Origin of the sequence: Eubacterium album, from assembly GCF_025336545.1 — a bacterium.
Classification (GTDB): domain Bacteria; phylum Bacillota; class Clostridia; order Lachnospirales; family Lachnospiraceae; genus Eubacterium_U; species Eubacterium_U album.
Genome location: NZ_JAODBU010000012.1, coordinates 57,672 through 115,342, shown reverse-complemented (window position 1 = coordinate 115,342; position 57,671 = coordinate 57,672). Strand labels below are relative to the sequence as shown.

Sequence of the window (57,671 nt, the reverse complement as noted above, 5' to 3'; positions counted from 1 at the left end):
ATAATAAATGCCAGTGAACTTATTTCACTGGCATTTTTATTATGTTAGTAGAATTTATTATGATTTTCTCCATATTTTTTCAGGAGTAGTTATCAAATCTTATTTGGTTTGCTTTATATCAAAGCTATTTCACATTTGAGATTGTTTTGTATAAACACTATTTAATTATTATATTAAACTAATGCTGCTCCAAGAGCTTTACATGCTGCAAGGGCTTCTTCATCAGGCATTTCATTAGCAATTACACTATCTGTTGCAAGTTTAATTCCTGATGCTGCACAGTCAGCTTCCCAATTTTCCATCCATTCGCCTGTTCCCCAACCGTATGAGCCAAATAATGCTACTTTCTTTCCCAGTAATTCAGGTTTGCACTCATCAAACATTGGTGCAAATTCGCTTTCTTCCAAAACTTCGTCTCCCATGGCAGGGCATCCAAATGCAATTCCATCATACTCTTTTACTTTAGCTGCGCCAAAATCTGCTGCTGCAATTAATTCGGCTTCTGCACCTGCTTCTTTTATTCCTTCAACTACAGCTGTTGCCATTGTTGATGTATTACCTGTTCCTGTCCAAAATACTACTGCGATTTTACTCATTTGTTAAAATCCTCCTTATTTATATTTGCTTATGATTATTCATAAGTTTTTTATTATATGATATTATTTTCAGAATATAACTGACTAATTATTATGTGCTACGTATTATAACTAATCTGCCTACTTATATTCATTTAAGCTGCAACTGTTAATTGCATAACACTACGCCCACTAATCCAAAGATTCATATAAATATCTCTGCATTTTTTATATTTACGAAATGTCTTTGTTGCCTCTTCTTCATTGCAATATACTTTCCAATAACCTGTACATTTGCAATTGCACCCATGATTTTCAATAAAGCCTTTTACATCACCTATTGGATATCCTAAAAATATTCCTATTTCATGTGGAAACTGATTTAACTTTTCAAATTTCTTCTTTAACTGGAGTATTATGTTTTCGCAATTAACGCCTCCGACAATTTCATTGTCATCAATCAAATATCCATGATTTAATAAGAAACTTCTTATTTCATCCCTGTTTAATATTTTTTCCAAATCTGCTCTTCTGTAAACATATATAAGGGCTTTATTCACTCCCACGTTTTCTGACAAAATGTCAAATGTAATACCTTTTCTCTTCATTTTTGAATTCCAATAAGTCACTCTTACATGAAGCTCTTTTAGTGATTTATATGTATATGTAAATAGGCTTGCTGCCTTAATAGACGCTAACGTTGGAGAACAATGCTCTATTAACTCCTGTTCAAACATATTGCCTACCTCCCAAACATTTTAATTCCCGCCTTTAGTTAGTTATAACTAACCTGTAGGTCAAAAAAATTACGGGCTTTATCAGTCATAAGTCGTGTTTCATTGGAGGTAGAAACTTACTTATGACCTAAACACTTTCGTGTTGCATTATGCCCGATTTTATAGGTGCAGTTAGTTGTTAAAACTTTGCGTTAGTCTTAACTAACTACAATATACTTTACATTCTTTTGTTTGTCAATATAAATTTATAGAAATAATCTTTTTAGTAACAATTAATCTAATTAAACATACAATGCAATGTCTAAAAAAGAACTGCAAATAAAAGTATTCACAATTATTTGCAGTCCCTCTTTAATTTAAATTTTTCTAATTATTTATCTTTCAAAATCAGCTAATTAAATTCTTTCAACTTTAATTAAGTTTGTATTACCTGATGTGCCATTTGTATATCCACCTGTAATTACGATTCTGTCATCTTTTTCTAAGCCAAGTACTTCTTTAGCTGTTTTCTTAGCTGTGTAGAATAAAACTTCTGTAGAATCAAATTCTTCTACCATAATAGGTGTTACACCCCATGATAAAGCTAATTTTCTCCATGTCTTCTCATTTGTTGTAAGACCTACAATATCAACCGGTGAACGGAATCTTGAAATCATTCTTGCTGTCATACCTGATAATGTACATACAGCAATTCCTTTTGCCTTAATATCAATAGCCATACCACATGTTGCATGTGAAATAGCATCTATTTCATTTCTAATCTGGAAATCAAAATTTCTAAATCTTTTATCATAATGGATACTCTGTTCTGTTCTTTCAGCAATCTTAGCCATTACTTCTACAGCTTTTACCGGATATTTTCCTGCTGCAGTTTCTCCTGATAACATGATTGCACTTGTTCCATCGTAAACAGCATTGGCAACGTCTGATATTTCAGCTCTTGTTGGTCTGATATTTGTAATCATTGACTCTAACATTTCTGTTGCTGTAATAACTCGTTTACCAAGCATACGACACTTAGTAATCAAATGCTTCTGAATTGCCGGAAGCTCTTCGTATGCAATTTCAACACCCATGTCACCACGGCCAATCATAATGCCTTCACAGGCTTCGCAAATTTCTTCAATATTATCTACACCTGCCTGATTTTCAATCTTTGCAATGAGGTCGATATCTTCACCGTCATTTTCTTTCAAAAACTGCTTTACATCTAATAAATCCTGCTTCTGTGATACAAATGAGCATGCAATATAAGCAACTTCATTTTTAATACCAAATAATATATCCTGCTTATCCTGTTCACTCAAATATTTCTGTTTTAATACTTTATTAGGGAAGCTCATACTCTTTCTGTCTGATAAAACACCACCTACTGTAACTTCTGTGATAATGTTGTTTCCCTTAATTTCTTTTACGACAAATTCCATTAAACCATTATTTAATAAAATTCTGTCCCCTACATTTAAATCCTTGTTCAAATTCTTATAAGATACAGAGACTATTGTCTGGTCGCCTTCTACTTCATCAGTTGTAAAAGTAAATGGGTCTCCAGCCTTTAATTCAATCTTTCCGTCTTTAAATGTTCTAATTCTATATTCTGGTCCCTTTGTATCTAACATAACCGCTATAGGAAGATTTAATTTTGTTCTAACTTTTTTAATTATATCAATTTTTTTCTGCTGTTCTTCGTGTGTGCCATGTGAAAAATTGAGACGCGCAACGTTCATTCCTGCTTTACACATGTCTGTAATGATTTTCTCGTCTGTAGATGCCGGTCCTATTGTACATACAATCTTTGTTTTACGCATTATTCTTCTCCTTATACGCTTAATTTACTTAATTTGAATTTCCAAAACCAAGGATAGATATTTGAGAAATTATATTTGAAATATTATACCAAATACATATTACCTAACCCCATTTATAATACAAATATCCTTTATTTATTTCAACTGTTTTTTCCTATTTAAAAGAAAAATACACTTTTTAGCATCAAATACTTTATTTTTAAAACTAAAAAGGAAAAAATCCTTTAAGTATAGGTTGTGCCATTTTAGAAAAAATATCCATTTTCTAAGCAAATCACCTTAACTTAAAGGACTTTATGTTTTTGCAAATATTTTATTGTCGAGATATATTCAACTGATATGCAATCTATTGTTTATTTTGCTCTCAATTTTTTATATTATCCGTATTTGCATTTTTATTTCACTTACTGATATACAAAAATTATCTTATCAGATGTAAGGAAATTTATATCATATTCTATCTTTATTTCTTTTGCATCTTTAGGTACTTCAAAAAATATCTTTCCTTTTGTTTTTCTTCCCTTTGAAAGAGTTGCATCTAAACTTTCCTGATCAAAATCATAATATGATTCGCAATCATATCCATCTGCATAACACGAAAAATCACCTGTAGAAATGTATTCATTATCATCTGATATATTTTCAAATTCAAATGTAGCATATATTATTTTGTTTCCCTTTGCCGGTTCTGAATATTCACTATAATCAGTAAATTCACCACAATCCAAAAAAGAGACTTTCAAACTTTTAGTTTCAACTACATCACCTTTTGCAAACTCAGTCTGTACTGACTCTTCCTGTTTATCATTTTTAGAATCAGCATCGCCTTTATTTTCATCATTAGAATCTTTTTTGTCATCTGTCTGCGACACTTTTTTAGGATTTGAATCAGTTCCTGATTTATCTGAATCTTCTGAGTTTCCCCCTGCTGCTACAATTATAAGTACTACAATCACTATCGCTGCTATCCACCATTTTTTCTTCTTTTTCTCGCCTGCCATAATTTTCCTGGTATGATGTATTTAAATTTAAACACACCTATACTCTCCTCCTTCTAAAATGTTATATTTAACCGGATTAATTTCTGAAATTGAAATCGTTTCTCAAATCCTAAAAATACAGTCAAGGGAATTATGACCGTTTTAAGTTTTGAAATCGGAAATCATTTCGTAAATCCGTGTCTGATTTACAACTATTTTATAGGATTTGTGGAAATATTTGGTATGCTGTCAGCATACAATTATTAAATTGTAAATTTGCATTAATTTATTAAATTTCGTGGATAGTTTTATATGTATATTTAATTGCAATTTGCAAACTAAGCAAACAAAACTAAGCTTAAAGTGACCTTACATTTATAACTTACAATTTATATAATTATCAATGCAACAACTATTAATAATACGAGAATTGTAACCGGATAAATTGCAAATCCAATCAATCTTATCAACATATTTTTTTCTTTTACAATCGGAAGTCCGTCTCTTATTCCTCTCCAATTAAAGTAAATTGCTACTGTAACTAATTCTGTTATTAGCATAATTATCTTGAACACTATATCTTCTTTTGTCTTAACAACCGGATTAGAACTACTTGACTCCATCGCCATTGCAAGACTAATCATACTTGCATATCCTGCCAATGCAATTAACATATTAGCAATCTTTCCGCTTCTAAATCCAGGTGGCAAAAATGACTGTTTTATTTTTTCATCAGTTTCATTACACTGAAAACTAATTCTTTCGCCCAATTTATTATTTAATGCCTGCTCTAACTTTTCTATATTTTTATATCTTTTTTCAGGGTCTATAGATGTACATTTATCTATTATTCTTTTAAGACTCTTTGTTTCTTTATCAGGATACTCATCAACCATGAGTATATTTTTCATTAGCATTCCTATCGAATAAATATCTGACCTGCAATCCGTCTGTGCAAAACCACACTGTTCAGGTGATGCATATCCTTGTGTTCCCATTATTACTGTATCAACACTTTGATTTTCGTCATATTCCCTTGAAATGTTAAAATCTACAAGATATACGACATCATCATTTGAAACCATAATATTTGTTGGTTTTATGTCTCTATGAATAATCGGCGGATTCATATTATGTAATTGTTTTAAAATATTACACAACTGTTCCATGATTTTTTTTACTGTTTCCACATCAGTTTTGTTATATTTTTTGTCCAAAGTCTGTCCATGTATATATTCTTCTATAATAATAAGTTCTTTCTCATCTTCTATAATTTCATATACTTTTGGAATTCCTTTGATTTGCCTGTTTTTCAAAATTTTATATATTTCTATATTATAATTTTTCAAAGTCTTTTTAATGTATATTCCATCATTTACAGTATTTTTTACTAATTTCACATTTTCATGTTTTCCCATATCGGACAGTTCTTCGTAAATTGACAAAATATATTTTTCTCTGTTAGTCATATTGATTTCCCTTTACATTTTTAATAAACTGATGTAGTTAATATTATACACTATTTTTGATTATCACAAAAGAAAGGACGTTTTAATTTGAACAAATCAGACATAAAAAATTTATCAGAGAAACCTACTGATGATCTTTTAAAGATATTAAAATCTGCTAACAATCAAAAGGATTTAAAATCATATATTTCATCAAATTTAGATGAAGAACTGAGCCTTGACGAATATTTGGGAAATAAACTTACTGAGAAAGGGATTTCTAAAAGCCAGGCAATTAAGAATTCAAATCTCGATAGAACTTATGGTTATGAAATTTTTAAAGGTCAAAAGGTTATCGGACGTGAAAAACTAATCGCACTTTGCATTGGAATAGGTCTGAATCTTACTGAAACGCAGCGTGCTCTCACTATTGGCAAACAAAAAATCTTATATGCAAAGGATGCAAGAGATTCTATAATTATTTTTTCCATCAATAATAATTACTCAATCATGGAAACAAATGAATTATTGTTTGAAGAGAATTTTGAACCTATAAAATAATAGTTACAGAAACGGTTCTAAACTTTACTCAAGACCTGATAAATAGCGCAGAAAGCAATATAATACACAAAACTCTCAACCTGTTACGGCTGAGAGTCTTTGTGTTGTTATTATATATACATAATTCCTACTGGAATAATGGAGTTGAATAGTATCTATCACCGCTATCAGGTAATAGAACTACAACATTCTTTCCTTTGTATTCAGGACGCTTTGCTACCTGAATTGCTGCATAAAGGGCTGCTCCTGATGAAATACCTACTAACACACCTTCTTTAGCTGCAACTTTCTTTCCATATTCAAATGCAACTTCATTTGGTACTGCAATAATTTCATCATATACTTTTGTATTCAATGTGCTTGGTACAAATCCTGCTCCAATCCCCTGAATTTTATGTGGTCCTGATTCACCCTTTGATAAAACAGGTGATGTTTCAGGTTCTACAGCGATTACCTTAACGTTAGGGTTCTGTTTCTTTAAATATTCGCCTACACCTGTAATTGTTCCACCTGTACCTACACCTGCAACAAATACATCTACGTTTCCATCTGTATCTTCCCAGATTTCAGGTCCTGTTGTTTTTCTATGTGCTTCAGGGTTAGCCTGATTTTCAAACTGTGCCGGAATAAAGCTGTTTTCGATTTCTTCTGCTAATTCATTTGCCTTAGCTATAGCACCTTTCATTCCCTTAGCGCCATCTGTAAGAACAATCTCAGCTCCATATGCTTTAATAATGTTACGTCTTTCAATACTCATTGTCTCAGGCATTACGATAATGCTCTTATATCCTTTAGTTGTTGCAATTGCAGCTAAGCCGATACCTGTATTACCTGATGTTGGTTCAATAATTGTTGAACCTGGTTTTAATTTTCCTGTACGTTCAGCGTCTTCAATCATTTCTTTTGCAATTCTATCCTTTACGCTTCCTGCCGGATTGAAGTATTCAAGTTTTGCTAAAATCTTTGCTTCAACACCTTCAGTTTCTTCAATCTGTGTAAATTCAACTAATGGTGTATTTCCAACTAATTCTAAAGTTCCCTTATATATCTTTCCCATAATAATCCTTCTTTCTTTTCTTGCGGGTTCCGTTGTCTTTTTACGCTTAATGCGGGTTTTGCGGGTTCCGTTTTATTTTTATTACAAATTTTATTATACTACAATATTTTTCAATTCATATATTATATTATATATATTGGTATCAAAATTCTCCAACTTTGATGCCTCCGGATTGTTCCGTGCTACGCACTCCCACAATCCTACCCAATATTTGCATATCGCGGGTATCATTATTTCACTGCTTTAAATGCTTCTTCTAAATCTTCAATAATATCATCAATATTTTCTGTACCGATTGATAATCTGATTGTGTTTGGTTTGATTCCTGAACCTAAAAGTTCTTCTTCTGTCATTTGTGAATGAGTTGTTGATGCAGGATGAATAACTAATGATTTAACATCTGCTACATTTGCCAACAATGAGAATAATTCAAGATTATCAATGAAATCTTTTGCCTTCTGTGCATCACCTTTAATTTCAAATGTAAAGATTGAGCCACCACCATTAGGGAAGTATTTCTTGTAAAGTGCCTGCTGTTCAGGGTCCTTTGATACTGATGGATGATTTACATTTTCAACCTGTGGATGATTATTCAAATATTCTACAACCTTTAATGCATTCTGAACATGTCTTTCAACTCTAAGTGATAATGTTTCTAATCCCTGTAAGAAAATAAATGCATGAAATGGTGAAATTGTTGCACCTGTATCACGAAGTAAAATAGCTCTGATTTTTGTTACAAATGCTGCAGGTCCTACTGCCTTTGTAAAGCTTACACCATGATAACTTGGATTTGGTTCAACTAATGAAGCAAACTTTCCTGATGCTTCCCAATCAAATTTACCGCTATCAACGATTACACCACCGATTGTTGTTCCATGTCCGCCGATGAATTTTGTTGCTGAATGAACAACGATGTCTGCACCATATTCAATTGGTCTTACAAGATATGGTGTTGCAAATGTATTATCGATTACTAATGGAATCTTATGTGCATGTGCAATATTTGCAATCTTTTCAATATCTACTACGTCTGAATTTGGATTTCCAAGTGTTTCAATAAATACAGCTTTTGTATTTTCCTTAATTGCTGATTCAATTTCTTCATAATTAAATGGATCAACAAATGTTGTTGTAATTCCGTATGATGGAAGTGTGTGTGCTAAAAGGTTGTATGTACCACCATAAATATTCTTTGCTGCAACGATGTGGTCACCGTTCTGTGCAAGGTTTTCAATTGTATATGAAATTGCTGCTGAACCTGATGCAACTGCTAATGCTGCTACACCACCTTCAAGTGCTGCAATCCTCTGTTCAAAAACATCTTCTGTAGGATTTGTAAGTCTTCCGTAAATATTTCCTGCATCTGTTAATCCAAATCTTGCCGCTGCATGGTCGCAATTTTTAAATACATATGATGATGTCTGATAAATTGGAACTGCTCTTGCATCTGTAACCGGATCCGGATTTTCCTGTCCTACGTGTAACTGTAATGTTTCAAATTTTAAATTTCTTTCTGCTCTTGTTTTCTTTGCCATAATGTTTACTCCTTATCTTTCCTCAAGTATTAATTATGTATACTACTTCCCAAATAATTTTCTTAACTTAACAACAACACATTCGATCATCTTTTGGAATATAGTATGTTCCTTGTACAAAACTTACCATGTTTTATCCTCGCTTTCAATTTCATAGTTTTCATAGTAGAATGCTATGATTTATCAACTGGCACTATCATATCCTACTTTTCATAGTATGTCAATAGGAATTAAGGATTTTTTTTAAATTCTTTTTATATAAAATTAATTACGGATGACTCTCAAATTTTGAAAATCATCCGTAATTATACTTTTTCATTTTAAATTTTATTCATTTTGCTATAAATTTTTACGGATAACTCTGCGATACGCACTATGTTTCCGTAATATTCCACTATCGCTTACTCATCAATTGCATCTGTATTTGGAATGTCTACACATTCAGGATTCTTTACTGTTCCTTTTGCCCATGCGCTTCCAACATCACAACGGCCATGATGATGAACTTCTCTCACTTCACCATCTTTTACACCATCAGATACATTTAAATTAATTCTGCTTGTTCCTGCTGCAACTTTTCCATCTAACATATTAATAATATTTTCAATATCTTTTTCGCTTGCCATATTTTTTCCTCCAAATAAAATCTTTCACTTTACTTAATTACTCCACCGCAATACACATAATCATCCATGTAAAATACTGCTGCCTGTCCCGGCGTTACAGCTCTTTGCGGCTCGTCAAATGTGCATTTAATTGTATTTTGATCTATTGCTTCAACAACACATGGTGCTCCTTTATGAGAGTATCGAATTTTTCCAATAAGTCTTACCGGTTCGTTTATTGATTCAACTGCCATATAATTTACATTCTCCACAATCACTTCTTTTGTAAATAATGCATCATTTTCACATAAAACAATTTCATTTGTATCAGCTTTAATTTCTTTTACAAACATTGGTTTTCCAAATGTTACACCAAGTCCTTTTCTCTGTCCTATGGTATAATGCGTTATTCCTTTATGTTTACCTACAACTTCGCCATCTTCTAATATAAAATTCCCGGGCATACATTTAGTATCTGACTCTTCTTCTATAAACGAAGCATAATCATGGTCCGGCACAAAGCAAATATCCTGGCTGTCAGGTTTGCTTGCCACTTCCAAACCAACCTTCTCTGCTATTTTTCTAATTTCATCTTTTGTGTATTCTCCTACAGGCATTAACGTATGAGCTAACTGTTCTTGAGTTAAATTGTATAAAGCATATGTCTGGTCTTTTTCGACTGTTACTGAATTTCTGATTGTATATCTGCCATTTTCCAATTTTATAATTCTTGCATAATGACCTGTTGCGATATAATCTGCCCCTATTTCCATGGAGCGCTTTAAAAGCGACTCCCACTTTACATAACGGTTGCAGGCAATACATGGATTTGGTGTTCTTCCATGCAAATATTCATCTACAAAATAATCTATAACATACTTTTTAAAATCAGTTTTAAAATTCATTACATAATATGGAATATCAAGTCTGAAAGCTACCCTTCTTGCATCATCAACTGCTGACCAGCCACAACATCCACCTTCATGTTCCATTGTTATATTATCTTCATCCTGCCATATCTGCATTGTTGCTCCCATAACATCATATCCCTGCTCTTTAAGCAAATATGCTGCCACCGATGAATCAACACCGCCAGACATACCAACGACTACTTTTTCTGCCATAAAACTCTTATCGTTCCTTTCATTTTAAAATTACAAAAATTTTATTTTTCTTTTTTAGATATACTTTTTATATCCACATCATTTTATCATTATAAATGAAAAAAAGCGAGAGGTTAGTGAAGCAAACTATAAAGTTAACATCTTTTAACAATTATAATTTACAAAAACCTCTCACTTTTATAAATCCCAGGGTCCTATTTCAATTTTTGTAGTTTAATATTCTTCTTCCTCTTCTTTTTCACTAATGTCATTAACCGGCTTTTCAAGACCTTCAATCTTAATATTATGCTTTTCTGCATAATCCCATAATGCTGCGTGAATTGCCTCTTCTGCTAACAATGAACAATGTACTTTTACAGGTGGAAGTCCGTCTAATGCTTCCATAACTGCTTTGTTTGTTACCTCCAAAGCCTGCTGTATTGTTTTTCCTTTTACAAGCTCAGTTGCCATACTACTAGTTGCAACTGCTGCTCCACATCCAAATGTCTTAAACTTAACATCATTAATTATTCCATTATCATCAATATCTAAATACATTCTCATGATATCGCCACATTTAGCATTTCCAACTGTACCAACACCACTTGCGTTTTCTATTTCGCCGACGTTTCTTGGATTCATAAAATGATCCATAACTTTTTCACTGTACATAGTTTATCCTCCTTCTTTGAAATTTAAAATATTATTTATGTTTTGCTACGTAATCTGCATACAATGGTGACATTGCTCTTAATCTTTCTATAATCTGTTTCAAATTATCAATTACAAAATCTATTTCTTCTTTTGTGTTTTCCTCACTAATTGTAAGTCTGATTGAACCATGTGCAATTTCGTGTGGAAGACCAATAGCAAGTAATACATGTGAAGGATCTAATGAACCTGATGTGCAGGCTGAACCACTTGATGCACATACGCCCTTTTGGTCTAATAATATTAACATTGATTCACCTTCTATGAATCTGAAACAGAAATTCATATTATTAGGAAGACGTTTTTTTCTGTCTCCGTTTAATCTTGTAAATGGAATTTCATTTAAAATTCTATCAATTGCATAATCTCTTAATTTTGTTTCGTACTCACTTCTTTCTTTAAGTGTGTCTCTTGCAATTTCAGTTGCTTTCTTTATTCCGACAATTCCAGGTACATTTAGTGTTCCGGCTCTTCTCTTTCTTTCCTGAGCTCCGCCATGAATAAATGAACCGATCTTTACACCTGTTCTGATGTATAAAAATCCTATTCCTTTAGGGCCATTAAATTTGTGACCACTAACACTTAGCATATCAATATTTGCTTCATCAACATCGATTGCAATATGTCCATAAGCCTGTACAGCATCTGTATGGAATAAAATGCCATGTCCCTTCGCAATCGCACCAATTTCTTTTATTGGTTCGATTGTACCAATTTCATTATTTGCAGTCATAATCGATATTAAAATAGTATCCGGTCTGATTGATGCCTTTAACTGCTCTAAATCAACAATACCATTTTCATCTACATCAAGATATGTTACTTCAAACCCTCTTCTTTCAAGATATTCGCATGTATGAAGAATTGCATGATGCTCAATTTTTGATGTAATAATATGTTTTCCTTTATTCGCATAAGCTTCTGCTGTTGCTTTTAATGCCCAGTTGTCAGATTCACTTCCACCTGCAGTAAAATAAATTTCCTGCGGTTTTGCATTTATAAAATCAGAAATTGTTACCCTTGCCTGATCTACAACCTTCTTAGCGTCATTTACAAATGAATACACAGAAGATGGATTTCCATACTGTTCCAAAAAATATGGTTTCATTTCTTCAAATACTTCAGGCAACACTCTTGTAGTTGCTGCATTATCCATGTATATGGTCTTGTTCATAACAGATACCTTACCTTTCCACAAACTTAAATCTATTGTTTTATTGTATATATTCCTAGTAAATTGATATGATTTACACTATGCATTATAACACGTTAATTCCTATTGTCAAGGTATGATTTGTAATACCTGGCATAGGTATATAAATTCTAGTTTCAAAGCGTGTTTGCAACAATTGTTAGAATTGAATATCTCACGAAATATATTTTATTCTCAATATTGCTTTTTCTTATAACGCACAATGCCAGAGTCAAAAGCCCGAAACTGCAATGTTCTTATTCATCACTAGTTTACGGCTTAGCGACTCTGGCATTAAATATATTTCTTATTATTTGTAAGTTTTAAATAAAATATGCACTGTTTTTAATAGTCTTATGCATAATGATATCTTCTCTTCTATTTCTTAATTCATCACATTATGCAATGTAATAATACACATATTCACCTACTTCACCTTCACGTTTTACATAAATCATATCGCCTTCTTTTATAGTATTAAAATCTGAACGATTATTTACAATAATAACGTCTTCTATTAATCCTTCATCTGTTTCACACATAACAAACCATTTTTTCTGTCTGATTATTGTAAGATTCTCCACAAATAATTTGCTCTTAACTCTTAGTTTTAAAATTGGAGTCTTATCAGGTCTATATTCCATATCCTGCCAAAAATCAAGCAATGCCCATGATGAAATATTAAACACGAAGAAAATAGCTATTCCCCATATGATAGCCACCCTGTAGTAATCTCTAACGGAATACATCCATGGTGATACACGGGATGCTATTATTTCAAATATAACTCCAATAATTACTAATACAAATGAGATTATCATCCTCTTTGTCCAAATTTTTTTGTTCTTCTTCTCATAATGTGTCAAAATGTCATCCTGTTCCTTTTCGTCTGCCAAATGAAAGTTCTGCTGTCTGATATAAATTAGTTTCATAGAAACCCCTCCTTTGCAAACCCGTACCAATATTTTTTTACTTCATTGTCCCCCATTATTTTAATTTCTGATATACTACTATATCTGTTTTTTATTTGCAATATAAATTTTATTCATTATATTTACTATTTTATTTTGCATAAAAAATTTTTTCATCAAAAAATACCAGCAATAAATTAATATTACCGGCATTTTTGATTTCTGCTATTTTGAAATCTCTTGCATTATCTTCTCTACATCATATTTAGGCTCAGTATTTTCAGCTATGTCTCTTATGTTAGCAATAGAATCAACACTCTCCTCCAACTGTTTAGCTATCTGTTCACAACTTTCACCTTTGATTAATTTCTTGCAAACCAATGTTACTAAAAATTCCTGTAAACCTTCTTGTTTGCCTTCTTCTCTGCCTTCTTTCATTCCTTCTTCACGTGCCAACTCTTTCTCATCCTCAAGCCATTCACTTAAACGCATATACTCGCTCCTCCATTCTGTACTTGATTTTATTCGTTCCACTTCTGATTTTAATATAGCAGAAAAAGGATCAGCAGTAAACTGGCTCCTGACCGCTTTAAGAAAAAGTTTACAATCCTCACTAACGTCTCCGATTTGTCCTTTCGTGTTCATAAAAATTGTTGTTCTTCCTTCATTTAAAGCCAATCCGCGAACCTCTTCACACTTACTTGTGAAAGTATACTTATATTGTTTCTCTCCAAACAAATCAAAATCGCATATAAATATCACATATGTATTATTCAAATTCTTATATCTACATCCTCTTTCAAGTAAATCTAAATCAATCATATCATGATAATACCTACTTCTTTTCTTCAGATTGTCTTTACTTAAATTCTGCATTTCCACGCTGTATACGGCATCGTCGCCTTTAATATATGCATCTAGCCTTATTCCCTTAGCATCATTTCTTATTGCTATAGTTTTCTCATAGTCTACATATTTAATTTTTAAAACCTCTATGCCAATTATTTCAGTTAATATCTTTCTGCATAATTCTTCATTTAACATTACCTTCTGAAAAATAAAATTATCTGAAAGCCCTAATTGTTCCCACTTCTGCAACTATACTCCCTTCAAACTCCGGCCGAATTTTTAATTTTAGTTAGAATATTCTATATTCAAAGTGCAACATTATTTGTAGGTTTATGCAATATAAATATTATGTGATATTGTTAGAGTAAGTGACCAATATGTTGTATTAAACTTCCAATAAAATTATTGCATCTATTCTCTAACTCTTCTCTACACTCCTCTTCATTATTAACACTTATTCTTCCACTCTACATCGCTTCACCTTGCATATCATCATTAAACAGTGCCATTATATTTGCTACTCTTGCGTCTACAAATTCATCATCTTCTTTTGTTGAACGCAATACAAGCTTATTATATAGGTACTCTATACCACCTCTTGCATATGAATTAAATAACTCCATATCTTCCTTGTATCTATATTCGCTTTTGTCATTTGTATCAAATGCAATTCTTGCTTTCTCTTCCGGCGTCATATTTCTGCTATCGTCAATTAGCAAAATAACCTGCATAATAGTTTTAAACCTGTCATACTCTCCTGCAATCTGTTTTAATTGAACTGTTCTTTTATCATCTGTTTCAAAATCATCAGCTCTTTTATTACCTGTTCTAAGTCCAATTATGGCACCCACAGCATATAAATCTACAAGTCTCTTAAATCTGCTATGATCCTCAATTTTTCCCTGTACCCACATTGCATCAACATATTTAGCATATCTTCCGTGTAATACAAAATCTTCATTTTTAAAATAGTCATACTTTTTTTCTTCCATTATTTTACCCCTCCATTTCCAACTATAGTTGAACTTACATCAGAATATTCTCTTTCTACCCTGTAGCAATAATCATCTAATGTATATTTATCAAGGCCTGATGCCTCCCAATCCTTATCAAGCATAAATATAATTACCTGTTCAGCAAATTCCGGCAATTTTCTTGAAATAAGTCCTATATTTTGAGTTCCTAATTTTGAAAATGGTGCATCGAGAACCAAAGGAAGACTTAACACTGATTCTTTTTCTTCCTGATTGCTCTTTTCTCTCTTTGCCAATTCCAAAATGCTAACTATATATACAAAATTAATTGCCGTAACTTCTCCTTCTGAAAGGTTCCTTTCCTCTCCTCCTGCTTTGTAATACATATGCATCTTATAATCGTCCTCTAATTTTGCATACTTTTCATTGCTGTTAAACATTTTTTCATAATTATCACTAATAAGGGCGTTTAATTCTTCCAAAGTTTTACTTTTTCTGGCTTTCACATTGTAATCTGCTTTTTCAAATAATGCTTCTGCATATGCGATGGCTCTATATACAACTGCATTTTCTCTATCCTGCTTTGCTATTCCATCTAACTGTTTTGTTAGGCTATCTTTTTCTTTTTGTAAATTTTCCAAATGATAATTATATGAATTTATTGTTGTCTCACACTCATTGCATCTATTCTTAAAATTCCTATACTTTCTTCTCACATCCTCAAGATTTAGTTTTCTGTCAATCTTTCGCTCCAGATTTTCTATATTTCTTTCTATTTCTTCGACATCATCCTGTGTATCTTCATAGTCCCTACATTTTTCTCTAATTTCTGAAACTAACTCTGAATTATCGTGCTTCCAATTAGCAAGTTTTAACTTTAATGATTTAGCCGGGCCTCCAATCTTATTTGGATATACATCCTGTCTCAACTTAATCATAGTTTCATAATGCGAGCTACCTTCTTCTAGTTTTTCACCACATAGGCATACCCCATTGTTAAGAAGCCAGTCTATAGTATCTGAAGTAACTCCCGGGATATCTTTTCCTTCAATGTCAACTTCATTTAATATTGCTTCAATTCTTGGAAGTAATTCACTTGTAAAAAATTTATCTGACTTACTAAGCAAATTTATAATATCTGCATAATATCTTCTGGCATGCCCTTTTTCATTTATTAGATTTTTTTCATTGCTTTTCAATTCCTTCTGCTGTTGTTCCATACTGCTGTTTTCATTAAGGATTTCATCTAATTCTTCAGCTTTCTGTCTTGCCATTTCAAGATCATTAGTTTTGTTTTCAATTGCTTCTTTAGTTTCCCATATTTTTTTGTCTATCTCTTTTATTGCATACTCTGTCTTTCTAAATTCATCCGTAGATCCTTTTACACTTCTTCTTAATTTAGTTAACACACTTGTCCTGTATTCGGAATTTCCATTTTTTAAATGTTCTGTCATCTTAAGAATTGACGAAATACCTAAAATAATATTTATTGTTTTTTCTATATCTTCTGATTTGTTTTTAGTCTGGCTCCATCTTTCACCATCGAAGAATAAATAATTCGATAATTTTTCAGGGAACATCTCTTCTATAGTTTTCTGTACACATCCTGACGGATGATTCTTATCACGATTACCGGCATTACTTATAAGCCCTCCACCATTCACACTCATATCCAAAAATGGAGTTATATTTACAGGTAAAACTGTTAAATCTCCCGGATCATCATATACTTTTCTAAACTTTTGAGTTCTTATAAATTCATAAGTTTTATCCCCGTCCTCAACAACAAGTTCGACTTTTACATCCGCAATCTCATTCTGTCTAAGTGACGCAATAACCTCATTATTTAAAAGTGTAATTTCTTTTACATCATCCACATAATTAGTTTTATTTACATTTCCATATAATACCCATCTAAACGCCTGAGCAATTGTCGTTTTTCCAAATGTATTATCACCTAATATAATTGTTACATTCTTTTCCGGATTACATGAAAAATTTAATTCATTATCTCCCTTATATCTCATAAAATTATGTAATTTAATCTTTCTAAATCTCATACCGTTCCCTCCATATCCTTACGTGCTTTTTTCATAATTTTTGTACAAATCCAATCAACCATTTGCTTATCACTATATTCATTACTTCGTACATTTCTGGTTTCCATTTTACGTATTTCATCAAACATTTCCTTAACTACCTGTTTCTCAACCTGATTTTTTTCATCCATCGTAATACTCCTCCATTTTTTCTATTTCTTCGTCGATATCAAAAAATACACTATATGAATTCATAATATCTGTCATAAGACTTTCACCTGTTATTCTATTGTCAGCTAGCTTTGCAAATTCATTAATTCTGTACAGTTCTCCAATTATAATTGACCTATCCCTTTCAAAATCGTCGTAAGCCACATCTGTCAATTTTCTTGGTAAAGTTACAAAATCATAGATTTCTGCAAATTCTTTATTTGAACTTTTTCGTAAAAGTCTTCCTCTCCTTTGAATAAATTCCTTTGGATTTCTTGAACTGCTCATAATAAACGCTGTCTTAATCCCCGGAATATTTACACCTTCATCTAAACATTTAATAGCCGTAATTACCTGATAAAGACCATTTTGAAAATATTTCTTTATCTCCTGACGTTCATATAAATCTTCTTCTGCCGTAAACCTGTGAGCCCTCATACCTAATGATTTGTTTATCATTTCTGTAACACCATCTATCTGTCTTACCAAATCAACAGTTTCGTTCTCTTCATCTTCATTTTCCATTGATGTTGCCCCACAATAAACTAAGATACTGTCTTCATTTTTATATTTTTCCATTAACTCCATTAGTTTTTTAGGTTTATTTCTAGCACCTGCTAACAATCTCGACCTTTTAAAAACTAATAATTTCCCCTCTTCCGATATTTTTACTTTACCTTCTTCTTCAACTACAAATTTCTTTATTTTTTCCGTAAGATATGAATATTTATCCAGCTCATCTTCATCCAAAAATACCGGTATAGGATAATACTTATATTTGCATAAGGCACCTTCTTTTATAGCCCTCTCCAAATCGTAAACAATGCACTCATCTCCAAAATAATCAAAAATCTTCTGAGTCCCTTTTTTATCCATATGTCGTTTTATTGTTGCTGATAAAGCAATTCTATATTTAATATTTTCAGGCAACATATTTGACAATCTGACCGAGCCAAAATTATGTGCTTCATCAATTATCAAAAGTACATTTTGTTCTTCATTTAATCTATGTATAATATTTTGTATTTTTTCACTTGCAAAAGTATCATTTGTAGTTATACATACAAATGGTTTCCCATTATTTCTAAATCGCTTATATGCCTTTACTAAATTTAAATCCCATTTTTTATCTGATGACTTTGAATGAGCTATTATAGGATTGCATGCCCAGTTAACTACATCTTCCTCCCATTGTCCGACCAAATGTATATATGGGCATACAATAAACACTGCCAGTTTTTCATCCACCTTTTCAGCCAAATGTGCCATACAGGCTAAAGCAGTAAATGATTTTCCCGATCCTGTTGACATTGAAAATATTCCTTTATATCCCTGTTGTTCCCATCCGTTTATTGCTTCAATCTGATAATCCCTCAGTTTGACATTATCAGGGATTTTAAATATTTTCTCAGGTTTTATAAAATCATGATAATCAAACTGTTTCTTGTCTGTATCATAATCAACTTTATCTTTTTTAAATTGTTTTAACCTTTCTATAACGACTTTTGGAAATGGAATTATGCACAATTTTTTTGTGCAGTCATTCCACATTCTATCAAAATCCTGTTCTATATTTTCTACGCCATCCTTTTGACTTTCGTCCTTCCAGCTGCAAAATGTATATACCGATTCAAAATTATCATTAAATGCATTCTCTGATTCATTAAGCGAACCTGTAAATCCTATTCTATTCCCAAATTCATCTTCAAATATTGCTAATTTCTCATGATATAAACTTATTCCGTTCTCATTTTCCATAAATGCAATTTTCAAATCCAACATTCCACTTGCAATCATAGTTGCAACAAGATTCAATCTTTCTTCTTCAAAATAATCTATAGGTGATTTAATACTAATCTGCAAAGCCTCTGTAAAAGCTTCATCTCTTGTTTTGTATCCTAAATTAATGGCCTCTATATCATCTTCTGAAAGTCTCGGTGAGCAAATAAGTTCCACCTTTCCATTATTTTGTGCCATTGCAAATAAACCTATTGAAATATTTGAAAGTGCAGATGTTGAGAAAAACCCTACTGACCTTTTATAAATCACACTTTTTTCCAGTACCGGTATTAAAAAGTCCTTTGGTATATCATTTTCATCGCTTCTGTATCTAACATGTATTTTTAAATCTCTAAAACTCATTATTCCTCACCAATTTCTTCCACTGCCATAATCAGCCTGTCCACATCATCTTTCGTGGTATATCTTCCAAGGCTTGCCCTAACCACACCTACATAATCCTTGTCTTCCAAATGATTGTGTATAAGTGGTGCACAATGATACCCTGTTCTAACGGCAATGCTGTAATCTTCGTCAAGAATCATTCCTACATCTGACGCTTTATAACCTTTTATATTAAATGCCACAATTCCTACATGTGCATCTTTAGGTGGCAAATACATAACTACATTTTTGTTTTTACTTAATTCTAAAGTAAGATAATCCGTCAGTCCCTTCTCGTGTTTAAAATAATCTATACCTTCTTCTTTTATAACATTTGCTGCTGCATTTAAACCTGCAACTGCAACTATATTTGGACTCGATGGTTCAAACATTCCCGGAATTGATGACGGCATATTCAAATTGAGTGAATCACTACCTGTTCCTCCTGCAATAAAAGGATTAATTTTTTCTCCTTTTCTCATATAAAATCCACCTATTCCAAATGGTCCGTACATATTTTTATGACCCGCAAACACAACAAAATCCGCCTGCATGTTAACCAAATCTATATCAATTAATCCTAGCGATTGTGAAGCATCTATAATCACTTTACAATTGTATTTTTTTGCAATTTTCACAATCTGTTTTACCGGTAAAATATATCCTGTAACATTACTTATATGTGTTACAAACAACTTTGTCGGATTATTAACAGAAAATAAATATTCCATTTTTTCCAAATCAATTGTCATATTTTCTCTAATAACAGGTAATTGCTTAATTTCAAATTTATTTTCATCCTGGGCTTTTTTGAGCGGTCTCATTACTGCATTATGCTCAAATGGAGAAACAAAACATATGTCATTTTCACTCCAGTCAAGACCACCTATAATCATGTTAAGTGCAATTGTTGCTGAAGGTGCAAATATAACATCAGCTACCTGTTCTCCATTAACAAGACTTAGCATTTTTGTCCTTGTTTCATCTATTAAACCTGTAGCTTTCTTAGCCAAATCATACGAGCCTCGTCCGGCATTTACAGCCAGATTTCTATTTACATAATCCATTGCCTGATATACTTTTTCAGGTTTAGGAAATGTTGTTGCCCCATTATCCAAATAAGTTAATTTCATTTGCTTAATAAATCCTCCAATGCCTTTGCAAGTACCGAAACTTTTTGATTAAGTTCCAACGTATCCCCAAATTCTTCTAATGCTTCTTCAATAGCATTTTGTAAAAAGTAACTTGTGCTGTCGTCATCATCAGTCTCATAAAATCTTTCTATCTTATTTCCACCATTTTCAATATAAATTCTGTTTTCGCCTGAGCCTGATTCATTATTTTCCTTTACTGCCTCAACGCTCGCCTTTACTCTCGCCAATTCATCCATAAATTGTTCAAAAGAATCATTCTTCCAGTCATTTATATAAATTCCGGAAATTATCTTGCACACTCTTGATACGATTTCTAATTCATCATTAGTTTTTAGCTGTCCAATATAAGTCATAAATCCAGTTATATTTTCTGCAAAAATATGTGACTTTGCTTTTTCACTTTGCTCTACATACCATGTTTTTAGACATTCGCTAAGACTGTCATTTGCTTTTTCGCCAAAAATTTTCTTTATATCTGTTGCAGTTTTTATTTTTGTAAAATACAGATTTTCACTCATGCATTTCTTTATTTTCAAAACTTCCTGTGTGCATTTTTCATATGCATTATCATCAATATTTCCACAAATTGCTTCCGGTATTTTCTCAAATAAGACTTCTCTTGGATTTAACTCTATCCCTTTAAAAATCTTTCTGAATTTCTTTATTTTTTCAAATGTTTCCTCTTCTATATATCCCTTTTCTTTTTTATTGAAAATTTGTTTTGTAAATGTAAGAGTATACTGGTCTATAGACCTGTACCATCTGTGCATACTTTCAACAATATTGCTTAATCTCTGCATCTTAGACTGTTTCTTTTTCTTTATTTCCTCAGTAATAAAGTTTTCTTCTAAAATATTGAGATACTTTTCCTTTTCCATATTTTCTTTTTCAATGAATAGGAAATATTCTTCCGGCTTTTCATTTATGTTATTTAGTATTTCGCTTGATATATCAACTTCTTTATCTCGAAGATAAATAATTGGTGTGTCCTGCAAACCTACAATTTCATTTGCAAGAAAAATAGGTATTACTCCCTTTCTTACACCAAATTTTTCTCCCATTATTTTTGAATACAACTCATCAAAAGATGTTTTTTTACCGGCACATTTACCTATAAAATCTCTTATCTCTTTTAAAATTTTCTCGCATCCTGCCTCATATTCATTATTGTCCATTATCCCTGTATGAACTAATGTTGCCCTGAAAATAGTTGATTCTGAACTTGTTCCTTTTTCAAATCCCGATAAATCTTCTTCTCCAAGAATAGCATCAATTATCTGATTTCTTGCTTTTTTAATCTGCGCTGAAACATTCTGTCTATTTATCAGCTCATTATTAATTTTAGGAGCATTTTCGTAATACGAAGAACATATATCACTTAAAAATCTGTTAAAATTTTTTTCTGATTCAAATTTTAATTTTTCACTATCACGTCCACTGTAAAAGCAAATATCATTTCCATTTTCAGGCATATAAAGACTTTCAAGTTCTCCATTAATTTCAAAAATTAAATCATCTCTATATAATTCGAGTTCCTGTTGTAAAACTTTATTTTCATCTATAAAATTCTTATCTTTAAGCAATGCCTTTACGGCTTTTAATTTTCTGATGCTTTGCTGCTGTCCAAATGCTTTTTTAGGATAAATTACTACTATTCTTTCATCCTTAAGCTTATCTGTATGCGCCTTTACTTCATTTGCATCATTTTCTTTTAACATTACAATGCATACAATTAATCCGTCAGCTTTATATGTATCAAACAAATAGTTTGAATTCTTTACACTAAGAAACTGTTCCTGTGTCATATACACATATTTAAAGAAACGTGTCATAGTGTATTCCCTGTTATATTTTTTAGGAAGTACATATTCTAATTCAGAAATATTTGCAAACTCTTCTGCCCAATTTAAGCTTAATGACTGCTTTTCAATCATCTGGTTCATATACTTATCCAAATTAATTCCAATATTATTTTTGAAAGTATATATTCCAAGTTTATTACGGTATTTTACAATTTCCTTGTTTTCTAATTTCTGCAAATATCCTGTAAAATCCTCTTTACTAAGTCCTGTAGCCAGACGAATTTCTTCTTTTTTTACCGGTACCTCTTCATTTTTATTAATCATATGAAGTATGGCTATAGCCTTAATTACTTTTTCCTCACCTAAAGATTCTGCCTTAGTCAAAGCATAATCTGCCTTTAGCCACTCATTGTGAATATTTGTAAGTGAAATACTTTCCTTAAATAAATTTTTAAAATAATCATAAATTACATCTACTGAAAGCAATTCATCTGCTCCGTTTTCAATTAAATTGACAAGGCTTCCCTTTTCGTCATTTGCCAAAAAAGTAAAAATGCTTCGCTCGTTTTGTGCTACTTTTTCACTTATATTAAGTAACGCATACGCTGTTAAAGGCAACATTGGGAATGCACCTTTTACAACTATCTGCTGATAATCGCTAAATTTAAACATACTTTGAAAACATGGTATTTTATAAGATTCTTTAATAATTTCACTATTATTTTCCTCTTTTAGCCATGCCTTATATTCTGTTCCTTTTTTCTTAATTACATGTTGCAAAAGTTCATAATTATTCTGAGCTGATACAATAAATCTTATTTCCTTTAATCTGCCTTCTACACCTTTAAATGCATTAATCATATCCTGAGGCAATGCATTTCCATACTCTTTTATACTTTTATGGGCAACAAATGTAATATGTATCTGTTGTTCTTTTGAATTATTTGCCAATTCACACATATCCTGAAGTATCTTCATATCATAGGCAAATGTTTCCCTTTCATGCCCTTCTATATATTTGCTGAATTCATCAAAAATAATATAAATGCCACCATATCCATGCTCTTTAAGTGCAATGCTTATTTCTCTATACAGTGTCATTGCATTGTCCTGAACCATCGGTCTGAATTCACTTCCTGCCGTCAATTCAGGATATACTTTCTTAAAAATTTCTAACCCATTACGATTCATTGACTTAAGGCTTTTTTCTAATTCCTTAACGTTAGTTTCATAACCTGTTAAAATATTCTCAAATTCCTTATAGACTTTTTTATATTTATTTTTCCAATTTCCAATCACTTCAACAGCTTTGCTGTAATCACTATCAGGAGCAATGTCCATCAAATCATTTTTCTTTAAAGCCTCCATTAAGCCAAGTACAAACCCATGATTTAAATCCCTGTCCGTTCCTGAAATAATAACTGGCAAAAATGGCTTATATTCTTTATGAATAAGTCTTGCGTTATTGGCTGTCACATCTGATATTTTTTCTATTTTATTTAAAAGTTTTTCTGTTGTTTTATCTTCTGATTCTTTAAGAATAGCCAATAAAACCAACAATAAATGTGATTTGCCTTTTCCATATGGTCCAATAAGGATATTTGCCTTTTCTTTATTATTAATAACGTTCTCAAGAAATCCATTTAATATATTTATTGATGAACGTGTAGGTATATAACTGTTGAGTTTTTTTCTATTGTCTATATCCAGTTGTAAGTTTATTGAATTCTGAAATTTCTTGTCTATTTCAATAAAATCCTTTAATTGGCTCATATTATGCTCCTTCACAGTTTATCTTTAATTTTTCTCGTAATATTTTTCTACTATTTCATTTAATGGAATATTTTTCTTCAAATAAACCATATCAAGTCCTGCCGTTCTATTTACTGTTATGTAATTTAAAGCCGCAAGATTATCTAAATACTCATTTAATGCAATTCTTTTCAAATTCAAAACCCTGCCCGGGGACAATGGTGCATTTAACAATTCATCTATTCCAACAGAATCTTTGGATTTTTCTTCAAAATATTTCATCAATGCATATAAAAATACTTCGTTTATCAATACTTCTCTATCAGGCTGTGTTTTAAAATATCTATCCCTATCCTTCTTTATTAATCCTAATTTTGCAAATGGAGATATTTTCTTTTCTTCCGGATCATAATCTTCTATTCTTTCTTTCACATACATATTTAAAAGAACCGAAATATCATCTCTTAATGAACGCTCTGATATTTTCTTTCCTTCAGCTAATATTTGCATTTTTCCAAGAATAATATACTCAATTTCCTCTTTAGTGAATTCATCCATATTCGTCTCATTAAAAAATAAATACCATGTTGTTGCCATATCCTTATTAAATACAAGATTTATATGGTAAATCCACAATGCAAAACTATCCTCTAAATATTCGTCATTATCTTTTATTATCTTTGCAATATCAGTTAACTTTGCTCCGTTTTTAGGCGATTCCTCGATAAATTTCCCCGCTTTAAGCCAGTATCTGATAGCTTTCGCCATATTGCTTCCAACTCCTAAAGCATCTGCTCCATAGTTCTCAGAAAAAACTTTTCCATTGTCACTTACCGCTTTTAACCCTTTATCAAGCCAACCTTCACGTATTGTAAATGTTTCATGTCCCTTAAGTTTTATTGCCATATTTTTATCCTTTTTTCGTTGCTAATACTTTTCGCATATAACATCCTGCCGTGTAATGATTAACGCATTCAGCACATCTTACACATTTATCATCCAAAATCTTATAATCAAGATTACCTTCCTTATCTTCTTTAATAACAATTGCATTATGCTTGCATATACTCTCACACGCCCTGCATCCCATACACATTTGATATTTAGTAATCTGACATTTAACTTTGTCTTCTGCTGCCTTAACACTTGCAGCTCCATCTATTTTGTAATCGATTATCGTTACTTTTAACGTTGTACTTCCAATTCTTCCCTGAAGTTTAAGCACTAGTCTTCCATCTTTTCTCGTAACATAAACTTCTCCAAGTCGTTTATTTCCAAATTCAAAATTTAGATATCCAAATGGTTTAAACAATTCATACAATTGTTCTGAAATCGGTCTTTGCAGTTCATAATTAAATGCATTTTCTTCCAATGCACATGGTTCAAAAGAAACTGCTGTCTTTTTTGCATAATCTACGCCATTTCCACCCTGACGTGCTTTCCATTTGCCATCATCTACATATACTTCAGGGTCCGGTTTTCCAATCTGTTTTGCAAAATCAATTAGCATCTGCCTAAACCTTTCCGACTGTTGTGGCATATGAATTTTTGACAAAAATTCTGACCACCCACTGTTATTTGGACAGCACCAGCATCCTACTCTTGCATATCCCAATCTGTACGCATAATTAAAATCTATTTTTGTTGTAAGCATATACAACCAGACATCAAAATCCATCCAGTCTATAATTGGGGATATTGTTATTTGCTTTGTAATTTTAGAGCCTTCTGTTTCTCTTTCGTATTTACTTCTACTGGCAGACTCGCTTCGTCTTATTCCATAAAATGTTATTATTTTGTTTTTATTTCTAAATAAAGTCTTTATCTTTCTTTGTATCGCACCGGTTTTAAATATTGTGCAGCACCATCTCATTACTCTGCTTGGCGGTCCCACTAATTTACATAGTTCTTCAAAATCCTTATCCTTGTTTCTCGAAGATAAAACCGGAGTTTGGGGATGTTCTTTTTTAAACCTATCAACATATCTCATTGTTTCCGGAAATTCTAATGTAGTATCTCCAAATATGTGTAATATCTTTGGCTCACTTAACGCCCTCATAACTATATCTGATGTAACTGTGGAATCTTTTCCCCCTGAGAAAGATACAAACATATCTTTTGCCGTGTAATCTTTTGTAGAATTTTTAATGTAATCCACTGCTTCTCTTACAATGAATTCGTATCTGCTTCTGTTCGCCTGAACAAATTTATCTGCATATTGTTCAAAATATTCATAACTTATATTTTTTGATGCTTCTTCATATTTACTTCTAATATCATCAACATCTTTATTTTTTAATTCTTTAACTGAAAATTTAATTCGTTTACCATTAATTAAATATTTATTCCCGGAACAGTTCCATACTGAATCCTTCTCATATGTCCCAGGGATTTTATCTAATAAAATCTCTAAAAGCAGTCTTTCTTCCGGGAATACCGGTCTTATATCTGTTGTTATTCTTGTCCCTTTTCCACTACAACATTCGCACTCACTTTGAAATAGCGGAACCTTGCAATTATCACACCAGTAAATGTCTGATTTTTCTAATTCAGTTCTTTCTCCACACACCGGACATGTGCTGCTTTTTGTCTTTATATTGTCATTTCTACATACGTATTTAAGCACTTTATCACCTATCTCATATCCCTTGGGTTAGTTAAATGCAGATTTGCTCTTATTTTCTTATCTGCAAATGTTATCTCATATCTTTCGGGTCCAAATGCAGATAGGAACATAGTTCTAAGAATTCACCTGCGCTAAAATCCGCATTATTATCTATGAATTCTGACATATGTATCCCTGTATCTTTTTCTATCTGGGCAACTGAAATTTTATTACGTTTTATATACTCAACTATATTTTCAGATACCCTGCTATTACTTTTCTTTTGATTATTCATTCGATACCACCATTCTCGTTTCCCAAGAAAATTTTACTAATATCTACATTATATTCTTTGTTTGGGAGAATTGCAATGAAGTTTTTTCTTTGTAAAAGAGAATTTGTTGACGTAAATTTTTTCTTACTATATTATTGAAAAGAGAGGTAAATAAGATGAAGAATGCAAAGATTTCTGAAGTATTAAAAAATTATAGAAAGTTAAACAAATTGAGTGTGCGTGATGTATCAGGTATACTCAAAGAAAAATCTTTAAACGTTGCCGAAAAGACCATATATGGCTGGGAAAGCGGTCAAACTCAACCTAATGCTGATACCTTGCTTATGTTATGCGAAATTTATAATATTGAAAATATTTTAGGCACTTTTGGATACACGGATGAAGAACCTATTAATCTTACAAGTCACGAAGTAAAATTAATAAAACAATACAGAAACCATCCTGAAATTCAGGATGCTGTTAATAAATTATTAGACGTGTAATTTTATTATAATAAAAAAGTCGGAGCATTTATACCTGCCTCCAATTGTTAAATTAACTAATGGAATCGGTACAAACGCTCCGGTTTTTTAACCGAATTATTATGAATCACATATATAAAGAGCAGACGCTTTTCATCTGCTCCACTTATTTTATGTTGTATTTATTTAATTTAGATTAAATACAATAGTCATTTGTTTGATTTTCTTCTAACTGCCACTGAACTAAATCTGCCAATGTAATATTATCAACTACAGCTTTTACTGCATCATTTATCTCCTGCCATACTCTAACAGTTGCGCATCCTGTCATTCTTTCACATGGTTCTGCATCATCTTCCACACATGCAACAGGAGCTAATGAGCCTTCTGTTAATCTTAAAATCATTCCTACTGTATATTCTTCCGGTTTTTTCTTTAATAAATATCCACCCTGAGGTCCTCTTGTACTTCTTACATAGCCGGCTTTATTTAAAACTGAAATAATCTGTTCCAAATATTTATCAGATATTTCCTGTCTCTTTGCAATATCTTTTATACTTACCGGTGTATTTCCCTCCGAATGCTCTGCAATATCAAGCATTAATCTCAATGCATATCTTCCCTTTGTAGAAATTTTCATTATATTTACATCTCCTATTAGTTTTCATCATTTAACAGATGCCTAAATTTATAATATAAATTTATTTTGCGTAATCGTTAATTAAACTTGCAACAATTATAACGTCAAATACTTCTCAGGCATCTTTTATCTTTAATAATATAAATGTATTATAGAGCATAATTCATACTTTTTCAATATGAATTAAGAAGAATTTAGTGTTTTATCTTTTAAGCATCCTTCTAACAGACTCCAAATCTACTCTTTTTATACCCGTAAAGAAACTACCGCTTCACAAATCTACATTTGTAAAGCGGTAGTACCGTAAAAAAAGAAAACTATTAGTAATAATTGACATAACAATTATTAATGATAACCTATATAATTAATTGGTATGATAAACAAACTATTTAGAGTGCTAGTTGCTATGTTTATCAATACTAATTATATAACATTGTGTTAATAAGATGTCTTACGGATTGTTTCGTGTAATACACTTTCACAATACCTGCATCCATAAAATTATTTGGATAAATTAATTTATCCTTTTACTGCACCTACTACCAAACTTTCCTGTACCTGCTTACTTAAGAAGAAGTAGATAATAATTGTTGGCAATGTTGCAATTACCATACCTGCTCCAATTAATCCCCATTCTGTCGAATACTGTCCGGCAAGTGACATAATACCTACAGGAAGTGTTCTGAACTCATCACTGTCAACAAATGTATTTGCTAACATCAATTCATTCCATGTTCCTAAGAATGTAAATATTGAAGCTGTTGCAATGGCTGATTTAACCATAGGGAATATGATTTGTATAAAACATTTAAAAATTCCGCATCCATCAATATAAGCCGCTTCTTCCATTTCTCTTGGAATCCCTCTATAGAAACCTACCAAAATCATTATACTCATAGGAAGTGCTCCGGCAATGTAAGGAATTAACAATCCTAAATATCCACCTTTAAGTCCCAGTCTATCTAAAATCTGAAACAATGGTAACAATGCTGCCTGCGCGGGTATCATAATCCCAATCATAAATAACCCATATACAAGGTTTCTTAATTTCCATATCATTCTTGAAATGGCATATGCTGCCATTGATGAAATTATTCCTGCTGCTACTACCGTAACCACTGAATAAAATACTGAATTAAGGAAATATCTGATTAAATTTGATGAGCTCAATGCTGTCACATAATTATCCCATCTCCATACATGAGGAAGTCCAATTACATTTTCACCAAATATTTCCGTGTTGCTTTTTAACGAAAATGTTATAAGCCAATATAGTGGAAACAACTGAGTTAAAGCAATTAATAATAAGACAGCAAATTTTATTGCTCCCATAATTTTTTTCTTTTTCATTGTGCCCTCCTATACTGCTGAAACATTCTGCTCTGCTTTTTTAAATATTCTGTTAACTATAAATGTAAATATGAGACACTCTATTACTATAAAGAACGCCTGTGCACTTCCATATCCATACAAACCTTTTCTAAATAAATTATTGTACATTAGCGTAGCGGGAACTTCACTTATGTGGTTTGGGCCTCCACCTGTCATAACATAAACAAGGTCAAAGGCTCTTAATGATCCGGTTATTGCAAATATTACGCATGTTTTTATTACCGGAACAAGTAAAGGTAATGTAATTTTCATATGAACCTGCAACGTTGACGCTCCATCTATCTGAGCTGCTTCATAATAGTCTGTTGAAATAGACTTTATACCTGCATAGAAAATAATCATATGATATCCTATGTACTGCCATATAGACGGAATTAAAACCGTCATAAAAGCATCCTTTGTTAGCCAGGAGTGCTCATATTTAGGATTGAAGTATCTGATTACGGTGTTAATTACACCGTAATCATTATTAAACATTTTAAGCCACAACTGTCCTATAACCATACTTGATATTACAACCGGGATAAAATATACAGTTCTGAAAAATCCATCGCCTTTCACTCCTCTTGATAATACCAAAGCTAAAATTAATGATATAGGTAACTGAATAAATACTGATGCCACTACAAGAATCAAAGAGTTCTTTACTGCAAGTGGGAAATATCTGTCTTCAGTAAACAATTGTATGTAGTTTTTTATACCAATAAAGGTTTTTGTTCCAATTCCATTGTATTCAAAAAAACTGTAAATTCCTGACGTAACTAATGGAATCAAGGTAAATCCTAAAAACAATAGTAGCGCCGGTAATATAAATATTAATATGTATTTCTTATTTCCAAGCATTTTTTCCATAACACTACCTGCCTCACTTATTATTTACCGTTAATAGCTGCCTTATGTTCATCTATAAATGCATCAATGTCTGCACCATCTGCAAATAATGTCTGAACCTGTTCATTATGTACTGCTGCCGGTTCTGATTCTAATGATGTATCCCAAGCAAGTACACCCTGTTTTCCTTCTGCTAATAAATCTTTAATCTGAATAAATAATGGGTTTAAGTTGCTTTCATCTGCAGGAGTTGTCCATCCACTGAATCCTGATCCTGTTTCATATGAAGCTACGCCCATTTTTTCATTAATGTAAATACAGAACTTAGCTGCTTCTTCTTTGTATTTAGTGTTATTGTTAACCCAGAATGATTCAACGAATCCACCACAGTAATCTGTTGCTTCACCTTTTCCATCTGCGATTGTTGGAATCTTTAATGCTACTACTTCTTCAGGTTTAATTGTTGCTGCATCGTCTGTGTATACATTGTTTGCAAACCAGCTTCCCATAAGTCTCATAGCTGCTTTTCCATTTTCAAATGCTGCATTTGCGTCATCATTTCCCTGTTCTAAAGGATTGTCCCCAAATGCTCCCATTTCATATAAATCACTTACTTTCTGTGCTGCTTTCTTGAATCCTTCATCTCCGAATTCTTTCTTTCCTGATAACATTTCGTTAACGCCTGTTGCACCTACTTCTCTTAAAGCTAATGCCTGATATACGAATGCTGCATTCCATCCGTCTTTAGCACCTGCTGCCATTGGTGTAACACCATCTAATTTCTTTAATTTCTTAACTGCATCTACTAATTCATCGTATGTAGTTGGTAATGTAGCTCCTGCCTTGTCAAACATTGTCTTGTTACAGAATAATGTCATATACCATGAAAACATTGGTACTGAATATAATTTTCCATCAAATTCAAATGCTGATGTTGAACCTTCTAAAATTTTTGACTTAACATCATCAGTTACATAGTCATCTAATGCCATAACTTTTCCTGCATCAACTAACTTCTTTGCTGTACCTGCACCCCACCAATAGAATACGTCGATTCCTTTTGCGTCTCCGGCAAATTCAGCGTTAATCTTTGTCTTGTAAGCTTCTGTATCCAAAGTTTCTGTCTTAATCTTAACACCTGAATTTTCTTTTTCGTAAGCTTTAACTGCCTCTTCATATTTGCCCTTAAGTTCATTAGTATCATTTGACCACTGATGCCATACATTTAATGTAATTGTACCGTCGTCATTTTTAGCATCGCTGCTACCACCTTTGCTACCACATCCTGCCATTGAGAATGCCATTGTTGAAGCTAAAGTAAGCGCCAACACTTTCTTAAATAAATTTTTTCTCATTATAAATCCTCCTCAATTTATTTGATATTCAAAGTATACTTAATCAGATTCTCTATCTCAATTTAATATTTTGACTAAAAAAGGTTAAAAATTTTACTATAAATTTTTAACCTTTTTTATTAACATCTGTATTCTTTTACTGTCTTTCCTGTCTGCTTTTTAAAGCAAATGCAGAAATAATGTGAATCTTTAAACCCAACTTTTTCCGCAACTTCATACACTTTTAAATCAGTCTGCTTAAGAATTTTTTTACTTGCCTCTATTCTCTTTTCAGATACATATTCTATAAAACTGACTCCGTACGTCTTCTTAAACTCCCTACTTAGATAACTTTCATTTATATATAAATCCGTCGCCGCTTTCTTTAATGAAAGTTCTGAATTGTATAAATTTCTATTAACATATTCTAAAGCATCTTCTATAACATTTTTATTACGTTTAGATTTTTTTTGATTATGATAATCATAAACAATTTTGATATATTCCTTGGCGCATTCTAAGGCATCTGTTACACTTCTAATCGCTCTTACATCCTTAAAAACGTCCTCTTCATTTATTAATTGATACAAATTTATTCCATACTTATTAAGAGTCGAACCTGCACGTAAAATAATTGTCATTGTCATAAGTTTTAAATATTCTTCATCAGCTATCTTTCCTTTTTTAATTACTTCAATATAATCTTTAATGTATTTCAGCATTTCTTCTTCCCTGCAATTATTTATAGCTTCCGCAAATTTATCCCAGTCAAGTTCTATTTTAGAATTATTTTGCTTCATAACCTCCTGGTATTCAGAATATGTAACCACTCTGTTTCTTCCAAGCAAAACTGAAACTCCAAGCGCCTTATCTGCCTGACCATATGCCGATGCAATGCCACAAAATCCTATATTTTTACCACTTATTCCGATGGTTGCAGTTATTCCAATCTTATTTAATTTTTTATGCAATGCTTCTGCATAATTAATGCATTCATCCAAATCCTTATTTACAAAATAAATTATTATATTATGCATAAAATGAACAAACGTAATCATATTGTCGTTATTTTGATTTTGAACTAACTCATAAACTTTTTTATAATTTTCCTCTTCCTGATTATCTTTAATTTTTACATCTATGCATACACAACCATCAATAAGTTCTTTGCAGTTATATGTATCCATTTTTTTCACTGCTTCTTCTTCATCTATTCTATTTTCAACAAGTCTTAAAAGAAAACTTTCTTTTAGTATGTCATAATTATTCTCCATGCTTTCTTTTAATTTAGCCACCTCTGTAGCCTCTTTGTTTCTCTGGTTAATCTCCTCTTTTAATTTAGCCATCACTTCACTTATTTCTTTTATGTTAATTGGCTTTAAAAGAAATTCGTCAACACCTAAATTGATAGCTTTTCTTGCATATTCAAATTCCCTGAATCCTGTTATAATTACAACCCTGCATTTAGGATGTGCTTTCAATAGCGCTTCAGTAAATTGTAGTCCATCCATTCCCGGCATATTAATATCAGTCACCACAATATCCACCTCATGATAATTTATATATTCCAATGCCTCTTTTCCGGACGCTGCTTCCCCTACAATCTTAAAACCATTTTCTTCCCATTTATATCCTTTGCGAATTAAAACCCTCTCTAATTTTTCATCATCCACCAACAATACATTTAACATAATTATTTCTCCGATTTTTTGCTTAATTTAATGTGTTTCACTATTTTCTTTCCACTGTACATTTACACTATTTTGTCTGATTGTACATTTACACTATTTTGTCTGATTGTACATTTACACTATTGCAAATCTTACTCTGATTTTATCTTACCTACAGTAACAATTATTTCTGTTCCAACACCTATTTCACTCTGAATTATCATTGGATTATCTATTTCATACATTAACTTTATTCTCTGTATTAAACTATAAAGTCCAAATCCCGATTTTCCAGTAACAGATTTACCTTCCATTATTTCCTGTATTCTTTCTTCACTCATTCCAACTCCATCGTCAGATACAATAAATATTATTTCATCATCCTGTTCAAATACTTTTATATTTACAGTTCCCTCTTCTCCATTTAATCCGTGATGTACCGCATTTTCCACTAAAGGTTGAAGTAAAAGTTTAAGAACTTTCTCTTTTTTTACCGATTCTTCTATTTCATAATTAACTTTTATCTGATTGTCGTATCTCATGTTTAATATTGTAATGTAACTTTCGATACTACTTATTTCATCCTCAACTGTTATATAATCAAGTCCACTGTTTAGACTGTTTCGATAAAAATTTCCTAACGCCTGCGTCATCTGGAAACATTTTTCATTTTCCTCCATTAATGCTAATGCTGAAACCGCATCTAAAGTGTTATATAAAAAGTGTGGATTTATCTGCGCCTGTATTATGTCTAACTTGCCTTTTGCAATAATTCTTTCTTCATCCTTTACCTTTTTCATTAAAGATTTAACAGACAAAATCATATGGTTAAATACTTTTTTAAGGCTTGTGATTTCATTATCATTTTCTACAACAGGCATTGTCACAAATTCACCGTTTTCAACTATTTTCATATGTTTTTCTACTTTTGCAAGTGGTTTAAATATGAGATATGTAAGTAACATTGAGCATATAAATACAAATACAACATTTAAACACATAATTACCACTATCACTGTCGAATAGTATGGAGCTAAAGATGTAATGTTATCCATTGAAAATACTCCGATAAGTTTCCAATCCTGTATTCCTATATCCTGACTTGCAACAACACTTTTTTCGTCTTTATTATTTACTTCCATGTACTCCTTAGACATATTTTTTGCAATTTTTGTATACTTTTTAAAATCACGCTTTTTGTCTTGAGGCTCAATAATATAATTTCCTTTCGAATCAACTATGTAGAACTGATTCTTGTAATCATTACTAACCTGATTAAAATAGTCCTGCAATACTAAATCATCAAAAGTTATTAGAAGTGTAGCCAAAGGTTTATAATCTCTCTTATCTACAATCTGTCTTACATAGCACAGATAATCATTAGGTGCATAATATTCTATTGTTCCATCGCTTCCGTTATAGAAAAATCCGTTTCCATTTGCTTGCTGCATTTCCTTATACCAATTTGTATCCTGGATTTGCTTATTTATTTTTTTTGGTGGTCTCTTATAAGAATTATAACAATTATTATATTTATCAAATATATATACTCCGGAAATGTATTCTCCGGATAATATCATATTAAACAAACTCTTTGTTATGTTTTTTTGATAATTCAAATTAATATTCTCTGAATTTATTTGTCTTAAAGAATCCTGTACGATATCGTCAAAATATATCTGTGTTGAAAATTGAGTTACATTATCAAAAATAAGCGCTAAATTTCCCTGAAGTGCATTTACTGTCTGCACTCCTGCCTTACCAACTTCAATTTTCGTATATCTTCCGTTTACAGCTGAAATTAATGTAAACGTCATTATAAATGACAATAAAAGAACCGCAATATAAGTCAGAATAATCTGCGTTCTTATCTTTGCTTTTTTCCATTTTTTTAATAATTTATACACTTTTCTCTCCACCATACATTATATTACAATTTTCTTTAAAAATTGTTTATGAACTTCATCTGTCGTTTTTTAGTACTTATAATTTTTTATAATATTTATGCTGTTTCACTCATATACATAAACATACTTTATAAACCTATAACTGCAAATTAACTTATATAAAGTTCATGAACATTTCCATGTCCAATATAACAAATACCCTCCTTTTATAGTAAATGATTAGGGCCAAAATGTAAATATTTACTATTTTTTATTGTAAAACAAAAATGCCTGCAACCTCTTTTTCTATAAAGGATTGCAGACAATATAATTTCCATCTCGCTGATGCGGCATTCGCCGCATCAAAAAAAAAAAGAACAGGTTCTTTCTGAAAACTAGCTTTCTAAAGAACCTGTTCTTTTTTTGTGTATGTGGACTCATTGCTTCGCACATATATATGCCGGCGACCGGAATCGAACCGGTACGATATTGCTACCACAGGATTTTAAGTCCTGCGCGTCTGCCAGTTCCGCCACGCCGGCGAACCCGTTGAATAAATAATGGGCAGAGAAGGATTCGAACCTTCGAAGGCGTTGCCAGCAGATTTACAGTCTGTCCCCTTTGGCCACTCGGGAATCTGCCCATTTGTTTCCAACAATAAATATTTATACCATAATTTTTTTATTTACGCAACCATTTTTTCTACTAAATCAAGCTAAATTAGGCACCATCAGATACCGCATAATTGACATCCTTTTTTCCAAGTCATATACTTGTCTATATTATGAAATTGGCTATTTATATATTAAGAGAGGAATTTAACAATGGTGAAATTTTCATCTTCGAGAAATAAGAAATCCATGAAGAAGCGAAATCTTTTAATAGCTATTTTGATTGTTGCGATGCTCGCTTTTTCTGTGGCAGGAACATATATATTTATGTATTTTTCCAGTGGCAAAAATCCAACAGAATACAAGAAAACTAATGCAACATCTCAGTCAAATAAATCTAACAATAATTCAGCTATCAACAATAACTCTGACAGCATGAATGATAATGAAGATGACTCAATCATAAATCCATATGATTGGGATAAGATTGCTAAAACAAACAAAGATATTTATGCATACATATATATTCCCGGTACAAAAATTGAATTGCCGGTTGCGCAATCTGATGATTCTAAAGATGATTCCTTTTATCTTACACATAATGAAAAAGGAAATTATGAATTTTCAGGTTGTATATATAGTGAAAAAATAAACTCAACTGATTTCACTGACCCCGTAACTGTATTTTATGGTCATAATATGTTAAACGGCACAATGTTTGCACACTTACATTATTTCGAGAAAAAAGACTTCTTTGATAAACATGAATATTTTTATGTTTATACACCTAGTCACAAATTAACATACAGAGTTTACTCAGCTTATGTTTATGATGATACTCATATTTTAAAAGCATTTGATTTTTCGGATATTCAGGTGCGAATGGACTATTTCAAGACAACTCTTAATCCAAGCGTTTCTAATGCAAATGTTAGAAAAGATGTAGCTTTAACTCAGGACAGTAAAATATTAACACTTAGCACATGTACTTCAGGAAAAAGTAATACACGATATATTGTAAATGGACTATTTATTAAAGATGACGTTACAGACTAGGTATAGTTATATAAAACTAATTGTGCATGCATTGAAGCGCAATATCAATGACATTATAACTCTAAATCAAATCTTACAAATAAACCCAGACTCCCACTATGATTGACAAAGATTATTCTTAACAAAGAACAACAAATAAAAATGAACCTATAGATTTTCAATATTTGACAAAATTACATTCTGCCAAACACTATCTTAAATATACAGGTTCATTTTTATATTCTATAATTTATATTTTATTATTTATTTTAGATTTTAATTGACGTATATATAATTTTATGCTAACCGGAAATATATGTCTATTCTACACATTTATATAATTTCTGCTAACTGAAAATATATGTCTATTCTACACATTTATATAATTTATGCTTCTTCCATGCATCTATATATTGGGGGTTATTACACACATCTATTTTGTTCTATAAACTACTAAATAATCATTTGCCCCGTCAATAAGGTTATTACACACATCTATTTTGTTCTATAAACTACCGCGCTACATGCAGGAATGGTAACTGCTATATCACCATTTTCTACCATTACCGGAATTCGACCCACATTATACAATTCCTCAGATGTTTCCATTAATCGTTCCATTACGTTTCCATTTGGAATGTTTAACTGCCAAACAGGAATTTTCACATTGATTTCATGGTCTGATGTATTGATAGCTGTTACTGTGCCATTTAATGCATCAAATCGTCCATAACTTAAATAATTGTTGCCCCAGTCTAATTGCTTGTAAGAACCTTTCTTCAATTCATCGCAATGATTGTGTATAAAAATCATATCTCTGTAAAATTCGATTAATTCAAAATCTTCTTTGCCCCAAGGATATGTTCTTCGGTTGTCCGGATCTGTCCATCCACACACGCCGGCTTCATCCCCATAATACAATGTTGGTGCTCCCGGCAGAGTCATCTGCATTACGACTCCCTGTTTAAATATGGCTTTCTTTACATTTTCATTTGCCGCTTCTGCTCCTGCAGTTGCAATTCTTCCAGCCATACCGTTTGTTCTTGTCATAAATCTTGAATGATCATGATTTGACAATTCATTCATTGCCACTAATAACGACTGATTCTGGAATTGCGCCATATGATATTTCATTGCATCATTAAAGCTGTGGGCATTTCCCTTAAGTTCCGGCTTTACATTGTCAGAATGTTTATCAACACCTGTTAAAAACCAGCTTACAGGATCCATGAACGCATCATAATTCATTACCGTATCCCATTGGTCGCCCTTTAGCCATTCTCCCGCTTCGCCATAATGTTCTGCTAAAATAATTGCATCCTTATTTGCTTCCTTAACTGCCTTTCGGAATTTACGCCAGAATTCATGATTAAATTCACCGCTATGTCCCAAATCAGCTGCAACATCTAATCTCCATCCATCAACATTATAAGGAGGTGAAACCCACTTTTTTGCAATGTCTAAAATATACTGTTGCAACTTTTCACTATCTTCATAATTAAGTTTTGGCAAAGTATCAAATCCCCACCACCCTTCATATGTTGAGTTGTGAGGCCACTGACCGCCATTAAATTTAAAAAAAGAATTATATGGGCTGTCCTGAGAAATATATGCACCTTTCTCATAGCCATTCTCTTCTCTGTAAATTTCCTCGTAATCCATCCATTTGTTAAAAGAGCCACAATGGTTAAATACGCCGTCAATAATCACTTTAATTCCACGTTTATGAGCCTCTTCTACTAATTCAATAAACAATTCGTTACTTGCTTCAAGATTTTTCTTATTTGTAACTCTTGAAATGTATTTTGTTGCCTTTGAATTATCTGTCTCTCCGTCTTTTAATACATCCCCATCATCAACAACTATTTTCCCAAAATGAGGGTCTATATAATCATAATCCTGTGTATCATATTTGTGATTCGAAGGTGATACAAACAACGGATTAAAATAAATGACTTTAACACCTAATTTTTCCAGATAATCCATCTTATCTATAACTCCCTGTAAATCACCACCATAAAACTGTCTGGTACCGTCTGCTGCCGGATTTTCATACCAGTCTTCAATTTTTTCTACGCCTTTTCCAATATACGCATATTCATTTGTTTCAACATCGTTTGTTTTATCTCCGTTGCAAAAACGTTCTACATATATCTGGTACATAACTGCACCTTTTGCCCAATCCGGTGTATTAAATCCGGGTGTTATTGAAAAGTCATAAACATCTGAGTAGCTTGTATCAGCTCCTGCCATATTGTAAAACAGAATTTCATTTCCATCTATCTCAAATCTATATCTATAACATCTGTTTTCAAGGTGAATTCGTACAGTATAATACTCAAATATCTCATCCTGATAACATGATGTCATTTGAATTCTTTCATTATCAATAATTATATATACTTCATTTGCCATTCTATGGCCTACGCGAAGTATAAAGCTATATTTATCTGTCTGTTTATTGTATCTGCAAAACTGTTCTGTTCCGTCATGAAAAATAGAATTTCTATTATGGTTCATATTGTTCTCCTAAATATAAAACTATATAAAATTTCCTAAAAAAATCAGGAAATAAACATTACTTTTCAACTATCTGTTTGTAACTGTCATATATATATTATTTCATATATTATTCAATATCTTATTCCAAACCTACTCACTAAATTATATTACATATTTGCATAAATTGGTGCTATTAATTTTTATACAAAACAAAAAGGACAGCTGCTACTGCTGTCCTTTTCGGAGAAGGTATTCGTTTTTTCTTTGGGGTGTAGCAAAAAAAACTATATAATGTATTGGGGGGTTTTACAATAATTATTATAGCATAAAATCAACTGTTGTAAAGCGTTTTGTTACCGATAACAACACTTTTTATCTTTTGCACAATTTATTATTGTTTATTATTATTTTTTATTAATATTTTATACAATTTCTTATTTTTTAAAACATTTTTATTAGTCATTATTACTTTTGTCAAAAAATACTTTCAAATTCCTGTTGGTTTATCTTCTCTTTTTCGATCAACATTTGAGCACATTTTTGTAATTGTTCCATATGATCTTCGATAATTTTTTTAGCATCTTTGTAACATGTATCAATGATATTTTTTACTTCTTCATCAATTACTGATGCTGTATGTTCTGCATATCCTTTTGACTGTGCTAAATCACGTCCAATAAATACTTCTTCAGAATCATTATCATAATTTATTAAACCTAATCTGTCAGAAAATCCATATTTTGTAACCATTGCCTTAGCCATTGCAGTTGCCTGTTTAATATCTTGAGATGCTCCTGTTGTAATATCATCAAGAATTATTTCTTCCGCAATTCTTCCACCAAGGCTTACCATTATTTCCTGAATCATATGTCCTTTTGTATCAAACATTTCATCTTTTTCAGGTAATGGCATTGTATAACCTGCTGCTCCTGCTCCTGTTGGAATAACTGAAACCGTATGAACAGGTCCTACGTCAGGCAATACATGGAATAAAATTGCATGGCCTGCTTCGTGATAAGCTGTAATACGTTTCTCTTTGTCAGAAATAATTTTACTCTTCTTTTCTTTTCCAACCCCAACTTTAATAAGTGCTTTATCAATATCTTCCTGAATAATAAATGCTCTGTCAGATTTTGCTGCAATAATAGCCGCTTCATTTAAGAGGTTTTCCAGATCAGCTCCTGTAAATCCTGATGTAATCTGTGCGATTTTTTTCAAATCAACATCCTCGCCTAACGGCTTATTCTTTGCATGAACTTCAAGTATTCCCTTTCTGCCTACAACATCAGGTCTTCCTACTAATACTTTTCTGTCAAATCGTCCCGGTCTTAAAATAGCCGGATCAAGAATATCTACTCTGTTAGTAGCTGCCATAACAATGATACCTTCATTAACACCAAATCCGTCCATTTCTACAAGCATCTGGTTTAATGTCTGTTCACGTTCATCATGGCCACCACCCATTCCTGTTCCCCTTCGTCTGGCAACAGCATCGATTTCATCGATAAATATAATACATGGTGCATTTTTCTTTGCTTCCGCAAATAAATCTCTTACTCTGGAAGCACCTACGCCTACAAACATTTCCACAAAATCAGAACCTGAAATTGTAAAGAAAGGCACCTTAGCTTCACCTGCAACAGCTTTTGCTAATAATGTCTTACCTGTTCCCGGAGGGCCTTCTAATAAAACACCCTTTGGAATTCTTGCTCCTAAATCTATATATTTTTTAGGATTCCTTAGGAAATCTACAATTTCTTCAAGTTCTTCTTTTTCTTCAATAAGACCTGCGACATTTGAGAAATTAATATTCTTAACATCAAGTACAAGTCTTGCGCGGCTCTTACCAAAGTTAGCCATTTTTGCATTGCCTGCATTGGCACTACCATTCATAACCATAATAATAACAATTACAACACCTGCCATTAATAGCACCTGTATAATTGATATCATCAATGAATTATCACCTGCAACATCAGTAACTGTAGGCTTAACATCTGTATCTATTTCATCTATATCACTAATTACTTTATTTACATCTGTTACATATACTACTTTTCTTGATTTATCCTTTGATAAAACAACAACAATACTTCCTGATGGTACCTCATTATTTTGTCTGATTGTAACTTCTGATACATTTCCAGCCTTTAAATCAGTAATAAAATCATTATATTTATAATCACTGTCTTTCGTTGAAAATATTGAAAATGCATACATACCTACAATCATTAATGCTATAACTATAAAGTAAATTCTAAATCCTCTTGAACTATTCTTCAATTTTTCACCTCCTATGGTAGTATTTTGTATCGCTGTCAGTAAAATTTCACGCATCCGTCATCTTAATCGGAGGCAAATTTTTTTTGAATATTAAATTACTCTTCAACAACGCCTACAAAAGGTAAGTCTCTGTACTTCTGGTCGTAGTCAAGCCCATAGCCTACTACAAATTTATCTTCTATTTCAAACCCTGTATAATCAACATGAACATCTACTTCTCTTCTTGATGGTTTATCAAGAAGTGTTGTTACTGCAATGCTTGCAGGCTTTCTTTCTTTTAACAACGGTATTAACTTGTTTAATGTATTACCTGAATCAATGATATCTTCAACAACAATTACATTTAATCCTTCTATGTCATGATCCAAATCTTTTTTGATTTTAATATCACCTGTACTTACAGTACCTGAGCCATAACTTGATACACTCATAAAATCAAGAGTTACCGGTATTGATATTCTCTTTGCTAATTCGCATGTATAAAAAACGCTTCCTTTTAGGATACAGATAAGACGAACAGATTTTCCCTTATAATCTTCGCTAATCTGCTTTGCAATCTCTCTAACTCTTTTATCAATTTGTTCTTCACTAATCATTTCCTCGATATGACTTGCCATTTTCTTCTCTCCTTTGTTTTTTAATTATAAAATTCAATCTTAATTATGTTTCTAGTATTACTGTTGACTTTATAGTAACTACTCATTCTATATCCGACTATCCACACTATATGATTTCCATCGGCCAATAGTAATACTTTATCTCTGTCTTCTTTAGGAATTTTTTCATTGATAAAATATTCTTTCAGTTTCTTTTTACTTCCGAAATCATTTACTACAAGGTAATCACCCTCTTTACGATTCCGTAAGGTTAACGAACCTATTTTATCACAATCAATCCATTTAGTATACAGTAATTCCTGTATATCATCTACTGAAAATCCGTTGTTTTCGAAGTCTATTTTAAATTTTCCATTGTACGGATTCTCGTTTATAAGTTCATTATTTACAATAATTGGAATCTCCTTAATTTTTTCAATTTTTATATCGGATAAATCCGAAAGTAGAATTCCCTTATACTTTTTTATTGCTTTGATATTATAAGGCAAATTAACTGACTTTGACACTTCAAGCTTTGCCAAATTTATAATACTTTCAACGTGCGCCGCCGTTACATCTTTTAATTTTCCTGCTTTTTTCTCAATTCCTTTTCTGACAATCCTTTTTGCTATAGCCGGATGAATTTCAAAAGCCTTTAATGAGATGAATATTCCTTCTTCATTTTCGTCTACATATTCATCATATGTCTTATTTGTTTCAATCTCTAAATAATCTTCTATTTCTCCTAACATTTTTCCGGCATTTACAATATTATATTCAGCTTTTTTATTTATATTTTCTTTTATATACGGAATCAATTCTAATCTAAGCTTATTTCTGCTATATTCTGTTTCAAAATTTGTTTTATCTGTCCTATATGATATATGATTTTCTTCAAGATATTTTTCAATCTCTTTTCTAGATACACAAAGCAGTGGCCTTACAATGTTATCACGCTGCATAGGGATACCCGAAATTCCTTTTATTCCGGTTCCTCTAAAAAGGTTAAACAAAATAGTTTCACTATTATCATTCAAATTATGTGCCACCGATATTTTATTTGCATTATATTTCTCCTGCACTTTTGCAAAACATTCATATCTGCAGACTCTTCCTGCCTCCTCCTCTGACATTCCTCTGGCTATTGCCTCTTTTTTAGCATCTATGTGAAAAATTTCATACGGAATATGCTCTTTGTCACAAATTTTTCTAACATATTCCATATCTCCATCTGCTTCTTTGCCTCTGATATGATGATGTACATGAACCACTACAAGTTTTAAATTAATAAATTTGCTTATTTCTTTTAGTACATATAGCATACAAATGGAATCAGCGCCTCCGGATACTCCCAGAACGACGCTGTCTCCATTTTGCAGCATATTGTTTTCTTTAATAAAATTCAATACTTTTTTTATCATATTTTTAATATACTGTATGCTTATTCTAAAGTCAAACAACCCGGTTAAATCGTTTAATATTTTCATCTATCTGTTACTTTGATTGTCATAAAATACCTTAAATCAATAATTTATGTGATACTCTTTGTTTAATGCTTTCGCCATATTCCTGTCACAAGAACCGTCATATCATCTTTTGGCACTCCACCCGACAGTTTTATCGCCTCATTCATAATAATAAGTGCCATTTCTTTTGGATTATTACTCTCTATATCCATTATCACATTTGCCATCTCCTTTTCTTTATCATCGCACTGCAATGATTCCACTATTCCATCTGAAATCATTATTACAAAATCACCGTCATACAATTTTTTAGTTATAGTCTCAACATCCACCTCATTTAAAACTCCTATTGGTAAAGATGTTGACTTTATACATTCTACCCAGTTTCCTCTTTTTATAAACGTGCATGCAGCACCTGACTTCAAAAATCTACATGTTCCCGAATATAGATCAATCATTCCCATGTCGACCGTAGTAGAAATATCCCATCCACTTTTTGTCAGCAAAACCGAATTAATAAGCCTTAATATTGTATTTTCATTCAGTCCACTGTCCATAAACTGTTCCAACAAATCAATTATGATTCCACTATACTCATTTGCAACACTTCCTGAGCCCATACCATCGCATATGCTCATAAATGTCTGCCCTTTATCTAACACAAGATACGTAAAATTATCCCCTGAAACCTGTTCATTTCTTTTAACTGTTTTTGCACTCCCCTGTAATGTGTGAAAATTCACCTCCTCTAATAACTGAAATTTTCCATATTCTAATGGTATATTTCCATATTCTAAGTTTACCATTCTCATCTTTTTGCCAACCACCCGACTTATTATATCCGTCATCATTCTAACCGTAGCTTTTGCCCTCTTCTTCTTTTTGGCGTAAAACTCTACTTCTATATATTCTTTCTCATTTTTCACCACCCTTATTTTCTTTGCATATATTTTTTTCTCTCTGAATTTTCGTTGTATTTTTTCTGCCATTCTGTCTGTAAGTAAATCTTCACTAATTGCCGGTCTCAAAAATTTTTCCACGATCTTACTTACTTCATTGAATTGTGATGCCATGGCTTCCCTCGTTTCCACCATTTTGCTAAACCACAAATAATTAAGCCTTGCCCTTTCCATATACTGTATTTCACTATTCGCACATCCGCTACACACACACTCATTTATATGATTTTCCAAATATTCGTTTTGAAAATTTTCATTATACTCACTGTTTATATACTGCATTTTAGAAGCTATTCCCTTAAAAGCTTTCGCCGTTTTTAACACCTGCTCCGCATCTACATTTTGCATACCATCATCTATTGGCGATAATTTTTTCTGAACCATAAATTTATTTATTCCATATGCAAATATTATGGTTGTTGACCAGTTAAGCATTATTATCGGAATATATGTAAGCATTTTAAATGTACTCCAATGAAGCGACGCCATATTATTCATATAAAAATCTGCTCCCTCCATAACAACCATTGTCATAACCGAAATTCCTGCCAAAATAAACGGATTTGGATTCTTTGCCCATTTCTTATATAAATTAATACACACATATGTCATCAAAATTATCATTGTATACTTGCACATTGGCAAAAATCCCTGATAAAAATATATTCCCCCTGCCATAACCGGTGCTATCACTACTCCAAATACGGGCAATATGTTTCCCGCACTATACCATGCCAAAGCTATCGGATTACAGCCAAAAAATGTAATTCCTGTTACTGCCCAGGATATCATAAGTAAAAATAATGGTTTCAATACCTTTTGCGTCATTAATCAATCCTCCATTTTTTTATTGACAACAGTATATCGGATGTCAATATCCAAAATTGTCGAATCATAACCTTATGTTCCTTAGACTTTTTGACATTTTTTCCTTTTAAACTTTTATAGACCGCCTTGGTCAAAAGGTCTAAGTTCACATGAATTTGTTCATAAGCGGGTTAAAGCCAAATTCATATAAACATCAAGTATATTATACAAACATGAGCTTACTCATAAGTAAATAAAAGACTTTTTAATCTGTCCAAATACGAGCAAAAAAAAGAAGCTGACCTTTAAAGTAAATGCAAAAAGTTAAATTATCTTATAACTATTAATTCCATATACTTTTAAAATCAGTTTCTTTTTTAATTATATAGAAAATAAATCTCTTTAAAAATTAATTTTTTATTATATTAATATAAACATCTTTAAAATTGGTTTCTTTTGTATTTAGGAAAATTTACTTCGTAAATCGCTTTCTTACTTATTTCCTATAGCTTTAGTCTTCTGGCTTAAAGATTACTTCATCCGGATACACTAATCCCATCTTTCTTGCCATTTCTTCTATATATTCGTCTGTCTTAACGTAGTCTTCTTTTTCTTTTAATTCATCTGATAATTCTAATTGGTCATTATATTCCTGCGTAAGTTCTTTTTTCTGTTTCTTTAAATCTGATAACGTTCCATATGCATTAAATGTCTGTACAAGTAAAATAGCACATAACATAATAACTACAAGGCTTATTCCAACTATCATGCCTCTGTTATCGTTTTTTTTCTTACTCTTACTTACTCTGCTCACTCTGGAAGTAGCAGTGCTTTTCCTTGGTTTTCTTACCTGTTGTCCGTTTTGCTGTCTGCGTTGCATGCTTTCCTGTGGTTTTCTTTTTTCCGACATCTACTCACCTTATTTCCTTTTGCAAACTTTTCTTCTATTTTCGTCTTTCTTAGTTTAATTCGTTTCCATGCTTTTTTCAATGGTTTTAATAAAGTTCTAATTATCTTTTCCAAAACTTTCGAAATTTTCAACACTAATTTTCTTCCTACTATTATTTCATAAACTGCCATTGCCAAAAGCATTCCAAATATAGGATACCATCTTAAATTTCCGTAATTTTTTTTAATCAACATACTAAAAAATATGTAAGCTACACATATCCAATATATAAAATCTTCAATAACCACTCTAATAAAATGTGGTTTAATAAGATTTCTTATTATCCTTATAGCATCGTATACAATTGCAAATATTATTCCGCAATACAGTGAAGTAAAAAGCAAAATAAGTTCATCTTTAATCATTTAAACATCCTTTTAAGCATGCTTTCTTTTTTTCTTTTATATGATGAGATTTCAGAATATTCCATGCTGTCCACAGTTCCTTCAATCTCTAATTCCCCTTTTTCTATACTTAACCTATTTACTTTTAAATCCTCACCTTTAATAGTCAGAATTCCCATTGTCGTTTCAAGTAATACCTCTTTTGTATCAAAAGAAATAACATCCTCGACCCCTGTAATCTCCATTGATTTCCTGTTAAGCATCATAAGTTTATGAGCTTTGGAAATATTATCATTCTCCACTAAATCACCCACATAGCTATACTTACATAAATATATGAAACTCTTTTTTTATTTATACTAACTAAAAAAACAATCCGTAGGTATCAAAGCTAGAGCTTTTGACCCAAACATCTAAGTTTATATTTCTATCAAATATTTTCTGTATGGGCTAATTTAGGCACTCTTTTATTAGATGCATTAGTACATTTATATTTGTATACTATCTTAAATTTATGTCAAATCTTTGTACATTTCTGTAGCTTCTTCTTTTTTTACAGTTTCATTCAAATTTAATACCTGAACTTTAACCGTTCTCTGTCCAAATTGAATTTCAATTACATCGTTAATCTTAACATCGTAAGAAGCTTTTACAGGTTTTCCATTTACTATTACTCTTCCTGCATCACAAGCTTCATTAGCTACTGTTCTTCTTTTAATAATTCTTGATACTTTTAAGTATTTATCTATTCTCATGTTTCCTCCTGATTTTGTTGTTAATTAGATATCCTTTTTTCTGCTATTATATTCATTAACCGGATATCTTTTCTGTTTTGCACAATTACATTATTAATTACAAATCTTATATTTTATTGTAAATTTAATTATTTTATAATTTATTTCTAAACTTCATGATTAAAAAGCAGTATAAAATAAAGGGCTTTTGATAACAAAAGCCCTTAAAATCACTTATATATTTACTCTTTTAAATTAGTTAAGAGCTTCTTTTAAAGCCTTACCTGCTTTGAACTTAGGTACATTAGCTGCAGCAATTGTGATTTTTTCCTTTGTTGCAGGGTTGATACCTTCACGAGCTGGTCTCTTAGAAACTTCAAAGTTACCAAATCCGATTAACTGTACTTTTTCACCCTTCTTCATTTCTTCTGTTACAACGTCTGTAAAAGCCTTAACAGCCTTTGCTGCGTCTGTCTTTGATAATCCTGCTTCTTCAGCTACTGCTGCGATAAATTCTGTCTTGTTCATGTTTATATCCTCCTAAAAATTAGTTCAGAAACTACTTTAATTTCATGTGTTCCTGTAATATACGTTTTCCTCGCGTACTTCAATAAACTTTATACATCATTTACCCTTACTTTGTCAAGGTAATTTGCTTATTTTAAGGGGATTTCAGCCAAATTTTATGTGCATTTTTCATAAAACATTTTTTTTATTTTTTTCGAACTTTTACGACTTATTTTTTTTAGCACAAAATTTTGTCATTTTAATTGTATTTTTTACCCGTTTAAATTTAAGACTCCATTTGCTTTCCTAAAAAATTTGCTGCAACTGCCGCTAACTTTTGTTCAGTTACCGATATTGGATTCTTTATGTCTTTTCCAATTATTGCAACCGCACCAACTGCATCTCCTTCACAGATAATCGGATATATTACTTCACCCATAGATGGTTCTTCACCTTCCTCAATGATAGCTATCCCCTTTTTTAAACTATTATGAGTTGTAAAGACTTCACGTTCATCTATTAAGTTTTCTACATCCTTACTTATCTTCTTTCCTATGTTTTCTTTTTTAGCTCCACCTGATGCAGCAACAACCTGATCCCTGTCGCAAATCATAATCATTTGGCCTGATGTCTGCCCTAACGCTTCCGCATATTGTTTTGCAAAATTGTCAAGTTCTCCAATTGGTGAATATTTTTTTAAAATGACCTCACCATCTCTATTTGTAAAAATCTCTAAAGGATCGCCTTCCCTTATTCTTAAAGTTCTTCTGATTTCCTTTGGAACAACAACTCTCCCCAATTCATCGATTCTTCGTACGATACCTGTCGCTTTCATGTTATTATCCTCCATAACTAATCTTTTAAAGAATTTAATTTTTTCTTTAATGTAATTAAATCCTATTTTGCTAAATTTAAGTTATGGAGTTAGTATGTGGAAAACTTAAGATAATATTCTTAATTTTACTCTAACCCTGTAAGCCTGCTGACTGACGAATCATATCTTCAACTACAATATCGTAAATTTCTCCAATTGAGTTACAATATTCTAAAACTTTCCAAGGCTCATTTGTATGGAAATGAATTTTAATCAAATCTTCATCTCCTACTGCGATAAGACAGTTACCTTCAAAATGTTCTGTTATGTACTCTGATATCTCATCCTCATCTAAATCTTTATCTCTTCTGTCAATCAAAAGCTGTGTATCATAACGATATGCAAACTGATCTTCTTCTACATCAATACTATTAATTTCTGACATAATTATCACCTCTTAAATTTTGTTATATTTATAATTCTTTAAAATTATGACGTTGTGGTCAAAAGTCCCTTACTTTGATGACTACAGATTGTTCATACTGCACACTCCTATAATCCTACTCCTTTATGAGCAAGCTTATGTGGGCTTAAGCCTTTTGAACCTGGCATCATATTATTTTCCAATAATAATACTTATCAATCTCTTATCAAGCATTATTGTTTTGTTCCACGGATTAATTATAATTCCACTTATTCCATCTGTTTTTAAGGCTGTCACAAATAAGCTGTCAATGTCACTCATAAAAGTAGACATTACACTACTGCTTCCTTTAACTTCCTCATCAAAACTTGTAAACGCCATCCACCACATTCTTCCATCATCTGTCTTAATTGCCTGAATATTCAAATTCCGATCTGCTTTAGGCGGCTCAACCGCAATAATTAATCTGCCTTTTTCCTTCATTCTTCTTCGGATAACTGTTAAAGTATGAGCTAACATTTCCTGAGTGCTTTCCTGCTGCAATGCTGCAATCGCATTTTCAATCTTAATATTATCCTTTAAGCCCTCATCTTTCATATTATCCGAATTTAAATCTGTTCTCACATTTTCTAAATTATCCTGTGAACCATTCAAATCATCCGGCAAATTATTTTTTATCTTTTTACTCATTTATATTATAACCTCAATGAATCACATAATTAAAATCCTAACAATATACTAACGTTTTCATTGAACCTTCCACTCTTTAATAAATTACATATTGTTAGAATCCTGACCTTTAGCATAAAATTTTACTAATATCTTAACAATAAATTTAGGCCAGAATTTTGAAAACATAACTTCATCTTCATCGCTTCTTTTATTATCGGCAATAATGGCTGATGTTTCTGAATCTTCATGTATTCTATGTGCCACTAATGGCTTTTTGCAATAAATAAAGCTTCCTTTAAGTTTAGAAAGTTTCTCCCATGCCTGCCAGTCTTCATTGCTTCTAAATCCAACTTCAAAAATAGGATTCGGCAAATTTGCTCTGACATATCCTACTGAAGGGCAACAAATAGGTGATCCAAATGATAATATTCTTCTTCTTACAAATCTGCTGTTAAAAAACAATCTTGTCTTTAATGGTATAAGCATGATTCTTTTAACTTTAAGTAATTTGTTTTCTTTAACATATTCACCATTTCTAAGTTCCCAGTAATCTGTAAAGAAAATCAAAGGATGTTTGCTTCTTTCAAATTCCTTTAATAAAGTTTCTGTATACTCTGGAAAATATACATCATCCTGATGTGCAATTGTCACATAAGGAGTATCAATCTGTTTATATCCGAAATTCCAGTCTTGGACAATTCCTCCCTGACCTTCGTTTACTATCAGTTCTATATTGTGTTTTTTTGCCATATCAGCAATATACTCATTAGGTGTTGAAGTAACCATTTTAATTGTACTTTTTACTGTCTGTTTTTCTAATGACTGTATGCATTCCTCTAAAAAAGGACTTTCTTTGTATGCACATATTACAAATGAATGTTTCATCTTTCTTCTCCTAAAAACTCTGTTGTTATTTACTAAGTTTTTTTGCTCTACTATTGTTTATTATTTTGGTTTACCAAACTATATCATTGCTTATTATTCACGATTACTAAACTTTAACATTGTTTGTTCCCATTTTTTTAATTCTGTTGCTCTCTATTTATACAATCTTTTTATATAGCATCATTATACATATTACTATGCTCTTTGGCATTTTGCAAAATATAGTTACAATTAGTCTTATTAAAGCTGTTTCACCTTTAGGCTTTCCAAGTCCCACATAAGGATTTTTCTTATAATCAGGAATCTTCCCGGATAACCAGTTAAAATATTCTGTATACGCTTTTGACATTTCTTTTTTAGTACTCTGTTTACATATAAAGGTCAAATTCCAGATAACATATTTTATAACAAAATACTCAAACATTTTAGGCTTCATATATTTTTGATTTTTATTTCTCTCTATTAACCCTTCAAGAAAAGGAATTGGAGAATTTGCCACTTTTTTCTGAGTTGTATTTGAAACCGACTCATCTCTGTAAATCCAATTATAACCCACATAATCTGTTGTTATGATTTTGTCACTTTCGCCGTAAGCTGTAACATTAAAATATGAATCCTCTCCCATTTTATAATCGCCAAATTTAAGATTATGTTCTCTGACAAATTGCGTTTTCATAATACGTCCCCAAGGACTTATCATTCTAAACTTTGCCCATTCATCTTTTGTGAGAACCATTTCATCTAAAACTTTTCCTCCAGGAGTAATTCGCCTGTATCCACCAATTACCATATCAGCATCAGTTTCCAAAATTCTGCTTAGCAGCATTTCTATACAGTCTTCTTTCATGGAATCATCATTATCCATAAACATCAGATATTCACCTGTGGCAAATTCGATTCCTCTGTTTCTTGTATAAGCTATTCCATGATTTTCCTGTGTAAGAACAATTAAATTATTATATTCTTTTGCAAGCTCGTTTAATATTTCTAGCGTTGAATCCTTTGAGCCATCATTAACAACTATAATTTCTATATTTTTATATGTCTGCCTTTGCAGTGACAAAATACAATCCTTTATATATTTTTCACTGTTATATGCAGGTATTACAATTGATACTTTTTTATCCATTTCCTAAACCTCTCAAAAAGGCTTTACAAAATCAGATTTTGTAAAAGCCTTTCCTTTTATGCTAGCTTTTGAACAATTAATACCGCCAAAAGTCCATATGCAGTTATAAATGTCATGATTCCGGTAAGCAATCGGGCGTAACCTGTTTTTGTTACATTAATACATAATTTCCCGTTATATGCAGCTACTATAGCCAGCCACAATATCGGAAGATAATATCTGGCCTGTACACCTACTATAGCCTTCTGACCTACAGGTGTAAATGCAAGATACATTGCTGTCCATATCAATACAACAATAATAAAGATAAGTCCCCAAACACCTAATTTTGTTTTTACATTAAGAGGCTTTTCTTCTTTATTTTTGCAAATTAAAATCATAATAAGTGCCATTATTACATAAGCAAATTTATCCGGTCCTACGACTGTTCCACCATAATTCATAAGCATTAAATTACCAATTGTATATGGGTCTCTTGTCTCAGCTGAAATACCAAAGTTTTCAAAACTAAATATACTTGATAACAATTCTTTTGCATAATTAAATGGCTGTCCAATAATGTTTCCAATCTGACTTCCTGAGTTTGTATCTCCACCTCTGATATCCACAGTTGCCGTAACATCCGGTGAAATCATACTTGCTATTGTTGGCAACACAAATGTTGTAAGCATCCATCCACATACAGCCAATATTCCAAGTTTAAACCAGATTACACTCTTTTTACTTGAAAATTTCCTATTAGGAATAAATAGTGCAAGCATAACTAATGGTGCATAAACCATCTTAGATAAACTTCCCACTGTAATTGCAACCATTCCGGCTACTAATAACTTTGTATTTATCTTTTCTTCATCACTAATAATTTCATTTATCAGCAATACAACTCCAAGTGAAACAAAGCATAAAACAAAGCCATCATATGTTATAGAACTTGCCTGTAAAATACTTGTAGGCATTAATGCTATACAAACAAGTGCATATTTACATACTTTTGTCATCTTTATTGCAATCACCATAACAACAAGATATACAATTAAGTTCATAAATTTAATAAGCATCAGCATATTAGAAAAGCTTAAATGTAGTGCTCTTGCAATTTTTGCTCCAAGAATCTGAGGTATATATGCTACTGCAGTATAATTTGTTGCAACTGCCTTATTTGTTCTTGAAATTACTTTTTTATCATTAGCATTCATGTATTGGTCTACGAGATTTTTTTCCTCCAAAGTGTTATATGCAGGAATTCCTACTTTTTCCTCATACTTAACAACTGCACTCGTGTTATCTACTAAATCTCCGTAGGCATTTTCATATACGGCCTTAAAATGTGTTTCTTCATCCCATGTAAACGGTGTTGCGCCTGTAGAATAAATTAATGATACTCCGATTAAAAAACCTGATACAACGAAGAACAGCTCTATTCTTTTTCTAAGAATATCCTTACATAAAATAATCATTGCAAGCATCACAAGTACTGAAAATATAAAGCACATTCTATATTTGTTAGGTGTAAATGAATTTTTAATCTTAACTGCTTTTATACAGTCCACGTATTCTTTAGGAACATCAATTTTAATCTTGTTTCCGTATTCCCCTACAGAAGTCACCCCTGTTTTTAATTCAGGATACAATATGTCATTATATCCTTTTTTATTTTCTTTTCCATAAGACGATACAGTAGTAACTTCAAAACTGTAATGGATTATTTTATTTTCTTCTGATAATCCATATATCTGTACCTTTCCTATGTAAGTAGTCTTTTTTAACTTAACTTCAATTGAGTTATTTTTAACTGTAAAATTAGTAAAAGTTGTATCTTTAAGTCCATATCTTATACTCTTAAAATTAAAGCCAAAAAATTCGATTACAAACGTTAACACAACAATTAGAAATAATACAATTGCATACGCTAAAGGCTTCGGTATTTTATTTGTTATTCTTTTTACCATTAGACCCTCCATTGGCATTTGCTTTCATTTTAAGAAAATTAACTGTAATTCCTATAAAGGCAATCAATACTAATCCCCACAAAAAATCTGTAGAAATTTTCTTTCTTCCTTCAACTACAATACATAAAATATTTCCACTTATCTGCATATCATCATCATATGATGCTAAATTTTCAATTTTATCCTGTCTGTTACCATAAATAACAAGTTCACTGTCCTGTGGAATATTTTTGCCTTTCACAACAATTTTTAAAGAATCAGCACTAATTTTTAAATCGTGACATTCTATGTTTGAATATGCAACTGAGCTGTCTGAAGACTCTTCAGCATAATATAATGTTAACATGATATCCTGAACTTCTAACTCTTTTTCGCCTAGAACTTTTCCTGATTCATTATCATAAAACTTTATGGAAATAATTCCATTGTTTCTTTTTTCCTGCGTATATTTTTCTCTTAAATCTTTTATCTTAAGAGAAATGCTTTTAAGGTTGCTAACCTTCTTGTCTACAACTATGGAATATTCCCTGTCATTAGAAATACGTCCAACCGTATACTCTGTATCTTCGTTTGTATTTGCCGCTATTGTAGATTTGCCTACATCAAAAACCCTTCCGGTAACAGCCATAAATAAAATGTAGACAACCAATGCAATCCCTAAAATTATAATACTAAGATTTTTATTATATTTATTAAGCATACTTTTACCCATTATTATTTATTCTCTATAACATTTTTAGCATTAATATAAGGATATACCTCATATCTATACTCAATATCATCGTCATCTACCAGTCCAATATCATCTACGTTTTTAATATATTCTTCTTTGTAAATGCCGTAATATTTACCTTCAATTGTAATTTCATCATTTATAGCTGGAAGCACTTTTGTCTTTTTGTTATATTTAAAATTAACATAATAAAACTGTTTGTTCCCAACTTCTAACTTTATAGTAGCCGTATTTTTCTTATTGTTAAGTTCTATATAATTAACTTTTCCATTGACTTTTGCTTTCATTCCGGCATAGCCATATGGATTCTTTGCAACATCTTCATATGTATACGAAGGATTTAACGGATTAAATTCTCCTGCATTTACGTCGTAACTGTAAACAACTTCTACATATGGCAATGTACCTGTGTACTGATTATACTTTGTACTCTTATCGTCATTAAAATGTGTATACATATCAGTTTTTAATAAATATCCATAAACCTGAACTTTATCTCCGACTTTATATGTCTGTGAAATAGACTGTCTGCCATTAAATACTTTCATGTTTTTGCATTTGCAAACATAAATTTTTCCATCAGAATCCTTAATTGTTATATATGCATTTATTTTAGCTTCATAAACAGACTCCACCGTACCTGTAGCTTTTATCATTTTTCCAACATAATTATCAGGATAATATATTAACTGTGAGTATTTTACGTCCTTTACCTGCGAAATTAGTTTTTTAATTGGAACCTGTTCATAATTCCAATCATAATCAGTTAACGTTCCCTTACTGTCATAATACTTAATGGCACCATTTGGAATCCCTGAATTATAATTCATAACATTATATGTTCCATCAGCAAATGTTTTTGTAATTTCTCCGTCAAATCGATTCTCAACCATGTCGCCTTCTTCTATGCTACCATCACTATATGTAATCGTACATTTTCCATCAAGGCTTCCATCTTTCCACGTTCCTTCAACCTTAGAAACTATATCACCGTCTACTTCAATTACGCCCTTTCCTTCAGGATTTCCATTATTAAGTTCCCCTGTATAACTCCCTGTATACTTGTTACCAAAAAGCGTTATTCCACTTGTAATAGTTCCGTTAGAAGTGTTTTTTTCATTTGAGCATCCTGCAAAAACAGCAGCTGTCATTCCCACTGCAAATATTGCAACAAGCAACTTATGCTTACTCATATTTTCCTCCTATAATCTGTATTGCACCATCTATTTGGTCAGTGGCCATTCATCAGAAACTTTTATCAAAATGAACTTTGCTCATTTTGTTTCCACTTTATAATCTACTTAAACATAAACTTTCCATTACTTTGTACTAAATTAGCATTGTAATATTTGTTTTCTTTCTTTAATTTATCTTCCCAGACCTTTTTGAACTCTTTCTGAGATTTTTCATCATTATAGTTAAGATTGTCTGCTAATTTTACGTGAACATCAGTATTTAAAATAACATCATAACCTGCTTCATCTATTTTAAAGCAAACATCTAAATCTCTATATGGGAAACTAAATTTTTCATTTATTCCACCAACTTCTTTAATTACGTTAGTTCTAAACATTACCAATTTTAAAGACACACCCATAACATTCTGAGGTCCGTCTGCTCTATGACAATATCCTCTAAAAATTGAAGGCAAATGATAAAACAGACTTGATACAGTTGCATTACTGTCATAATTAAGTCCACAGCTTTCAATTTTCTTATTTTTATTAAGGCATTTTACACCTGTTATTCCAACATGTTTCCACTGACAGTATTTAAGTAATTCTTCTACCCAATTGTCTGTCATAGGAATAGCATCATTATCTGCGACCACAACGTATTCAGTCTTAACTGCTTCCATTTCTTTTGAAAGCTGACCTTTTACAACTTTATATTCAATATGAAGATTTGACATTTCTCTCTGTTTTTTCTTCATTTCATTAATCTGTTTTTCATCATTAGCTAAAACAGTTACGCTATAATCACCTTTTAAATCATAATCAATTTTATAAAATCCTAAATCTTTAGTAAGCGCCGGAGTTCCGTCTTCTCCGATTTCTGTCAAATATTTTTTAATTGCTTTATTTCCATTTTCAAAAGCATATAATTTACTGTTTGGATTTGCTGCTGTTGAATCAGGATGAATTCTCCAATGATATAAAATTTTTGGTACATGCTTTATGTCAGCTCCTGCACCGTTACATCTTAATACGAATTCAAAATCCTGAGCCCCATCAAATTCCTGATTTAATCCACCGACTTTATCTAACAATTCTCTTGAAAACATTAAAAAGTGGCAGATATAATTTGTATGTCTTAAAAATTCTTCGTTTAAATCCGGTTTAAACGCCGGATTAATTAGCTTTCCTGTATCTGCTACGATTTTATCTTCATCTGAATAAACCATATCAGGAATTTTATCATGTGCATTAAGTTCCTTAACCATTTCATATAATGCATTTGGTGTAAGCAAATCATCATGGTCTAACAATGCTATATATTCTCCCTTAGCATTATCAAATCCTTCATTTGTATTATTTGAAATTCCATCATTCTTACTTAATTTTATATAGCTGATTCTCTCATCTTTATATTCATTTAATGTATCTTTAACAATTGTTGTGTTACTTCCGTCTGCGATACATAATTCAAGATTTGAATATGTCTGTTCTAATACACTGTCAACAAGCTGTCTGAGAAAAACAGGTGCAGTCTCATATGCAGGCACTACAATACTTACTAACGGTGCATATTCAAACTTCACTTTTCTTTGTTCGTTTAACTCATCTTCTCCAGGTAAAAATTTTTCTATATTATTTTGATAATATCTGTCTCTTTTCTTCGTATCAAACCACTCCATAAATCTAAGAGTGAAATCGTGTAAACCATACTGTTTAAAGAGATCAATACCATTCTTTAAATTCATTTCCAATTCTTCCTTTCATTTCACAGACATTCATCTGTTAGTTATCCTGCCAAAGTTTCTTGGGCA

At 31.7% G+C, this 57,671-nt stretch carries 51 protein-coding genes and 2 tRNA genes (1 of these 53 only partly in view); 4 read left to right on the top strand and 49 right to left on the bottom strand.

The genetic code is table 11. The features are described from left to right. Positions 1-4 carry the 3' end of a LytR/AlgR family response regulator transcription factor gene (locus tag N5B56_RS11875; RefSeq protein ID WP_260979045.1) on the top strand. 704 nt of this gene lie to the left of the window's left edge, so the window shows 4 of its 708 coding nt (coding positions 705-708); its start codon lies off the left edge, out of view; it ends in the stop codon at positions 2-4. 169 nt (positions 5-173) lie between these two features. On the opposite strand, the gene N5B56_RS11870 is transcribed toward N5B56_RS11875, so the two are convergent. The 5 genes from N5B56_RS11870 to N5B56_RS11850 all read right to left on the bottom strand — a co-directional run bounded on the left by N5B56_RS11870 (position 174) and on the right by N5B56_RS11850 (position 5,569). Continuing rightward, positions 174-596: a flavodoxin gene (locus N5B56_RS11870; RefSeq protein WP_260979044.1), complete on the bottom strand. Its 423-nt coding sequence runs from the start codon at positions 594-596 to the stop codon at positions 174-176. 134 nt (positions 597-730) lie between these two features. Continuing rightward, on the bottom strand, positions 731-1,312 hold the full coding sequence (locus N5B56_RS11865) for a DUF3793 family protein (RefSeq protein ID WP_117910761.1): 582 nt from the start codon (positions 1,310-1,312) through the stop codon (positions 731-733). A 395-nt stretch (positions 1,313-1,707) separates the two neighbouring features. Next, positions 1,708-3,120 carry a pyruvate kinase gene (gene pyk / locus N5B56_RS11860; RefSeq protein ID WP_260979043.1) on the bottom strand — a complete coding sequence of 471 codons (1,413 nt, stop codon included), beginning with the start codon at positions 3,118-3,120 and terminating at the stop codon, positions 1,708-1,710. A gap of 404 nt (positions 3,121-3,524) precedes the next feature. Beyond that, positions 3,525-4,121 carry a DUF4352 domain-containing protein gene (locus N5B56_RS11855; protein ID WP_260979042.1) on the bottom strand — a complete coding sequence of 199 codons (597 nt, stop codon included), beginning with the start codon at positions 4,119-4,121 and terminating at the stop codon, positions 3,525-3,527. A 368-nt stretch (positions 4,122-4,489) separates the two neighbouring features. Next, positions 4,490-5,569, bottom strand: coding sequence for a serine/threonine-protein kinase (locus tag N5B56_RS11850; protein ID WP_260979041.1), 1,080 nt, complete (start codon positions 5,567-5,569; stop codon positions 4,490-4,492). Between the two features lie 87 nt (positions 5,570-5,656). Here N5B56_RS11850 and N5B56_RS11845 point away from each other — a divergent pair, with 87 nt between their 5' ends. Continuing rightward, positions 5,657-6,109 carry a hypothetical protein gene (locus N5B56_RS11845; protein ID WP_022088436.1) on the top strand — a complete coding sequence of 151 codons (453 nt, stop codon included), beginning with the start codon at positions 5,657-5,659 and terminating at the stop codon, positions 6,107-6,109. Positions 6,110-6,236: 127 nt separating this feature from the next. Here N5B56_RS11845 and cysK read toward each other — a convergent pair whose 3' ends face one another. The 17 genes from cysK to N5B56_RS11760 form a co-directional block, all read right to left on the bottom strand. Beyond that, positions 6,237-7,166 carry a cysteine synthase A gene (cysK, locus tag N5B56_RS11840; protein ID WP_260979040.1) on the bottom strand — a complete coding sequence of 310 codons (930 nt, stop codon included), beginning with the start codon at positions 7,164-7,166 and terminating at the stop codon, positions 6,237-6,239. Positions 7,167-7,396: 230 nt separating this feature from the next. Next, positions 7,397-8,704, bottom strand: a complete 1,308-nt coding sequence (locus N5B56_RS11835) for an O-acetylhomoserine aminocarboxypropyltransferase/cysteine synthase family protein (RefSeq protein ID WP_118565685.1) — start codon at positions 8,702-8,704, stop codon at positions 7,397-7,399. A 401-nt stretch (positions 8,705-9,105) separates the two neighbouring features. Beyond that, positions 9,106-9,330, bottom strand: coding sequence for a hypothetical protein (locus N5B56_RS11830; protein WP_022088439.1), 225 nt, complete (start codon positions 9,328-9,330; stop codon positions 9,106-9,108). Between the two features lie 29 nt (positions 9,331-9,359). Continuing rightward, complete coding sequence (gene mnmA, locus N5B56_RS11825; RefSeq protein WP_260979039.1) at positions 9,360-10,433, bottom strand: tRNA 2-thiouridine(34) synthase MnmA; 1,074 nt, start codon at positions 10,431-10,433, stop codon at positions 9,360-9,362. A 213-nt stretch (positions 10,434-10,646) separates the two neighbouring features. After that, positions 10,647-11,084, bottom strand: coding sequence for a Fe-S cluster assembly scaffold protein NifU (gene nifU / locus N5B56_RS11820; RefSeq protein WP_260979038.1), 438 nt, complete (start codon positions 11,082-11,084; stop codon positions 10,647-10,649). A 31-nt stretch (positions 11,085-11,115) separates the two neighbouring features. After that, positions 11,116-12,297: a cysteine desulfurase NifS gene (gene nifS / locus N5B56_RS11815; RefSeq protein ID WP_260979037.1), complete on the bottom strand. Its 1,182-nt coding sequence runs from the start codon at positions 12,295-12,297 to the stop codon at positions 11,116-11,118. A gap of 416 nt (positions 12,298-12,713) precedes the next feature. Next, a complete protein-coding gene (locus N5B56_RS11810; protein ID WP_260979036.1) occupies positions 12,714-13,247 on the bottom strand; it encodes a hypothetical protein in 534 nt (177 codons plus the stop codon). Positions 13,248-13,451: 204 nt separating this feature from the next. After that, positions 13,452-14,324 carry an Rpn family recombination-promoting nuclease/putative transposase gene (locus N5B56_RS11805; protein ID WP_260979035.1) on the bottom strand — a complete coding sequence of 291 codons (873 nt, stop codon included), beginning with the start codon at positions 14,322-14,324 and terminating at the stop codon, positions 13,452-13,454. A gap of 218 nt (positions 14,325-14,542) precedes the next feature. After that, positions 14,543-15,067: a hypothetical protein gene (locus tag N5B56_RS11800; protein WP_260979034.1), complete on the bottom strand. Its 525-nt coding sequence runs from the start codon at positions 15,065-15,067 to the stop codon at positions 14,543-14,545. Next, positions 15,067-17,109, bottom strand: a complete 2,043-nt coding sequence (locus N5B56_RS11795; protein WP_260979033.1) for an AAA family ATPase — start codon at positions 17,107-17,109, stop codon at positions 15,067-15,069. The genes N5B56_RS11800 and N5B56_RS11795 overlap by 1 nt, the downstream gene beginning before the upstream one ends. Continuing rightward, positions 17,106-17,279, bottom strand: a complete 174-nt coding sequence (locus N5B56_RS11790) for a hypothetical protein (RefSeq protein ID WP_260979032.1) — start codon at positions 17,277-17,279, stop codon at positions 17,106-17,108. Before N5B56_RS11790 ends, N5B56_RS11795 begins: the two co-directional genes overlap by 4 nt. Continuing rightward, entirely contained in the window at positions 17,272-19,440 is a 2,169-nt protein-coding gene (locus tag N5B56_RS11785) for a DEAD/DEAH box helicase family protein (RefSeq protein WP_260979031.1), read from the bottom strand. Before N5B56_RS11785 ends, N5B56_RS11790 begins: the two co-directional genes overlap by 8 nt. Further along, positions 19,440-20,594: an aminotransferase class V-fold PLP-dependent enzyme gene (locus tag N5B56_RS11780; protein WP_260979030.1), complete on the bottom strand. Its 1,155-nt coding sequence runs from the start codon at positions 20,592-20,594 to the stop codon at positions 19,440-19,442. Before N5B56_RS11780 ends, N5B56_RS11785 begins: the two co-directional genes overlap by 1 nt. Further along, complete coding sequence (locus N5B56_RS11775) at positions 20,591-24,190, bottom strand: DUF6079 family protein (RefSeq protein WP_260979029.1); 3,600 nt, start codon at positions 24,188-24,190, stop codon at positions 20,591-20,593. Before N5B56_RS11775 ends, N5B56_RS11780 begins: the two co-directional genes overlap by 4 nt. Before the next feature lie 24 nt (positions 24,191-24,214). Further along, entirely contained in the window at positions 24,215-25,075 is an 861-nt protein-coding gene (locus N5B56_RS11770; RefSeq protein ID WP_118565692.1) for a DUF4007 family protein, read from the bottom strand. A gap of 4 nt (positions 25,076-25,079) precedes the next feature. Then, entirely contained in the window at positions 25,080-26,795 is a 1,716-nt protein-coding gene (locus N5B56_RS11765) for a phosphoadenosine phosphosulfate reductase domain-containing protein (protein ID WP_199522704.1), read from the bottom strand. 70 nt (positions 26,796-26,865) lie between these two features. Then, the gene (locus N5B56_RS11760) at positions 26,866-27,069 is read right to left on the bottom strand and encodes a transcriptional regulator (RefSeq protein WP_022088450.1); all 204 of its coding nucleotides are present in this window, start codon (positions 27,067-27,069) and stop codon (positions 26,866-26,868) included. A 155-nt stretch (positions 27,070-27,224) separates the two neighbouring features. Between N5B56_RS11760 and N5B56_RS11755 the strand changes: the two genes are divergently transcribed. Continuing rightward, positions 27,225-27,551, top strand: a complete 327-nt coding sequence (locus tag N5B56_RS11755) for a helix-turn-helix domain-containing protein (RefSeq protein ID WP_117910773.1) — start codon at positions 27,225-27,227, stop codon at positions 27,549-27,551. Between the two features lie 175 nt (positions 27,552-27,726). Here N5B56_RS11755 and N5B56_RS11750 read toward each other — a convergent pair whose 3' ends face one another. The 8 genes from N5B56_RS11750 to N5B56_RS11715 form a co-directional block, all read right to left on the bottom strand. Continuing rightward, a complete protein-coding gene (locus N5B56_RS11750) occupies positions 27,727-28,170 on the bottom strand; it encodes an RrF2 family transcriptional regulator (protein ID WP_022088452.1) in 444 nt (147 codons plus the stop codon). 519 nt (positions 28,171-28,689) lie between these two features. Then, on the bottom strand, positions 28,690-29,520 hold the full coding sequence (locus tag N5B56_RS11745; protein ID WP_260979028.1) for a carbohydrate ABC transporter permease: 831 nt from the start codon (positions 29,518-29,520) through the stop codon (positions 28,690-28,692). A 9-nt stretch (positions 29,521-29,529) separates the two neighbouring features. After that, positions 29,530-30,414, bottom strand: a complete 885-nt coding sequence (locus N5B56_RS11740; protein WP_117910262.1) for a carbohydrate ABC transporter permease — start codon at positions 30,412-30,414, stop codon at positions 29,530-29,532. A gap of 20 nt (positions 30,415-30,434) precedes the next feature. Continuing rightward, positions 30,435-31,748, bottom strand: a complete 1,314-nt coding sequence (locus tag N5B56_RS11735) for an ABC transporter substrate-binding protein (protein ID WP_260979027.1) — start codon at positions 31,746-31,748, stop codon at positions 30,435-30,437. Positions 31,749-31,867: 119 nt separating this feature from the next. Further along, positions 31,868-33,418, bottom strand: coding sequence for a response regulator (locus N5B56_RS11730; RefSeq protein WP_260979026.1), 1,551 nt, complete (start codon positions 33,416-33,418; stop codon positions 31,868-31,870). Positions 33,419-33,549: 131 nt separating this feature from the next. Further along, a complete protein-coding gene (locus N5B56_RS11725; protein WP_260979025.1) occupies positions 33,550-35,304 on the bottom strand; it encodes a sensor histidine kinase in 1,755 nt (584 codons plus the stop codon). Between the two features lie 437 nt (positions 35,305-35,741). Continuing rightward, positions 35,742-35,825 (bottom strand) — tRNA-Leu (locus N5B56_RS11720). A 19-nt stretch (positions 35,826-35,844) separates the two neighbouring features. Further along, positions 35,845-35,926, bottom strand: a tRNA-Tyr gene (locus tag N5B56_RS11715). Between the two features lie 181 nt (positions 35,927-36,107). Here N5B56_RS11715 and N5B56_RS11710 point away from each other — a divergent pair. After that, a complete protein-coding gene (locus N5B56_RS11710; RefSeq protein ID WP_117910265.1) occupies positions 36,108-36,950 on the top strand; it encodes a class B sortase in 843 nt (280 codons plus the stop codon). Positions 36,951-37,424: 474 nt separating this feature from the next. Here the strand turns inward: N5B56_RS11710 and N5B56_RS11705 are convergent, their stop codons facing one another. From N5B56_RS11705 to N5B56_RS11615, 19 genes are all read right to left on the bottom strand, one after another. Next, complete coding sequence (locus tag N5B56_RS11705; protein WP_260979024.1) at positions 37,425-39,449, bottom strand: glycoside hydrolase family 13 protein; 2,025 nt, start codon at positions 39,447-39,449, stop codon at positions 37,425-37,427. A 456-nt stretch (positions 39,450-39,905) separates the two neighbouring features. After that, positions 39,906-41,714 carry an ATP-dependent zinc metalloprotease FtsH gene (ftsH, locus tag N5B56_RS11700; protein ID WP_022088890.1) on the bottom strand — a complete coding sequence of 603 codons (1,809 nt, stop codon included), beginning with the start codon at positions 41,712-41,714 and terminating at the stop codon, positions 39,906-39,908. A gap of 95 nt (positions 41,715-41,809) precedes the next feature. Next, positions 41,810-42,331, bottom strand: a complete 522-nt coding sequence (gene hpt / locus N5B56_RS11695; protein WP_022088891.1) for a hypoxanthine phosphoribosyltransferase — start codon at positions 42,329-42,331, stop codon at positions 41,810-41,812. Between the two features lie 20 nt (positions 42,332-42,351). Then, positions 42,352-43,797, bottom strand: a complete 1,446-nt coding sequence (gene tilS, locus N5B56_RS11690; protein WP_022088892.1) for a tRNA lysidine(34) synthetase TilS — start codon at positions 43,795-43,797, stop codon at positions 42,352-42,354. Between the two features lie 62 nt (positions 43,798-43,859). Next, positions 43,860-45,563 (bottom strand): SpoIIE family protein phosphatase, encoded by a 1,704-nt coding sequence (locus tag N5B56_RS11685; protein ID WP_022088893.1) that lies wholly within the window; start codon positions 45,561-45,563, stop codon positions 43,860-43,862. 490 nt (positions 45,564-46,053) lie between these two features. Then, positions 46,054-46,452: an FtsB family cell division protein gene (locus N5B56_RS11680; RefSeq protein ID WP_118565698.1), complete on the bottom strand. Its 399-nt coding sequence runs from the start codon at positions 46,450-46,452 to the stop codon at positions 46,054-46,056. Beyond that, positions 46,389-46,856: a spore cortex biosynthesis protein YabQ gene (gene yabQ / locus N5B56_RS11675; RefSeq protein ID WP_022088895.1), complete on the bottom strand. Its 468-nt coding sequence runs from the start codon at positions 46,854-46,856 to the stop codon at positions 46,389-46,391. Before yabQ ends, N5B56_RS11680 begins: the two co-directional genes overlap by 64 nt. Continuing rightward, complete coding sequence (gene yabP, locus N5B56_RS11670) at positions 46,853-47,137, bottom strand: sporulation protein YabP (protein ID WP_243003062.1); 285 nt, start codon at positions 47,135-47,137, stop codon at positions 46,853-46,855. Before yabP ends, yabQ begins: the two co-directional genes overlap by 4 nt. Before the next feature lie 210 nt (positions 47,138-47,347). Further along, positions 47,348-47,590 carry an RNA-binding S4 domain-containing protein gene (locus N5B56_RS11665; RefSeq protein ID WP_022088897.1) on the bottom strand — a complete coding sequence of 81 codons (243 nt, stop codon included), beginning with the start codon at positions 47,588-47,590 and terminating at the stop codon, positions 47,348-47,350. 234 nt (positions 47,591-47,824) lie between these two features. After that, on the bottom strand, positions 47,825-48,097 hold the full coding sequence (locus N5B56_RS11660; RefSeq protein ID WP_022088898.1) for an HU family DNA-binding protein: 273 nt from the start codon (positions 48,095-48,097) through the stop codon (positions 47,825-47,827). 265 nt (positions 48,098-48,362) lie between these two features. Beyond that, positions 48,363-48,911, bottom strand: a complete 549-nt coding sequence (gene spoVT / locus N5B56_RS11655) for a stage V sporulation protein T (protein WP_022088899.1) — start codon at positions 48,909-48,911, stop codon at positions 48,363-48,365. Positions 48,912-49,041: 130 nt separating this feature from the next. Next, complete coding sequence (locus N5B56_RS11650; protein WP_022088900.1) at positions 49,042-49,335, bottom strand: hypothetical protein; 294 nt, start codon at positions 49,333-49,335, stop codon at positions 49,042-49,044. A 171-nt stretch (positions 49,336-49,506) separates the two neighbouring features. Further along, positions 49,507-50,004 carry an SseB family protein gene (locus N5B56_RS11645; protein ID WP_346432206.1) on the bottom strand — a complete coding sequence of 166 codons (498 nt, stop codon included), beginning with the start codon at positions 50,002-50,004 and terminating at the stop codon, positions 49,507-49,509. Positions 50,005-50,088: 84 nt separating this feature from the next. Then, positions 50,089-50,871 (bottom strand): glycosyltransferase family 2 protein, encoded by a 783-nt coding sequence (locus N5B56_RS11640; protein ID WP_022088902.1) that lies wholly within the window; start codon positions 50,869-50,871, stop codon positions 50,089-50,091. 157 nt (positions 50,872-51,028) lie between these two features. Beyond that, a complete protein-coding gene (locus tag N5B56_RS11635; RefSeq protein WP_118565702.1) occupies positions 51,029-52,000 on the bottom strand; it encodes a glycosyltransferase family 2 protein in 972 nt (323 codons plus the stop codon). 56 nt (positions 52,001-52,056) lie between these two features. Continuing rightward, complete coding sequence (locus N5B56_RS11630) at positions 52,057-53,949, bottom strand: DUF2142 domain-containing protein (protein ID WP_158574530.1); 1,893 nt, start codon at positions 53,947-53,949, stop codon at positions 52,057-52,059. After that, positions 53,927-54,661 (bottom strand): hypothetical protein, encoded by a 735-nt coding sequence (locus N5B56_RS11625; protein WP_178516288.1) that lies wholly within the window; start codon positions 54,659-54,661, stop codon positions 53,927-53,929. The genes N5B56_RS11630 and N5B56_RS11625 overlap by 23 nt, the downstream gene beginning before the upstream one ends. Positions 54,662-54,663: 2 nt before the next feature. Then, the gene (locus tag N5B56_RS11620) at positions 54,664-55,875 is read right to left on the bottom strand and encodes an MORN repeat-containing protein (RefSeq protein ID WP_260979023.1); all 1,212 of its coding nucleotides are present in this window, start codon (positions 55,873-55,875) and stop codon (positions 54,664-54,666) included. A 104-nt stretch (positions 55,876-55,979) separates the two neighbouring features. Next, positions 55,980-57,605 (bottom strand): glycosyltransferase family 2 protein, encoded by a 1,626-nt coding sequence (locus N5B56_RS11615; protein ID WP_178516285.1) that lies wholly within the window; start codon positions 57,603-57,605, stop codon positions 55,980-55,982. Between the last annotated feature and the right edge of the window lie 66 nt (positions 57,606-57,671).

Excerpts from the sequence above, each read along its gene's own strand:
- N5B56_RS11810 (WP_260979036.1), bottom strand. The coding sequence starts at position 13,247 with ATGAAACTAATTTATATCAGACAGCAGAACTTTCATTTGGCAGACGAA.
- N5B56_RS11800 (WP_260979034.1), bottom strand. The coding sequence starts at position 15,067 with ATGGAAGAAAAAAAGTATGACTATTTTAAAAATGAAGATTTTGTATTA.
- N5B56_RS11665 (WP_022088897.1), bottom strand. The coding sequence starts at position 47,590 with ATGAGAATAGATAAATACTTAAAAGTATCAAGAATTATTAAAAGAAGA.
- N5B56_RS11760 (WP_022088450.1), bottom strand. The coding sequence starts at position 27,069 with ATGAATAATCAAAAGAAAAGTAATAGCAGGGTATCTGAAAATATAGTT.
- N5B56_RS11770 (WP_118565692.1), bottom strand. The coding sequence starts at position 25,075 with ATGGCAATAAAACTTAAGGGACATGAAACATTTACAATACGTGAAGGT.
- N5B56_RS11780 (WP_260979030.1), bottom strand. The coding sequence starts at position 20,594 with ATGAAATTAACTTATTTGGATAATGGGGCAACAACATTTCCTAAACCT.
- tilS (WP_022088892.1), bottom strand. The coding sequence starts at position 43,797 with ATGAAAATATTAAACGATTTAACCGGGTTGTTTGACTTTAGAATAAGC.
- N5B56_RS11735 (WP_260979027.1), bottom strand. The coding sequence starts at position 31,748 with ATGAGAAAAAATTTATTTAAGAAAGTGTTGGCGCTTACTTTAGCTTCA.
- N5B56_RS11685 (WP_022088893.1), bottom strand. The coding sequence starts at position 45,563 with ATGACGCAAAAGGTATTGAAACCATTATTTTTACTTATGATATCCTGG.
- yabQ (WP_022088895.1), bottom strand. The coding sequence starts at position 46,856 with ATGATTAAAGATGAACTTATTTTGCTTTTTACTTCACTGTATTGCGGA.
- cysK (WP_260979040.1), bottom strand. The coding sequence starts at position 7,166 with ATGGGAAAGATATATAAGGGAACTTTAGAATTAGTTGGAAATACACCA.
- N5B56_RS11730 (WP_260979026.1), bottom strand. The coding sequence starts at position 33,418 with ATGTTAAATGTATTGTTGGTGGATGATGAAAAATTAGAGAGGGTTTTA.
- N5B56_RS11645 (WP_346432206.1), bottom strand. The coding sequence starts at position 50,004 with ATGAGTAAAAAGATAAAAAATAATTTGCCGGATGATTTGAATGGTTCA.
- pyk (WP_260979043.1), bottom strand. The coding sequence starts at position 3,120 with ATGCGTAAAACAAAGATTGTATGTACAATAGGACCGGCATCTACAGAC.
- N5B56_RS11750 (WP_022088452.1), bottom strand. The coding sequence starts at position 28,170 with ATGAAAATTTCTACAAAGGGAAGATATGCATTGAGATTAATGCTTGAT.
- N5B56_RS11835 (WP_118565685.1), bottom strand. The coding sequence starts at position 8,704 with ATGGCAAAGAAAACAAGAGCAGAAAGAAATTTAAAATTTGAAACATTA.
- N5B56_RS11705 (WP_260979024.1), bottom strand. The coding sequence starts at position 39,449 with ATGAACCATAATAGAAATTCTATTTTTCATGACGGAACAGAACAGTTT.
- N5B56_RS11855 (WP_260979042.1), bottom strand. The coding sequence starts at position 4,121 with ATGGCAGGCGAGAAAAAGAAGAAAAAATGGTGGATAGCAGCGATAGTG.
- N5B56_RS11680 (WP_118565698.1), bottom strand. The coding sequence starts at position 46,452 with ATGTCGGAAAAAAGAAAACCACAGGAAAGCATGCAACGCAGACAGCAA.
- N5B56_RS11615 (WP_178516285.1), bottom strand. The coding sequence starts at position 57,605 with ATGAATTTAAAGAATGGTATTGATCTCTTTAAACAGTATGGTTTACAC.
- spoVT (WP_022088899.1), bottom strand. The coding sequence starts at position 48,911 with ATGAAAGCGACAGGTATCGTACGAAGAATCGATGAATTGGGGAGAGTT.
- N5B56_RS11745 (WP_260979028.1), bottom strand. The coding sequence starts at position 29,520 with ATGAAAAAGAAAAAAATTATGGGAGCAATAAAATTTGCTGTCTTATTA.
- N5B56_RS11650 (WP_022088900.1), bottom strand. The coding sequence starts at position 49,335 with ATGTCAGAAATTAATAGTATTGATGTAGAAGAAGATCAGTTTGCATAT.
- N5B56_RS11870 (WP_260979044.1), bottom strand. The coding sequence starts at position 596 with ATGAGTAAAATCGCAGTAGTATTTTGGACAGGAACAGGTAATACATCA.
- N5B56_RS11785 (WP_260979031.1), bottom strand. The coding sequence starts at position 19,440 with ATGAGTTTTAGAGATTTAAAAATACATGTTAGATACAGAAGCGATGAA.
- N5B56_RS11740 (WP_117910262.1), bottom strand. The coding sequence starts at position 30,414 with ATGGAAAAAATGCTTGGAAATAAGAAATACATATTAATATTTATATTA.
- N5B56_RS11755 (WP_117910773.1), top strand. The coding sequence starts at position 27,225 with ATGAAGAATGCAAAGATTTCTGAAGTATTAAAAAATTATAGAAAGTTA.
- N5B56_RS11775 (WP_260979029.1), bottom strand. The coding sequence starts at position 24,190 with ATGAGCCAATTAAAGGATTTTATTGAAATAGACAAGAAATTTCAGAAT.
- N5B56_RS11620 (WP_260979023.1), bottom strand. The coding sequence starts at position 55,875 with ATGAGTAAGCATAAGTTGCTTGTTGCAATATTTGCAGTGGGAATGACA.
- N5B56_RS11625 (WP_178516288.1), bottom strand. The coding sequence starts at position 54,661 with ATGGGTAAAAGTATGCTTAATAAATATAATAAAAATCTTAGTATTATA.
- N5B56_RS11710 (WP_117910265.1), top strand. The coding sequence starts at position 36,108 with ATGGTGAAATTTTCATCTTCGAGAAATAAGAAATCCATGAAGAAGCGA.
- N5B56_RS11850 (WP_260979041.1), bottom strand. The coding sequence starts at position 5,569 with ATGACTAACAGAGAAAAATATATTTTGTCAATTTACGAAGAACTGTCC.
- N5B56_RS11865 (WP_117910761.1), bottom strand. The coding sequence starts at position 1,312 with ATGTTTGAACAGGAGTTAATAGAGCATTGTTCTCCAACGTTAGCGTCT.
- mnmA (WP_260979039.1), bottom strand. The coding sequence starts at position 10,433 with ATGGCAGAAAAAGTAGTCGTTGGTATGTCTGGCGGTGTTGATTCATCG.
- nifU (WP_260979038.1), bottom strand. The coding sequence starts at position 11,084 with ATGTACAGTGAAAAAGTTATGGATCATTTTATGAATCCAAGAAACGTC.
- N5B56_RS11830 (WP_022088439.1), bottom strand. The coding sequence starts at position 9,330 with ATGGCAAGCGAAAAAGATATTGAAAATATTATTAATATGTTAGATGGA.
- nifS (WP_260979037.1), bottom strand. The coding sequence starts at position 12,297 with ATGAACAAGACCATATACATGGATAATGCAGCAACTACAAGAGTGTTG.
- N5B56_RS11630 (WP_158574530.1), bottom strand. The coding sequence starts at position 53,949 with ATGGTAAAAAGAATAACAAATAAAATACCGAAGCCTTTAGCGTATGCA.
- N5B56_RS11635 (WP_118565702.1), bottom strand. The coding sequence starts at position 52,000 with ATGGATAAAAAAGTATCAATTGTAATACCTGCATATAACAGTGAAAAA.
- N5B56_RS11640 (WP_022088902.1), bottom strand. The coding sequence starts at position 50,871 with ATGAAACATTCATTTGTAATATGTGCATACAAAGAAAGTCCTTTTTTA.
- hpt (WP_022088891.1), bottom strand. The coding sequence starts at position 42,331 with ATGGCAAGTCATATCGAGGAAATGATTAGTGAAGAACAAATTGATAAA.
- N5B56_RS11790 (WP_260979032.1), bottom strand. The coding sequence starts at position 17,279 with ATGGATGAAAAAAATCAGGTTGAGAAACAGGTAGTTAAGGAAATGTTT.
- N5B56_RS11795 (WP_260979033.1), bottom strand. The coding sequence starts at position 17,109 with ATGAGATTTAGAAAGATTAAATTACATAATTTTATGAGATATAAGGGA.
- N5B56_RS11660 (WP_022088898.1), bottom strand. The coding sequence starts at position 48,097 with ATGAACAAGACAGAATTTATCGCAGCAGTAGCTGAAGAAGCAGGATTA.